At 65.2% G+C, this 57,671-nt stretch carries 39 protein-coding genes (1 of these 39 only partly in view); 21 read left to right on the top strand and 18 right to left on the bottom strand.

Annotated features, from left to right (window positions below; translation table 11 throughout):
- The 3 genes from CAG22_RS19215 to CAG22_RS19205 all read left to right on the top strand — a co-directional run.
- Window positions 1-474 carry the end of an efflux transporter outer membrane subunit gene (locus CAG22_RS19215; protein ID WP_085588522.1) on the top strand. It extends 942 nt beyond the left edge of the window, so 474 of the gene's 1,416 nt are visible here — the last part of the coding sequence; the start codon falls outside the window, past its left edge; the stop codon is at window positions 472-474.
- 478 nt (window positions 475-952) lie between these two features.
- On the top strand, window positions 953-2,008 hold the full coding sequence (locus CAG22_RS19210) for a tetratricopeptide repeat protein (protein WP_085665732.1): 1,056 nt from the start codon (window positions 953-955) through the stop codon (window positions 2,006-2,008).
- Between the two features lie 80 nt (window positions 2,009-2,088).
- Window positions 2,089-3,705 (top strand): response regulator, encoded by a 1,617-nt coding sequence (locus tag CAG22_RS19205; RefSeq protein WP_085705968.1) that lies wholly within the window; start codon window positions 2,089-2,091, stop codon window positions 3,703-3,705.
- A gap of 6 nt (window positions 3,706-3,711) precedes the next feature.
- Here the strand turns inward: CAG22_RS19205 and CAG22_RS19200 are convergent, their stop codons facing one another.
- Window positions 3,712-5,775: an ATP-binding protein gene (locus tag CAG22_RS19200; RefSeq protein WP_085705967.1), complete on the bottom strand. Its 2,064-nt coding sequence runs from the start codon at window positions 5,773-5,775 to the stop codon at window positions 3,712-3,714.
- A gap of 174 nt (window positions 5,776-5,949) precedes the next feature.
- Here CAG22_RS19200 and CAG22_RS19195 point away from each other — a divergent pair, with 174 nt between their 5' ends.
- Together CAG22_RS19195 and CAG22_RS19190 are read left to right on the top strand one after the other, a co-directional pair.
- Window positions 5,950-6,630 (top strand): type 1 glutamine amidotransferase domain-containing protein, encoded by a 681-nt coding sequence (locus tag CAG22_RS19195; RefSeq protein WP_085705966.1) that lies wholly within the window; start codon window positions 5,950-5,952, stop codon window positions 6,628-6,630.
- A 133-nt stretch (window positions 6,631-6,763) separates the two neighbouring features.
- Window positions 6,764-7,549 (top strand): CSS-motif domain-containing protein, encoded by a 786-nt coding sequence (locus CAG22_RS19190; RefSeq protein ID WP_256573533.1) that lies wholly within the window; start codon window positions 6,764-6,766, stop codon window positions 7,547-7,549.
- A gap of 39 nt (window positions 7,550-7,588) precedes the next feature.
- Here CAG22_RS19190 and hppD read toward each other — a convergent pair whose 3' ends face one another.
- On the bottom strand, window positions 7,589-8,665 hold the full coding sequence (gene hppD, locus CAG22_RS19185) for a 4-hydroxyphenylpyruvate dioxygenase (protein ID WP_085705965.1): 1,077 nt from the start codon (window positions 8,663-8,665) through the stop codon (window positions 7,589-7,591).
- A gap of 299 nt (window positions 8,666-8,964) precedes the next feature.
- On the opposite strand from hppD, the gene CAG22_RS19180 reads away from it, so the two are divergent.
- Together CAG22_RS19180 and rarD are read left to right on the top strand one after the other, a co-directional pair.
- Window positions 8,965-10,551 (top strand): EAL domain-containing protein, encoded by a 1,587-nt coding sequence (locus CAG22_RS19180; protein ID WP_085588510.1) that lies wholly within the window; start codon window positions 8,965-8,967, stop codon window positions 10,549-10,551.
- A gap of 32 nt (window positions 10,552-10,583) precedes the next feature.
- Window positions 10,584-11,471 (top strand): EamA family transporter RarD, encoded by an 888-nt coding sequence (gene rarD / locus CAG22_RS19175; protein WP_085705964.1) that lies wholly within the window; start codon window positions 10,584-10,586, stop codon window positions 11,469-11,471.
- Here rarD and CAG22_RS19170 read toward each other — a convergent pair.
- Complete coding sequence (locus CAG22_RS19170) at window positions 11,434-13,005, bottom strand: TerC family protein (protein WP_085705963.1); 1,572 nt, start codon at window positions 13,003-13,005, stop codon at window positions 11,434-11,436. The two genes, rarD and CAG22_RS19170, sit on opposite strands and share 38 nt — an antisense overlap.
- Before the next feature lie 395 nt (window positions 13,006-13,400).
- Here CAG22_RS19170 and CAG22_RS19165 point away from each other — a divergent pair, with 395 nt between their 5' ends.
- The gene (locus tag CAG22_RS19165; protein ID WP_085615474.1) at window positions 13,401-13,988 is read left to right on the top strand and encodes a LysE family translocator; all 588 of its coding nucleotides are present in this window, start codon (window positions 13,401-13,403) and stop codon (window positions 13,986-13,988) included.
- 291 nt (window positions 13,989-14,279) lie between these two features.
- Here the strand turns inward: CAG22_RS19165 and CAG22_RS19160 are convergent, their stop codons facing one another.
- Entirely contained in the window at window positions 14,280-15,062 is a 783-nt protein-coding gene (locus tag CAG22_RS19160) for an AraC family transcriptional regulator (protein ID WP_085705962.1), read from the bottom strand.
- Window positions 15,063-15,224: 162 nt separating this feature from the next.
- On the opposite strand from CAG22_RS19160, the gene CAG22_RS19155 reads away from it, so the two are divergent.
- The 4 genes from CAG22_RS19155 to CAG22_RS19135 all read left to right on the top strand — a co-directional run bounded on the left by CAG22_RS19155 (window position 15,225) and on the right by CAG22_RS19135 (window position 22,642).
- Window positions 15,225-19,052, top strand: coding sequence for a leucine-rich repeat domain-containing protein (locus CAG22_RS19155; RefSeq protein WP_085705961.1), 3,828 nt, complete (start codon window positions 15,225-15,227; stop codon window positions 19,050-19,052).
- Between the two features lie 147 nt (window positions 19,053-19,199).
- Complete coding sequence (locus CAG22_RS19145; RefSeq protein ID WP_025339338.1) at window positions 19,200-20,819, top strand: NADP-dependent glyceraldehyde-3-phosphate dehydrogenase; 1,620 nt, start codon at window positions 19,200-19,202, stop codon at window positions 20,817-20,819.
- Between the two features lie 110 nt (window positions 20,820-20,929).
- A complete protein-coding gene (locus CAG22_RS19140; RefSeq protein ID WP_025339339.1) occupies window positions 20,930-21,397 on the top strand; it encodes a VOC family protein in 468 nt (155 codons plus the stop codon).
- 63 nt (window positions 21,398-21,460) lie between these two features.
- Window positions 21,461-22,642, top strand: coding sequence for a hypothetical protein (locus CAG22_RS19135; RefSeq protein ID WP_085588495.1), 1,182 nt, complete (start codon window positions 21,461-21,463; stop codon window positions 22,640-22,642).
- 231 nt (window positions 22,643-22,873) lie between these two features.
- Here the strand turns inward: CAG22_RS19135 and ilvA are convergent, their stop codons facing one another.
- Both ilvA and CAG22_RS19125 read right to left on the bottom strand, forming a co-directional pair.
- Window positions 22,874-24,433 (bottom strand): threonine ammonia-lyase, biosynthetic, encoded by a 1,560-nt coding sequence (ilvA, locus tag CAG22_RS19130; RefSeq protein WP_085705959.1) that lies wholly within the window; start codon window positions 24,431-24,433, stop codon window positions 22,874-22,876.
- 181 nt (window positions 24,434-24,614) lie between these two features.
- Window positions 24,615-25,046: a PACE efflux transporter gene (locus tag CAG22_RS19125; protein ID WP_085705958.1), complete on the bottom strand. Its 432-nt coding sequence runs from the start codon at window positions 25,044-25,046 to the stop codon at window positions 24,615-24,617.
- A 193-nt stretch (window positions 25,047-25,239) separates the two neighbouring features.
- Between CAG22_RS19125 and nrfB the strand changes: the two genes are divergently transcribed.
- The 4 genes from nrfB to CAG22_RS19105 all read left to right on the top strand — a co-directional run bounded on the left by nrfB (window position 25,240) and on the right by CAG22_RS19105 (window position 32,488).
- Entirely contained in the window at window positions 25,240-27,414 is a 2,175-nt protein-coding gene (gene nrfB, locus CAG22_RS19120; protein ID WP_085692482.1) for a cyclic di-3',5'-guanylate-activated glycosyltransferase NrfB, read from the top strand.
- On the top strand, window positions 27,411-30,416 hold the full coding sequence (locus CAG22_RS19115) for a phage receptor (protein WP_085705957.1): 3,006 nt from the start codon (window positions 27,411-27,413) through the stop codon (window positions 30,414-30,416). The genes nrfB and CAG22_RS19115 overlap by 4 nt, the downstream gene beginning before the upstream one ends.
- Window positions 30,416-31,255, top strand: a complete 840-nt coding sequence (locus tag CAG22_RS19110) for a DUF4434 family protein (protein WP_085588487.1) — start codon at window positions 30,416-30,418, stop codon at window positions 31,253-31,255. Before CAG22_RS19115 ends, CAG22_RS19110 begins: the two co-directional genes overlap by 1 nt.
- A 141-nt stretch (window positions 31,256-31,396) precedes the next feature.
- Window positions 31,397-32,488: a diguanylate cyclase gene (locus CAG22_RS19105; protein WP_025339346.1), complete on the top strand. Its 1,092-nt coding sequence runs from the start codon at window positions 31,397-31,399 to the stop codon at window positions 32,486-32,488.
- A 116-nt stretch (window positions 32,489-32,604) separates the two neighbouring features.
- Here the strand turns inward: CAG22_RS19105 and CAG22_RS19095 are convergent, their stop codons facing one another.
- Window positions 32,605-33,903, bottom strand: a complete 1,299-nt coding sequence (locus tag CAG22_RS19095; RefSeq protein WP_085705956.1) for an ATP-binding protein — start codon at window positions 33,901-33,903, stop codon at window positions 32,605-32,607.
- Between the two features lie 6 nt (window positions 33,904-33,909).
- Window positions 33,910-34,611, bottom strand: coding sequence for a response regulator transcription factor (locus tag CAG22_RS19090; protein ID WP_003259958.1), 702 nt, complete (start codon window positions 34,609-34,611; stop codon window positions 33,910-33,912).
- Between the two features lie 273 nt (window positions 34,612-34,884).
- Between CAG22_RS19090 and CAG22_RS19085 the strand changes: the two genes are divergently transcribed.
- The 3 genes from CAG22_RS19085 to mobA all read left to right on the top strand — a co-directional run bounded on the left by CAG22_RS19085 (window position 34,885) and on the right by mobA (window position 39,837).
- Window positions 34,885-36,060, top strand: a complete 1,176-nt coding sequence (locus tag CAG22_RS19085) for an efflux RND transporter periplasmic adaptor subunit (RefSeq protein ID WP_085705955.1) — start codon at window positions 34,885-34,887, stop codon at window positions 36,058-36,060.
- An 11-nt stretch (window positions 36,061-36,071) separates the two neighbouring features.
- Window positions 36,072-39,200, top strand: a complete 3,129-nt coding sequence (locus CAG22_RS19080) for an efflux RND transporter permease subunit (RefSeq protein WP_085705954.1) — start codon at window positions 36,072-36,074, stop codon at window positions 39,198-39,200.
- A gap of 61 nt (window positions 39,201-39,261) precedes the next feature.
- Window positions 39,262-39,837 carry a molybdenum cofactor guanylyltransferase MobA gene (mobA, locus tag CAG22_RS19075; protein ID WP_085588480.1) on the top strand — a complete coding sequence of 192 codons (576 nt, stop codon included), beginning with the start codon at window positions 39,262-39,264 and terminating at the stop codon, window positions 39,835-39,837.
- Window positions 39,838-40,055: 218 nt separating this feature from the next.
- On the opposite strand, the gene CAG22_RS19065 is transcribed toward mobA, so the two are convergent.
- The 5 genes from CAG22_RS19065 to peaA form a co-directional block, all read right to left on the bottom strand.
- Entirely contained in the window at window positions 40,056-41,729 is a 1,674-nt protein-coding gene (locus CAG22_RS19065; protein WP_085588478.1) for a fatty acid CoA ligase family protein, read from the bottom strand.
- Window positions 41,730-41,866: 137 nt separating this feature from the next.
- A complete protein-coding gene (gene peaD / locus CAG22_RS19060) occupies window positions 41,867-42,988 on the bottom strand; it encodes a quinohemoprotein amine dehydrogenase subunit beta (protein WP_015270567.1) in 1,122 nt (373 codons plus the stop codon).
- Between the two features lie 32 nt (window positions 42,989-43,020).
- Window positions 43,021-43,344 (bottom strand): quinohemoprotein amine dehydrogenase subunit gamma, encoded by a 324-nt coding sequence (gene qhpC, locus CAG22_RS19055; protein WP_004375838.1) that lies wholly within the window; start codon window positions 43,342-43,344, stop codon window positions 43,021-43,023.
- Window position 43,345: 1 nt separating this feature from the next.
- On the bottom strand, window positions 43,346-44,776 hold the full coding sequence (peaB, locus tag CAG22_RS19050) for a quinohemoprotein amine dehydrogenase maturation protein (protein ID WP_013972844.1): 1,431 nt from the start codon (window positions 44,774-44,776) through the stop codon (window positions 43,346-43,348).
- 49 nt (window positions 44,777-44,825) lie between these two features.
- Entirely contained in the window at window positions 44,826-46,391 is a 1,566-nt protein-coding gene (gene peaA / locus CAG22_RS19045) for a quinohemoprotein amine dehydrogenase subunit alpha (protein ID WP_085588474.1), read from the bottom strand.
- 493 nt (window positions 46,392-46,884) lie between these two features.
- Between peaA and CAG22_RS19040 the strand changes: the two genes are divergently transcribed.
- Together CAG22_RS19040 and CAG22_RS19035 are read left to right on the top strand one after the other, a co-directional pair.
- The gene (locus CAG22_RS19040; protein WP_085692472.1) at window positions 46,885-48,378 is read left to right on the top strand and encodes an aldehyde dehydrogenase; all 1,494 of its coding nucleotides are present in this window, start codon (window positions 46,885-46,887) and stop codon (window positions 48,376-48,378) included.
- 152 nt (window positions 48,379-48,530) lie between these two features.
- On the top strand, window positions 48,531-49,844 hold the full coding sequence (locus CAG22_RS19035; RefSeq protein WP_085588470.1) for a hypothetical protein: 1,314 nt from the start codon (window positions 48,531-48,533) through the stop codon (window positions 49,842-49,844).
- 119 nt (window positions 49,845-49,963) lie between these two features.
- On the opposite strand, the gene CAG22_RS19030 is transcribed toward CAG22_RS19035, so the two are convergent.
- The 5 genes from CAG22_RS19030 to CAG22_RS19010 form a co-directional block, all read right to left on the bottom strand.
- Window positions 49,964-51,256: an NAD(P)/FAD-dependent oxidoreductase gene (locus tag CAG22_RS19030; RefSeq protein WP_085705952.1), complete on the bottom strand. Its 1,293-nt coding sequence runs from the start codon at window positions 51,254-51,256 to the stop codon at window positions 49,964-49,966.
- A complete protein-coding gene (locus CAG22_RS19025; protein WP_085705951.1) occupies window positions 51,249-51,926 on the bottom strand; it encodes a peptidase S8 and S53 subtilisin kexin sedolisin in 678 nt (225 codons plus the stop codon). Before CAG22_RS19025 ends, CAG22_RS19030 begins: the two co-directional genes overlap by 8 nt.
- The gene (locus tag CAG22_RS19020; RefSeq protein WP_085705950.1) at window positions 51,916-53,649 is read right to left on the bottom strand and encodes an ABC transporter ATP-binding protein; all 1,734 of its coding nucleotides are present in this window, start codon (window positions 53,647-53,649) and stop codon (window positions 51,916-51,918) included. Before CAG22_RS19020 ends, CAG22_RS19025 begins: the two co-directional genes overlap by 11 nt.
- A 1-nt stretch (window position 53,650) precedes the next feature.
- Entirely contained in the window at window positions 53,651-55,561 is a 1,911-nt protein-coding gene (locus CAG22_RS19015; RefSeq protein WP_085705949.1) for a sigma-54-dependent Fis family transcriptional regulator, read from the bottom strand.
- A 1,019-nt stretch (window positions 55,562-56,580) separates the two neighbouring features.
- On the bottom strand, window positions 56,581-56,817 hold the full coding sequence (locus CAG22_RS19010) for a hypothetical protein (protein WP_015270586.1): 237 nt from the start codon (window positions 56,815-56,817) through the stop codon (window positions 56,581-56,583).
- Window positions 56,818-57,671: the final 854 nt, after the last annotated feature.

Raw genomic sequence — 57,671 nt, 5'->3', positions numbered from 1 at the left:
AGCGGCTTCCTCGGCTTTACTGCTGCCCGTGGCTCGCAGATCGGCTCCTCGGCAGCCAATGCCTGGGCGCTGGGCCCGAGCATCACCTGGGCGGCCTTCGACCTGGGCAGCGTGCGCGCCCGCCTGCGCGGTGCCAAGGCCGATGCCGAAGGAGCACTGGCCAACTATGAACAGCAGGTGTTGCTGGCCCTGGAAGAATCGGCCAACGCCTTCAGCGACTACGACAAGACCCAGCAGCGGCTGCTGTCGCTGATGCGCCAGAGCGATGCCAGCCGCAAGGCGGCGGAACTGGCCTCGATTCGTTATCGCGAGGGTACGGTGGACTACCTGGTGCTGCTCGATGCCGAGCGTGAGCGGCTGAGCGCCGAAGATGCACAAGCCCAGGGCGAGGTCGAGCTGTACCGCGGCATCGTCTCCATCTACAAGGCCCTGGGCGGCGGCTGGCAGCCGGAGACTGTAGCCAGCGCGCGCTGATACACCCGTTTCAACGGCTCCTTTGGTTGGCTCCTCCCCCAACCGTTTGCCCCGCAGGCCTTGGTCCGCGGGGCTTTTTTATGCTGATTGAGGGTGTGTGCAGGGTGCATGCCTCTGAATCTTCAGCGCCTATGAGACCGAGCGCCGCCCGCGCGGCGCATCGCCGGCAAGCCAGCTCCCACATCTGTTTCGGGCCAGTCTCTTCTGTGCCTGGCGCGCGCGACCCCTTGTTTGTACGACACGATATCGAAGGTAGCGCTGCTGCTCTTCTGCAATCTCCAGCCATGCACCCAGGGTGCGAGTGCGCAGGAGGCAGGAGTAACTGGCCCGAAACAGATGTGGGAGCTGGCTTGCCGGCGATGCGCCGCGCGGGCGGCGCTCGGTCTCACAGGCGCAGAAAATGTCGAGACAGGCACCTGGTTGCAATTACCCTCCGGCTAGCCCAAGCTCTGCCCTTCCCGCCGCCACGGATCGTCCGATGCCCAGACGCCACCGCTACCTGATCGCCCTGCTGCTGTTGATCCTGGTATCGGCCCTGTTCGGCTACCTGTGGCGCGACACTCCGCCAGCCCCGCCAACCCTGCCCGCGCACAGCTACGCCAAGGCCCTGCGCCAGGCTCATGAGGGCCAACCTGGCGCTGCACGGGTGCTGTACCAACAATTGCAGCGCACCGACCTGCCACCCATCCGCCGAGCGGCCTTGTATGCCGAACTGCCCAACTACCCTTCGCCCCAGGCGTTGAAACTCGCCCGCCAGGACCTGGAACATGCCGACCCGCTGGTGCGCCGTGCAGCCATTGCCGGCATCCGCCGCCTGCTGCCGGCGGCGCAGCGCAGCCTGGTACTCGGCCCGCTGCTGGATGACGACGAGCAAAGCGTACGCTTTGCCGCGGTAGATGCCCTGCTCGGCCTTGCCCCGGATGACATCGGCCTGTATTTCGGCCCGCTGCAGGTCGCCTTGGAGCAATACCAGCAGGCTCTGGAGCAACAACCCGAAGACGCAGACGCCCAGGTCCACCTGGCGCGCCTGTACCTGCACGAAAACGACTACACCCTGGCCGCCACAGCCCTGCAACGAGCCCTGACGGTAGCGCCAGGCAACCTCGACGCACTGGCGACCCAGGTACGCCTGCTGGAACGGCAGGGCCATCACGACGCCTCGCGTCAGGTACTGGGCAAAGCCCTGGCGCTGAGCCCCGACTCGGCCTTTCTGCAGTACGAACTGGGGCTCTGGCTGAACCGCCACGAGCAGCGCGAATACGCCTTGCTGGCCTTGTCCCGCGCCGTCGAACTGGACCCGGACAACGCCGACTACCGCTATACACTGGCGGTCACCCTGCATGAACTGGAACAACTCGACGCCGCGCAAAAGCAACTGGAAACCGTGCTCAGCCGCCAGCCGGCCAATCGCCGGGCACGGGTGTTGCTGATCCAGTACTGGAAGGAAACCGGCCAGTTGCAGAACGTGCAGGTACTGCTGGCCGAACTGGAGCGGCAGAACCCGGACGACCCCGTGCTGCAACAGGGCCTGTAGGCAACGTCCGAAAATTTGTTGAACCCTGGGGCCGTGCCCAAGGTCCAGTGGATATCAGACCACCCTGCAGGAGAGTCGTTTTGGCCAGTTCGTTGGCGCTGGACGAACGTGCATTGATCCTGGCGCCCCCGCCAATAGCCGCGGATACTGCTCGCCTGCTCGCTTCTGCGGGCATCGACAGCCTGTGCGCGGTCGACCTGGCCAACCTGCAAGCCTGCCTGGCCGAAGGCGCGGGCCTGGCGATCATTGCCGAGCAAGTGTTCAAACAGGGCCCAAGCGCGTTGCTGCAGGCATTCATCGACCAGCAACCGTGCTGGTCGGACCTGCCCATCGTGCTGCTCGGTCAAGGGAGCCAAGCGGCCAAGAGCTCGACCAACCACCCGGTAGGCAACCTGTTCCTGCTGGTCGCACCGTTCGAAAACGCCCAGCTGCTGCACACGACCCAGTCCGCCCTGCGCAACCGGCGCCGGCAGTACCTGGCGCGCGACCAGCTGCAGGACCTGCAGCAACGCCTTGACGCCCAGGCCGCGCCTCCCGGCGAAGACCAGCAGCGCAGCGAGTTCGCCCGCCACCAGACGCGCAAGATGGAGGCCATCGGCCAACTGGCCGGGGGGGTCGCCCATGACTTCAACAACCTGCTCACCAGCATCGGCGGCAGCTTCGAGCTGATCGACCGGCGCTTGCGCCAGGGCCGCAGCGATGGCCTGGACAACGTGCTGCGCATGGGCCGCGAGGCGGTGTCACGCGCCGCCCGCCTGACCCACCGCCTGCTGGCTTTCTCTTCCCGGCAATCGCTGCACAGCCAGCAGGTCGACCTGCACGACCTGCTCCAGGCCAAGCGTCTGAAGGCTTGCCTGAGCCCGGCAGTGAACCTGCACGTGCAAATCGCCAAGGGCCTGTGGTCGGTCGAAGCCGATGACCAGCAGTTGCAGGAAGCCCTCGACAACGTGCTACTCAATGCCTGCGAAGCCATGCCCAGTGGCGGCCAGCTGCGCATCGAGGCAAGTAACCAGCACATCGGTGCCGGGCAATTCCCCGGCGGTGCCCTGTGCGCCGGCGACTATGTACGCCTGCGAATCGTCGATGACGGCCAGGGCATGGCGCAAAGCACGCTGGAGCATGCCTTCGAGCCGTTCTTCAGCACCAAGGCGATCGGCCAGGGCATCGGCCTGGGCCTGTCGATGGTGTACGGCTTCAGCAAGCAATCCCACGGCCATGTCACCCTGCACAGCCAGATCGGCCAAGGCACCCGGGTGGACCTGTACCTGCCGCGCCATGTCGACCAGGACCAGGCACCGGTCAAACCCGTGCAGCCCGTGCGAGGCTACCAGGGCCATCACGTGCTGGTGGTCGAGGACGACCCGCATGTACGCCAATTGCTATGCCAGGCCCTGCGCGAGGATGGCTTCGCCTGCCACAGTGCCGCCGACGCCAACGAGGGCCTGAAGGTTCTGCGTTCGACACAACCGGTGGATCTGCTGGTCAGCGATGTCGGCTTGCCCGGCATGAATGGCCGCCAGCTGGCCGAGATTGCACGCAACCTGCGCCCACGCTTGCCAGTACTGTTCATCACCGGCTATGCGGAAACGGCCATGGCCCGCGAGGGTTTCCTAGAGGCGGGCATGCACCTGATCTGCAAGCCCTTCGAGCTGAAGCAGCTGCAGGCCCAGGTGACCCAGATACTGGGCAAGCCCTGAACCGCTTCACTCCTCGAGCATGCGTAGCGCCTCATCCACCAGGTCCGCCAGCGCGAACGGCTTGTTCATCAATGCCGTGCCCGGCTGCTCGAGCAACTGCGCTTCGATCGGCTGACCCGCATAGCCGGTGATGAACAGGATCTTCTGCAACGGCAGCTGCATGCGCATGGCCTTGGCCACCTGGCGGCCACTGAAACCACCCGGCAAGCCGATGTCGGTGATTACCAGGTCGAACGGGCCGTCATGGCGGAAGCGCTCCAGCGCACTATTGGCGTCGCCCACATCAATGACCTCGAAACCACGCTCGTTCAGGTACTCGCGCATCACCGCACGCAAACCGAGCTCGTCATCGACCAGCAACAGGCGCTGCCCCCCGGCCAGGCGCTGCGAGCGCTGCACCAGCGCGGGCGCCTCGGGTAGCGGGTCATGGCACCTTGGGAAAAGCATGCAGACCTTGGTGCCCTGGTTCGGCTCCGACTCGATCCAGGCGTAGCCCCCCGACTGGCCGACAAACCCATACACCATCGACAAGCCAAGCCCTGAGCCACGCCCGACCGGCTTGGTGGTGAAGAACGGTTCAAAGGCCCTGGCAATGTCCACCGCCGGCATGCCGCGGCCATCATCCTCCACATGCAAGGCAACGTAGTCGCCTGGCGGCAGGCCGCCCTCATCCGGGAAACACGTCGTCAGCCGCTGGTTGACACTGCGCAGCGTGACATTGCCGCGATCCAGGCACGCTTCGCGGGCGTTGGTGCAAAGATTGATCAAGGCATTTTCAAGCTGGGAAACATCAAGGTTCACCGCCCACGGCGTGACATCCAGCTGCCAGTGCAAACGCATCTCGGCGCCCAGCGTGCTGCGCAGCAGTGGTTCGCTCAAGCGCAATTGCCGGTTGAAATCCAGCGGCCTGGGCGCCAAAGGTTGATGACGGGAAAACGCCAGCAAGCGATGGGTCAGCTCCATGGCACGCTGCACCGAATCACGCGCCACCTCGACATAGGTCTCCACGCGCTCCAGCCGTCCTTCCTGCAGGCGCCGTTGCAGCAACTCCAGGCTGCCGCCGATGCCGGACAACAAGTTGTTCAGTTCATGGCCCATGCCCCCGGCCAACTGGCCAACCACTTCCAGGCGTTCGTTGTTGCGCATCAGGGCTTCGGATTGACGCGCGGCCTCTTCATGCTCCTCGGTGATGTCCCGCCCAACGGCAGTCAGCAGGCTGCCATCGAACCGCGCACTCCAGCGAAAACAGTGGTAATGGCCATCGCAGTGACGCAGGCGCGTCTCTATCTGCTCGGCATTGCGGTATTGCAGGCACCCGGAAACGGCCACCTCAACCTCGGCGCGATCGGCCGGATGTACCAGGTCCAATACCGGAACACCCTGTACCTGCTCCTCGGCCCAGCCCAGAATGCGGTACCAGGCGGGGTTGGCGGCATGCACCTTCAGCTCGGGCGTAACCGTCATCATTGCATCACGCGACAACTGCCAGAACTGCTCGCGCTCCACCAGGTGTCGCTCGACCTGCTGCTCGAAGCTTTGCGCCTGCTCGCGCCAGTGGCGGTGCGCCTCGACGCTGGCCGTGGTCTCGATCACCGCGTGCAGAAAACCTGCCACGTTGCCCAGTTCATCGCGCAACGGTGTGTAGCCGAACGCATACCACAACGGCTCCCCGCCTTCGCCGCAGCCAATACGCAGTGGTGGGTCCTCGACAAAACTCGAGTGCCCCTCAAGCGCCTTGAATACCCACGGCCCCATCGCCGGCCATACATCGCTCCAAAGCGCATCGAAGGCCATGCCCAATGCATCCGGGGCAACCGGCCGCAACGCCCGGTAGCCAGCATTGTGGACAACGTTGAGGTCTGGCCCCCAGACCACGGCACACGGGAACGGTGACAAGTGCATCATGTCGACGGCAATGCGCAACGAGGCCGGCCAGCGCGGCAGCGGCCCGAGCGATGTGCGTCCCCAGTCGAACTGTGCAATCCGTTCGCCCATGAGGTCGGCCGGTGGTACAGGCGCCTGCAGAATGACTGTCGACGCAGGCTCGCGCGGCGTACCGTTTTCGACCACTATCGTGACTCCAGCATGGTTCAGGAAAAGTTCGGGCGCCCCGTGAATGTGGTTCACGGTAGCACAACACACGCCACGCAATATGGCGTACTTGCACCTGAGAGCTATGCTCATTAGGTTTTCCCTCGGGCCAGGGAGCAACGGCCCATTCAGGTTGCCGACGGGAGCGTGGTCATGAGCAAGAAAATGCTGGTGGTGCTGACCAATACAGCCAAGTATCCGACCCTCAAACGGGCGACCGGGTTGTGGCTGGGGGAAGCCGTGCACTTTGTCGAAAAAGTCGAGAAAGCCGGTTACACGGTCGATTATGTCAGCCCGCTGGGCGGCTACGTACCCGTCGACCCGCATAGCCTGCAAATGGCCCCCGACCTGGACTGGCAGTGGTATGACGACAAGCGCTTCATGGCCCGCCTGGGCAACACTTTGAGCCCTGGCCAGGTGAAGGCCGATGAGTACCGCGTCATCTATTACACCGGCGGGCACGGGGTGATGTATGACTTTCCCGACAACCAGCCGCTGCAAGACCTGGCACGCCGGGTCTACGAGAACAAGGGCATAGTCGCAGCGGTCTGCCATGGTGTTGTCGGGCTGCTGAACATCAAGCTCAGCGATAACAGCCTGTTGCTCAAGGACCGTCAGGTGACCGGCTTCTCCAATACCGAGGAGAAACTGGTCGAACTGGACAAGGTGGTCCCCTTCCTGACGGAAAACGAACTGGGCGCGCGCGGCGGCAACTACAGCAAGCATGATGACCCGTGGCAACCGTTCGTCGTGTCCGATGATCGTCTGATCACCGGGCAGAACCCCGCCTCCACAGCCCAGCTGGCCGAAAAAGTGCTCGCCAAGCTGAAGTAAAGCCGACAACGAGGTTCCGCTTTTCTGTGAAGTTGCAACACTTTTGGCCTACAGCCGGAGGCGTCATCAAGCACATAGGATCAGCGCTGACCTGTTCAACCCGAACAGCAAGGTTCTACGGAGCGGCGGTCCTATGGCAGCAATACCGAGTCTCGGCATCAACTGGCGGAAACTACTGCTGATATTGTCCATCGGCGCAATACCGGTGCTATCCGGGTTACTGATGATGGACTATCAGTTGCAAAGAAAACTTGAAGAGAATGCCAAGGTTTCTGTTCAGGAGGCGATTTTCAGCATCGACCAGGCACTGGGCCGCATGGAAGGCGATCTGGACCTGATCCTGCCATTGGCAGGCAAGCCCTGTGACGAAGCGCTCGGTACGCTGGAGCAGAGAGTCGCCAACAGCCCGCACCTTCGCTCATTGATACTCACCCGCGACCAACAAGCCTATTGTGCGACGGACATGGACCCTTTGGCGTATAACTCGGCATTTGCCCTGTCCGGACGGCAGACGGAGCTGGCATTCGACGCGCCATCGTCGCCTAACGCGGCGATCATCAAGATCCAGAGACCGCACAGCGACCCCGGGATAATCGCAACCGCATACGGTCGACAGTTGCGTGACGAACTGCGTGCTTTCCAGGACGGCCTGACATTGCTTCTGGAATTCAACGACCTGTATATCTGGAGCGAGGGAGATAGCCGCGACGCACGACGCCCCTCCCAGGCCGAATTCACCGAGCGAACGGTATCCCAGAAATATGGCTACATGGTGATCGGCGGCTACCCCAAAGGGTACGCCGCCCAGGAGTTTCGCCTATCCCTGCACCAGGTGCTGCCCTCGCTGGTACTGGTCGGGGTCGCCAGCATGTTCATCATGTACCTGGGCCTGACCATTTCGGGCAAGAAGAAGGGTTGATACCGCCGCCATCGAATCGTGACGGCGGTACTCTCGGGATCAGTCGGTGCTCAACACACCACGGCGTACCTGGTCGCGCTCGATCGATTCGAACAGGGCCTTGAAGTTGCCCTCGCCAAAGCCGTCGTCACCCTTGCGCTGGATGAACTCGAAGAACACCGGGCCGAGCAAGGTCTCGGAGAAGATCTGCAGCAGCAGGCGCTTGTCGCCAGGTTGGGAGGCGCCATCGAGGAGGATGCCGCGTGCTTTCAACTGGTCTACCGGCTCGCCGTGACCTGGCAGGCGCTCTTCGAGCATCTCGTAGTAGGTTTGCGGCGGTGCAGTCATGAAACGCATGCCGAAGCCCTTGAGGGCGTCCCAGGTCTTGAGCAGGTCATCGGTCAGGAAGGCGACGTGCTGGATGCCTTCGCCGTTGAACTGCATCAGGAACTCTTCGATCTGCCCGGAGCCCTTGGACGATTCTTCGTTCAGCGGGATACGGATCATGCCATCCGGTGCGGTCATGGCACGCGAAGTCAGGCCGGTGTACTCACCCTTGATGTCGAAGTAGCGGATTTCGCGGAAGTTGAACAGCTTCTCGTAGAAGCCGGCCCAGTACGACATGCGCCCGCGATAAACGTTGTGGGTGAGGTGGTCGATGATCTTCAGGCCGGCACCCACCGGGTTGCGGTCCACACCCTCGATGAACTTGAAGTCGATATCGTAGATCGAGCTGCCTTCCTCGAAACGGTCGATCAGGTACAGCGGCGCACCGCCGATACCCTTGATCGCCGGCAGGCGCAGCTCCATCGGCCCGGTTTCGATTTCCACCGGCTGGGCGCCCAGTTCCAGGGCGCGGGCATAGGCCTCGTGGGCGTTGCGCACGCGGAACGCCATGCCGCATACCGACGGGCCGTGTTCGGCGGCGAAGTACGAGGCGATGCTCTTGGGTTCGTTGTTCAGGATCAGGTTGATGTCACCCTGACGATACAGGTGCACATCCTTGGAACGGTGGGTAGCCACCTTGGTGAAGCCCAGCATCTGGAATACCGGCTCGAGTACGCCAGGGGTCGGCGAAGCCAGTTCAATGAATTCAAAGCCCATCAGGCCCATTGGATTGTCGAAGATATCAGCCATGTTCGTGTCCTCATCTGCAGCGAAAAATTATTGATTGCGTGGGATGTGGCACGGAAACGGCGGTGAGCACGGGATACCCCGCACGCTGCGGGCGAGGAAGTCACCTATTATCAGCTTGAACCCATGGTATGTCATATGGACCCATTCTCGGCGGGCTTGATCCTTCGGTATCGAAGGACCTTATTGTTGTATTCGTAAATCGATTCTACATTGCGTAAAATGGTTTGTCGCGCTTTAGTTGCTCACGGCTTCCGACAAGCGGCTATCCTCTCGTAATCCTTCCTACAGATCAGGTCAGCATGCCCCTTACCGTCAAACGCCGCGCCGGCTTCGGCTGGCGCACCCTGTTGCCCTGGGTCGTCGGCGTGCTGCCGGTGGCGTGCGGCCTGGCCGTGATGAACTGGCAGATCGAGCGCGAAATGCAGGCCAGCAGCCAGGCCACCGCCCGCCAGGTGGTGGAACACGTCGAGCGCATTCTCGACAACCTGTCCAGCGCTGCCAATGCCCTGCTGCCACTTGTCGACAGCCCGTGCGACGAGGCCCAGCTCATGCTGCGCGCCCAGGTCACGCGCAAAGCCTTCGTGCGCTCGACCAACCTGTTCCGGCACAACGCCCTTTATTGCACCTCGCTGTTCGGCGCATTCGACGAGCCGGTCAACCCCGGCGACTACATCGACGGCAAACTGTGGCTGATGGATGGCAACTCGGTCACCCCGGGCCACCCGCTGCTGGTGTATCGGGCCAGCGACGGCGACCGCGGCGCGATCAGTACGGTGGATGGCGAACACCTGCTGACGGCGCTGCGCCTGATCGGCCCCGATGAAGAGCTGCAGATCCGCGTGGGCGATGCCTGGCTGGGCAAGGATGGCATCGTGCACAAGGGCGTGCCCCCTGCCGCGGCCAGCGCGAATGTGCAGCTGGGCTCGACCCGTTACCCGTTCAGCGTGCATGGCGGCTACGGCGCCGACAAGCAGGGCCAGCTGTGGCGCAGCCACTACCCCGCCCTGTTCGGCTTGCTGCTGGTACTGGGCGCGGTGGCCGCCCTGGTGTGCCGCTGGCAGGTTCGCCGCGCCACCTCGCCCCGTGCCGAACTGCGCCGGGCCCTGGAGGCCGACGAGTTCCTGCCGTACTTCCAGCCGGTGGTGCGCAAGGGCGATTACCGCTGGGCCGGCGCCGAAGTGCTGATGCGCTGGAACCACCCGCGCGAAGGCCTGGTACGCCCCGACCTGTTCATCCCCTACGCCGAACACAGCGGGCAGATCGTCGCCATGACCCGTGCGCTGATGATGCACACCGCGCAGAACCTGGCACCCTATGCCGGGCTGCTGGAGGACGGTTTCCATATCGGCATCAACATCACTGCCGACCACTGCCGCGACTTCAGCCTGCTGGACGACTGCCGCACCTTCCTCCAGCACTTCCCGCCAGGCCGGGTGGTGCTGACCCTGGAGCTGACCGAGCGCAAGCTGATCGAGGCCACGCCGGTGGCTCTGGAACTGTTCGAAAAGCTCGACGCCATGGGTGTGAAGATTGCCCTGGACGACTTCGGCACCGGCCAGTCAAGCCTCAACTACCTGCGCCAGTTCAAGGTCGACTACCTGAAGATCGACCAGAGCTTCGTCGCCATGATCGGTGCCGACGCGCTGTCGGTGCACATCCTCGAGACCATCATCGAGCTGTCGGCCAAGCTGGGCCTGGGCATCGTTGCCGAGGGCGTGGAAACCGAAGCCCAGCGCGATTACCTGGCCCGTCACGAGGTGGACTTCCAGCAGGGCTACCTGTTCGCCAGGCCCATGCCGGCTGCCCAATTCCTCGAGGCGCTGGCGGCACGCCCGGCTGCGTCGCGGTTGCCGCAAGCCGCGCCCCCTGAGATCATGCGCGGCTGATCCACCCGCTCAATTCCCTATTCGAGGCATTCGTGTCAAAAGGCATTCTTTCGTCGGTCATGGCGTCCTGTCTGTTCGCCGTGATGTACTTCTATACCTCTCTGCTCACGCCGCTCGATGGCGAAGAGATCTTTGGCTGGCGCAGCCTGTTGACGCTGCCCTGCCTGACCCTGTTCATGCTTGTCTCGAAAGACTGGAAACGGGTGGGTGAACTGCTTGCCCGGGTAAAACGCACGCCGCTGCTGTTACTGGGCATGGTCGCCACATCGTGGCTGATGGGCGTGCAGCTGTGGCTGTTCCTCTGGGCACCCCTGCACGGGCGCAGCCTGGAAGTGTCGATGGGCTACTTCCTGCTGCCGCTGGCCATGGTCCTGACCGGGCGGCTGGTGTATGGCGAGCGCCTGTCACGCCTGCAGAAGGTGGCCGTGGCCTGCGCCGCGCTGGGCGTGGGCCACGAGCTGTACCAGCATGGCAGTTTCGCCTGGGAAACCCTGGTAGTGACGATCGGTTACCCGATCTACTTCGTGTTGCGCAAGCGCTGCCGCACCGAACACCTGGGCGGCCTGTGGTGCGACATGTGCCTGCTGTTGCCCTGGGCGTTGTACTTCGTGATCCAGGGCCCGCTTTCCCCTGCCGATCTGCAGGCACACCCTGGGCTGTATGCGTTGATCCCGATCCTCGGGGCGATCAGCGCCTCGGCCCTGATCGCCTACGTGCTGGCCAGCCGCCTGCTGCCGTTCAGCCTGTTCGGCCTGCTCAGCTACGTCGAACCGGTGCTGCTGGTGGGTGTGGCGCTGCTGCTGGGCGAAACCATCGGCCCGGATCAGTGGCTGACCTACCTGCCGATCTGGGCCGCGGTGCTGGTGCTGGTGATCGAGGGCTTCAAGCACCTGCTGCGTCAACGTCGCCGCTCGGTGTAAGCCGAACCTGGCGCACCCGCCGCTCCTCGACCGCCTCCACGGTCAGCGTCCAGCCATTCCAGGCCAGGCGGTCACCCACCATGGGCAGGCGGTCGAGCAGGCTCATCACCAGGCCCGCGAGGGTCTGGTAGTCCTCGGTGGCGCGGGCGCTGAAGCCGGTACGCGCCTGCACCTGGCTCAGGTTCAACGCACCGCTGACCACAAAGCCTTCACCTTCCTGGACGATGCCCGGGCCTTCGACCTCGCTGGCATCCGGCAGCTCGCCGGCAATCGACTCGAGGATATCGGTCATGGTCAGCAGGCCGGTGAAGTCACCGAACTCGTTGACGACGAAGGCGATGTGCGTCGACTGGCCTCGCATCTGCTCCAGGGCGTTGAGGATGCTGAAGCTTTCCAGGAGGTTCAGCGGTACCCGGGCCATGCCTTCCAGATCGGGCTGGCTGCCCGACAGCAACTCCTTGAGCAGCTCCTTCTTGTGCACGAAGCCCAGCGGCTCGTCCACGCGGCCATAGCGGATCAATGGCAGGCGCGAGTACGGCGAATTGGCCAGGGCCTGGGCAATCGCGTCGGCCGGCTGCGCCAGGTCGATCACATCGACCTCGGCGCGGGCGGTCATCACCGTGCGGATCGGCCGCTCGGCCAGGTTCAGCACGCCACTGATCATCACCCGTTCACGGCGGTCGAACAGCACCTGCTCCTCACCGCCTTCGACCAGGTCGGCGATTTCCTCGCCCACCTCGTCAGCCTCGACCCGACGGCCACCCAGCAGGCGCAGCACGGCATGCGCGGTGCGCTCACGCAGTGGCCGGTGCTGCTGCAGGCTGCGCTTGCGGCGGGCACGGGCCAGCTGGTTGAACAGCTCGATCAGGATCGAGAAGCCGATGGCCGCGTACAAGTAGCCTTTCGGGATATGGAAGCCCAGGCCTTCGGCGGTAAGGCTGAAGCCGATCATCATCAGGAAGCCCAGGCACAGCATGATCACCGTAGGGTGGGCGTTGACGAAGCGGGTCAGCGGCTTGCTGGCAACGATCATGATGCCGATCGAGAAGATCACCGCGATCATCATCACCGACAAATGCTCGACCATGCCCACCGCGGTAATCACCGCGTCCAGCGAGAACACCGCATCGAGCACCACGATCTGCGCAACGATCGGCCAGAACGCAGCATGGCGCACCGCGCCACTGGCCTGGGTCACATGGCCTTCCAGGCGTTCGTGCAGTTCCATGGTGGCCTTGAACAGCAGGAACACGCCACCGAACAGCATGATAAGGTCACGGCCGGAGAAGCTCTTGTCGAACACCTCGAACAACGGCGCGGTCAGGGTGACCATCCACGAGATACTGGCCAACAGGCCCAGACGCATGATCAACGCCAGGCTCAGGCCAATGACCCGCGCGCGGTCGCGCTGATGCGGCGGCAGCTTGTCGGCGAGGATGGCGATGAACACCAGGTTGTCGATACCCAGCACCAGCTCGAGGACGATAAGCGTCAGCAGGCCCAGCCAGGCCGTGGGGTCGGCTAGCCATTCCATTAGCGGGTACTCACGAGGGCAGCGTCACGAGGACGGGAGAAGGAAGGACTTGAAGGCCGGGGACTGGGGGGTTCCGCGAAGGTGCTCATATGGACCTTGATAGCAAATTGGGAAAACGATCCTACAAGTACAGCAGCTCTCCGTAATAGCGCAAAACTATTACAAAACCTGTAACAACCTTATAGGAGCGGCCTTGTGTCGCGATCGGGCCGCACAGCGGCCCCAGCTAATGATGCAGCGCTGCTGAAACCCGGGGGCCGCTGTGCGGCCCGATCGCGACACAAGGCCGCTCCTACACAAAAATGCGCTGGCCGGGCGTGGGGTACTTTTCTTCAATACCGCAGGCTGTCGATGCCCGAGCATGGAAGCCACCCTCAACCAAACGGATCCCCCTCATGAGCCTGTCCCTGTCCATGGCCGCTTTCGCACTGGCGGCCTCGATCTCCCCCGGCCCGGTCAACATCGTTGCGCTGGGCAGCGGTGCCCGTCATGGCCTGCGTGCCAGCCTGGCGCATGTGGCTGGCGCCACGCTGGGCTTCTGCCTGTTGCTGGTGCTGGTCGGCCTGGGCCTGCATCAGTTGTTGCTGCGCTGGCCTTTGCTGGGCCTGCTGTTGCACTGGGGCGGCGTGGCGTTCCTGCTGTACATGGCATGGAAGCTGGCCAGCGACGATGGGCAGTTGGGCAATGCCCATCCCGCCCAAGCCCCCTCGGCCTGGCACGGCGCGGCGATGCAATGGCTCAACCCCAAGGCATGGCTGGCAGCGGTGGCCGGGGTTGGCGCCTACACCGGCGGCGAGCAGCAGTTGCTGTGGCTGTTTGCCTGGATCTACGGGCCGATCTGTTTCATTTCGGTGGCCAGCTGGGCGTGGGCCGGGAGCGTGGTTCGCCAGTACCTGGGCAACCCACGGCACATGCGCCTGCTGAATCGGGGCTTGGCGGTGCTGCTAGTGGGCAGCGCGGTTTATCTGGTCATTCAAGGCTAGCTGCACCAGCCCTATCGCTGCCCTCAAGACCTGCGCAGTACCTGTGGGAACAACTGTCTTGCTTAAATTCTAAAAGTTGGCGCAATCCCCTGTGGGAGCGGCCTTGTGTCGCGAAAGGGCTGCAAAGCAGCCCCAGCAATTTCAACTACTGCGCATCAATCCTGGGGCCGCGTTGCGGCCCTTTCGCGACACAAGGCCGCTCCCACAGGTACAGCGACAACCTCGAGAGCAACGCAGTACCTGTAGGAGCTGGCTTGCCGGCGATAGGGCCATCACAGCCAAAATGGCAATTCAGCCGAATGCATTGCGGTAATGCCCCGGCGTCGCTGCCAAGTGCTGCTTGAAGGCCCGCTGCAGGTGCGCCTGGTCGGCAAACCCGGCCTCCTGCGCAACTTCGGCGATTGCCCGGCCCTGGCGCAGTTGCGCCCTGGCCAGCTGCACGCGCTGGTCGAGCAGGTAGCCATGCGGCGTCAGGCCGAAGCGTTGGCGGAACGCGCGAATCAGGTAGGAACGCGACAGGCCGCAGGCCGCGCTAATGTCGTCCAGGCTCAGCGGGTCGCCCCGATGGGCGCGTATGAACGCTGCCGCCGCGTCCAGTCGCGGGTTGCCCTCGTCGTTCACGCTGGCATTACCGCCAAGCATGCCCGGCAGTGCGCCAAACAGTGCCGCCAGGCGGCCTTCGCGGTCCGGCACGCTGGCATCGAACAGGTCGGCAAAGGCCTGCAGCAGGCACCGGTACAATACCGGCGAGCTACTCCAGGCCTGGGACGGCAAGGCAAACCCCAGCGCCTGCAACCAGGGCATGTCGACGAACAACATCAGGTAGGACCATGGCTCCCCGGCGATGGGGTTGCAGGCGTGCACCACGCCTGGGTTCATCAATACCGTGGCACCAGCCGCCACCTCGATGCACTGGTCACCGTACAGGTAGGTGCTGCGCCCACCCGTGATCACCCCGATGGAAAAGCTTTCGTGGGAATGCGCGGCGTAGCACACCTGGCGCCCGTCCCCTACCCGCCGGGCTTCGACGAAGGGCAACGCCGGGTCGCGCCAGAACCGTGATACTTCGATCATCCCTCACCCCGCTCGCCGCTGCCATGCGCCTGGATACTACACGCTTGTCACGGAATCAGCAGGCAACCGCAGGCCATATATCCAACCCGCGTTATCCCATTACCACTTGGCCATCGATAAATACCGTTTGATGCCCCCTCTTTGCATGAAAGGAGCATCGACATGCCAGCCATCAACCCTCATCAACCCTTGCTCGAGGCGCAGCTGCCGCACTGGGCACGCCAGGTAACGCCCAATCAATGGGCCGCGTTGAAGCGAACCCAGATCGCCCCGTGGAAGGCGCAGGACTGGTTCGCCAATGCTGCCCCCGACCTGCGTGACACAGTGCATGCCAGCCAGGCGCGCCTGATGCAGGCGCAAGCAGCCTTGGCCAGCTCGCTCAAAGGCCTGAAACAGATCACTGAATTCGCCGAGCCATTGCTGCAACGGCGTCTTGCCGAACAAGGCTTTCACGCGCCGCTGCGCAATAGCCAACTGCTGCGGGTCGAGCGCAGCTGGCACTGGGCCGCCCTGCGCTATCTTTACCGCCATCGTCGCGACAACCTGCTACAGGCCGCCCTGCAGAACTTCGCCAGCGACGAGGTGTTCACCGCTGAAAGTGCCATTGCCCTGGGCGACAACATTCAGGTCACGCCGATTCTGGTACAAGGCTCCGCCCCCTTCGGCATGCAATCACCCGTCGCGCACTTTCCATTGCAGTCGGAGCATTATCAGGTGGAACGGCTGCCACTTGAGCCGGCCGCTTTCGCCGCACAGTGCCGTGACCTGGACCTGGGTGAGGCTTACCAGGCCCACCTGGAGCAACACCTTGCCCAGCCCGCTACCCGAGCCTTGGCCATCAGGGTACAGAAAGACCGCCTGCGCCTGGCGGCCGACCTTGCCTATCTGCGGCACCTGCTTGACGGCAGCACGCGCGATCAGGTCGAACAACTGTTGCAGGGTGGCGCCGTGGGGTGTTGGCAGTTGGCGCTATTCGGCACGCCCCTGCACGAGGTCATGCTGATCGATGCCGGCAGTGCGGGGCTGGCGCTGTACCTGCCCGGCCATGACCCGGCCCTGCGTCAATGCAGCAACCTGGACGCGGTACACGACACGCTGGCGACCTTGCTGCTGGAGCCCGATGCCCGCCAAGCCTTCACAGCGTACATCAGGCAGGACCAACGCACGCACTTTCTCGACCTGTTGCAGCAGAACCTCGACGCCACAGGCAACACGGCCTTTGACCGCCCTTGGCAGCGCGCAGTGCAAGCGGACCTGCGCCCCACACGCGTGGCCATCACGGCCGAACCTTTCGGCCACTACCAGGACCTGCACCTTGCCCGCCTCAAGCACGAAGCCAGCCTGCTGGCGGTTCCGACAGCCATGGCCGATGCCAACGCGCGAACCAGGCGCCTGGAGGAATGGGAAAGCCTTGGCCTGGATGCACTCGGTATTGCCGCGTTCTTCATTCCGGGTGCAGGCACCCTGATGCTGGCCGTCACCGCCTGCCAACTGCTCGGCGAGGCCTTCGAGGGCTACCAGGCCTGGCATGAAGGCGACCGTCACCTGGCACTGCGCCACCTGGAGGCGGTCGGCCTGAACCTGGCCCTGATCGGAGGGTTCGTGGCAGCGGGCAAGGTCGTGCCCAAGCTGTTCAACAGCCCGTTGATGGAAAGCCTGCAGCAAGTACGTGGCAACGACGGGCGCTACCGGCTCTGGAATGAAGACCTCACCCCCTACCGCAGTGCTGTGACACTGCCCGAAACCCTGCAGCCCAATGCACTTGGCCAATACTTGTACGAGGGCCGGTATTTCATCCGCATGGACGGCCAGCTCTTCGAACAACGCTTCGACCACGACCTGCAGCAATGGCGGGTCATTCACCCCGACACGCCCGACGCCTGGCAGCCACCGCTGACGCACAATGCCCAAGGTGCCTGGCGCGGCCAGCATGAACAGCCCGGCCAGTGGCAATTCGCGAAGCTGGCGCGCCGTCTCGGCCCGGCATATGCCGCGTTCACGCCAGAACAGCTGACGCAAGCCGGCCGCCTCTGCGGCATCGACGCCGCGCAGTTGCGCCGGATGCACCTGGAAGGCCGGCCAACGCCCCCGCTGTTGCTCGATGCCCTGCAACGCATGGCGGCACAGGCCGAGGTCGAGGCGTTGACCGACAAGGCCCCGCCGGGCCTGTTCGAGCGCCTCTACAACGGCAGCGCGCCCACCACCCCGTCAACGCAGAAACTGCTCGCTGCCTATCCGCGGCTTTCCCCTGCCCTGGCCACGCGTTTGCTGACACCGCTGGGCGAGGCTGAATCGCTCGCCTGGCAACAGCAGGGTCAGCTACCCATTCAGGTTCGCCAGGCACTGGAACAGGTGCACAGCGAGCTGCCCCTGGTACGCGCCCTGGAGGGTGTGCTTCAGCCAGCCCGAGCCAGCAGCGACAGCGAACGCCTGCTGTTCAGCGCCCTGGATGCCATGCCCGACTGGCCTGCGGATTTGCGCCTGGAGCTGCGCGGCGCAAGCCCCCAAGGCCCTTTGCTGGAGCATGTCGGCAGCGACCAGGCCAGCACCCTGCGCCGTGTGATCAAAACGGCCGAAGGCTATGAGGTCGACCGGGGCGAGCGCCCTGCACCTGGACCGCTTGATCCGGACCTCTGCCGTGCCATAGAGCAGGCACTGCCACGCTCGCATCGCGATACGCTGGGTATCCCGACGGCCGATGGCAGCTCGCTACGCCAGCGCGTACTGGGTTGGGTCGACCTGCACAGACAGACACTTGCGCAACGCCTCTGGGGTCATCGCGCTCTGCTGCGCAAGCCCATGGGCAGCTTGCGCGGCGGTCGGCCGCTTGACCCCGAACCGCCTCAGCCGCGCCTGGCAGGCTCGCTGGCCGGGGCCTATCGGCGCTTGTTCCCCGACGCCACCGACTGGGAGTTCGAAAACTGGCTCGGCAACGACGAGGACAACCCGTACGTCGATGACATTCGCTCACCCACACAGCGGCTGAACGACCTGCAGCAGCGTCTGGATACTTTGCGCCGCGACCTGCATGAATGGGCCCGGCCCGATCCGCAGCGCCCTCACCAGCGGCACCTGGCCATCCGCCCCATCCTCAACGTCTGGCGGCGGCTGTCGAGCATAGCGCTTGAAGGGGGTGGCAGCCTGCACAGCCTGGACCTGTCCGGCCTGGAGCTGGACAACCAGGCCCTGGCCAGCCTGGCCTTGCCAGACGACTTCACCCATGTGCAGCACCTGTCACTCAGCTACAACCGTTCGCTCAGCCAGTTGCCGGCCGAGTTCCATGAACGCTTTCCCAACCTCAAGCGCCTGCTGCTGAGCGACTGCCGGTTCGACACCGTGCCCCACCTGAGCAGCCCTGAACAGCTCGCCTGGCTGGACCTGGAAGGCAACCGCATTACCTGGAGTACCCAGGCCCAGCAGGCACTGAACCGCTGCTCCGGGCTCAACGTACTGGACCTTTCGGGCAACCCGCTGCTAGAGGCCCCGGACCTGCGCGGGCTGGGCTACCTGAGGACACTGTTCCTGAACGACTGTGCGCTCAGCGAGTTGCCGCAAGGCCTGGACCAGATGATCGAGCCCATCATCCTGGACATTGGCGACAACCAGCTGGTGCGGCTGCCAGAGGGTTTCAACCTGCCACGGCCAGTCGCAGAGGCGCTGCGCCTGGAAAGCGAATGGCTGGGCGCCCCCGTGGTTGCACAGATCGAAGCTTACAACGCTGCGCATCAGGTGGACCTGATGGTATGCGCAAGCGACTATCAGGAATTCTTCGAACAGACCGGCCCGGCAGAACTGGCCCTGTGGCAGCGCTTGCCGCTGCAATATCGGCGCGACCTCAGGCCCTTGCTTGAGCTTGAACCGTTTTTGTCCCACCCAAGGCAAGCCCGTGCAGAGTTCTGGCGGCGCCTGGCCCTGATCGAGGCAGACCCCGCCCTGCGTCAGCAATGGTTGACGCACCCACCGTACGACCTGTTCAACCTCCCGCTTTGACCGCCCCCGGGTGCCTGCCTGCACAACAGGCAGGCATTTGCCGCCATGTTAAGCCAGACTGGTGTTTTTCCGGCGGCCGGTGCATGCTCGCAGCTGAAGCGATTCACCCGGCTTGAAACCCGCCCAGCAATGTGAGGTGCAGTACCCATGGACCGTCTGCTCGATTCACTCTTCCCCAGCGCCGAGAACATCCCGGAAACCTGGCGCCTGGAAGCCCCCCTGGAACAACGCGACTATCTGGTGAACGGCGAGCTCAGGCGCTGGGACGGCCCCCTGGCCACGGTGCGCAGCCCGGTCTGGCTCAAGGAAGGCAACGATGAGCATCAGGTGGTGCTGGGCAGCGCCCCACTGCTCGATGCCGACACCGCGCTCACCGCCCTCGATGCCGCCGTGCAGGCCTACGACAAAGGCCGTGGCGCCTGGCCGAACATGCGCGTGGCCGAGCGCATCCAGCACGTCGAGACCTTCCTGGCACGCATGCGTGAACAGCGCCAGGCCGTGGTCAAGCTGCTGATGTGGGAGATCGGCAAGAACCTCAAGGATTCGGAAAAGGAATTCGACCGCACCTGCGACTACATCGTCGACACCATCAACGCCCTCAAGGACCTCGACCGCCGTTCCAGCCGCTTCGAGCTGGAACAGGGCACGCTAGGCCAGATCCGCCGTGCACCACTGGGCGTGGCCCTGTGCATGGGGCCATACAACTACCCGCTGAACGAAACCTTCACCACGCTGATCCCGGCGCTGATCATGGGCAACACCGTGGTGTTCAAGCCGGCCAAGTTCGGCGTGCTGCTGATTCGGCCGTTGCTAGAAGCCTTCCGTGACAGCTTCCCGCCAGGGGTGATCAACGTCATCTACGGCCGTGGCCGGGAAACGGTGAGCGCGCTGATGGCCAGCGGCAAGGTCGATGTGTTCGCCTTCATCGGCACGCACAAGGCCGCCAGCGACCTGAAGAAGCTGCACCCGCGCCCGCACCGGCTGCGCGCCGCGCTGGGGCTGGATGCCAAGAACCCGGGCATCGTGCTGCCCCAGGTGGACCTCGACAACGCCGTCGAAGAAGCAGTCACCGGTGCGCTGTCGTTCAATGGCCAACGCTGCACAGCACTGAAGATCCTGTTCGTCCACGAGGACGTGGTCGATGCCTTCCTCGACAAGTTCCAGCGCAAGCTGGCCGCGCTCAAGCCCGGCATGCCTTGGGAGCCAGGCGTTGCGCTGACGCCGCTGCCCGAGCCCGGCAAGGTCGACTACCTCGACGGCCTGGTCGCCGACGCCACCGCCAAGGGCGCACGCGTGCTCAACGAAGGTGGTGGGCACAGCCGTGGCTCGTTCTTCTACCCGGCCGTGCTGTACCCGGTGAAGAGCGACATGCGCGTGTACCACGAGGAGCAGTTCGGCCCGCTGGTGCCGGTAGTGCCCTACCGCGACCTGCAGACGGTGATCGACTATGTACTGGACTCCGACTACGGCCAGCAACTGAGCCTGTTCGGCAATGACCCGGCGACCATCGGCAGCCTGGTCGACATATTCGCCAACCAGGTCGGGCGCATCAACATCAACGCGCAATGCCAGCGCGGCCCCGACACCTACCCTTTCAACGGCCGCAAGAACAGCGCCGAAGGCACCCTGTCGGTACATGACGCCCTGCGTGTGTTCTCGATCCGCACCTTGGTCGCAACGCGCTTCCAGGAGGCCAACAAGGAACTGATCAGCGAGATCATTCGCAACCGGCAGTCGAGCTTCCTGACCACCGACTACATCTTCTGACCGCCGCGCTTATAGAGAATCGGTCTATCACCCCTGTCGATTTTCCATCCGCGCAAACGACTCTAAGCAACAGGGCGCCAACCGGCGCCCACTTCCAAGGAGAGTCGAACATGGCAGCCAAACCCATCCCCGAAGGCCAGCACAGCATCACGCCCTACCTGGCCATCAACGACGCCGCCAAGGCCATCGAGTTCTACAAGAAGGCCTTTGGCGCAGTGGAAATGTTCCGCCTCGATGCCCCTGGCGGCCGCGTTGGCCATGCCGAGCTGAAAATCGGTGATTCGTCGCTGATGCTGGGCGACCCCTGCGACATGGAAGGCGGCCTCACCGCCAGCCAGAAGCTCAGCGGCACAGGCGTGGGCCTGCACCTGTATGTCGAAGACTGCGACAAGGTCTACGCCCAGGCCCTGGCCGCCGGCGGCACCCAGTTGCATCCCTTGACCGACCAGTTCTACGGTGACCGCAGCGGCACCCTGAAAGATCCGTTCGGCAACATCTGGTTCGTTTCCACCCACAAGGAGGACCTGACCCCCGACGAAATTCGCGCCCGCGCGGCGAAGATGTTCGGTGGCAACTGAGCGGTAAGTTGAAAGCGGCGCGACTTTGCTTGAAGCTTGGGGCTCGTAGCTGGGAGCTGCTTCATGCGAATCATCGACAAAACCGCCGCACAGGTCCGTAGCCTGACCCCTGCAGAAGAGGAGCTGCTGGTCGGCTTTGCCACCGGCAGCCTCGCCGGCCCGCGCCTGCTGCAGGCCAACCAGTTGCTGATGAAGGTGCGCAACGCCAACCAGTGGCTGGCCTGCGACTGCCGCAACGATGCCTTGCCGGTACTCAATGTCACCCTCAACGGCAGCACCGGTACGCTGTTTCTCAAGAACAACCCGGGTACCGCCGAACACGCGCCCGGCTGCCCGTTCACCAAGGACGAGCGGGAAGCGGCCGAACGCGAGAACGACCCCGCGCCACCCGCTGCCTGGCTGCCGCCCGACACACCGTTGCGCCTGATCGGCGATTTTCGCAGCGGCACCGCCGGTGCCGGCGGCGACGGCAGCGAGCGGCGCGACCAACAGCGCCTGCTGTCACTGCTGCTGACCTGGATCGAGACCAGCGGCCTGAACCTGTATGCCACGCACCTGAAAAAGGACCTTACCGGGCAGTTTGCCGAGTTGCGCAGCGTTGCCAGCCGCTATCCGCTGCTGGAACGGGTGCCCGCCAGCAACTACCTGGAAACCCGCCTGGACATGAAGCACATGATGATGCTCAAGTCCCGCCTGCGCGAAGCCACGGTGTTCGGCAACCACCGCCGCCACGGCCTGCTGCTGGACTGCGTGGACCAGATCAAAGGGCGCAAGCTGTTCAACAACCGCAGTGAAGACGGCTTCGACTTCCAGGGCCACCACCTGTACTGGGGCGGCAACCGCACCGCCGGGCCGTTGCTGGCCTTGGCGCTGTACTCGCCGACCAGTGCCGGCAGCCATTTCTACGAGCTGATCCATGTTGCCAGCGTACCGGTGCTGTCCCGCGCCCACCTGTTCCCGGTGTATCGCGACGAAGAACGCGAGCCGCTCAAGGCCCTGGTATCGCTGGTCGACTGGATGGCCGGCAAAGGTGTGAAAGTACAGATGCGCCGCCCGGTGATCGGCGGCCAGGTGATGGATGAACTGGTAATGACTTCGGACCAGGACCGGGTGTTGTCGGTATCGTTGCTGGAGCAGCCAATCGGCCCCGAACCGGATACCGAGAACTTCAAGCGCTACGCCGACTTCAAGAGCCTGGAAACCTTCCGCAAATTCGTTGCCGGCTTCTTCATGCGTGAGCGCTGAGCACCATCTACCGGCACACACAAAACTTGTAGGAGCGGCCTTGTGTCGCGATGGGCTGCAAAGCAGCCCCTGCAATTCATGCACTAGCACTGAAATCCTGAGGCCGCTCTGCGGCCCATCGCCGGCAAGCCAGCTCCCACCTTGACCGCATCAACCTCAAGCCATGCGCTGTCCCTGTGGGAGCGGGCGTGCCCGCGAAGAGGCCCGTACAGGCTGCATGAGGTTTACGTATCAACCCAGGAACAGCTTGTACGCCGGGTTGTCGGTCTCATCCCAGTACCGGTACCCCATCTCATCCAGCGCCAACGGCAACCCCGCCAACTCATCCCCCGGCACTTCCAGCGCCGCAAATACCCGTGCCTCCGCCGCACCATGGTTGCGGTAATGGAACAGGCTGATGTTCCAGCGCTTGCCAAGCCGCTCCAGAAAGCCCAGCAAGGCCCCCGGGCGCTCGGGGAATTCAAAGCGCAGCACCCGCTCGTCAGCCCCGGGCGCGGCATGGCCGCCAACGGTATGGCGCACATGCAGCTTGGCCAGTTCGTTGTCGGTCAGGTCCAGTACGCTGTAGCCCTGCTCTCGCAGGCTGGCCAACAACTGGTCGCGCGGGTCGTGCAGCGGGTGTGTCTGCACACCCACGAACAGCTGCGCCTCCTTGCCGGGGTAATAGCGGTAGTTGAACTCAGTGATCTGCCGCTTGCCCAGTGCCTGGCAAAAGGCGCGGAAGCTGCCCGGCTGTTCCGGAATGGTGACAGCGATGATCGCCTCGCGCTGCTCGCCCAGTTCGGCACGCTCGGCCACATGGCGCAGGCGGTCGAAATTGACGTTGGCCCCGGAATCGATCGCCACCAGGGTCTGCCCCTGCACGCCGTCGCGCGCCACGTACTTCTTGATCCCGGCCACGGCCAGCGCCCCGGACGGTTCGGTGATCGAGCGGGTATCGTCATAGATGTCCTTGATCGCCGCGCACAGCTCGTCGCTGCTCACCGTCACCACTTCGTCAACGAAGTGCCGGCACAGCTCGAAGCAATGGGCGCCGATCTGCGCCACCGCCACACCATCGGCGAAGGTGCCGACCTGCGGCAGGATCACCCGCTCACCAGCGGCCATGGCAGCCTGCAGGCAGTTGGAGTCCTCCGGCTCGACGCCGATCACCTTCACATCAGGGCGCAGGTACTTCACATAGGCGGCGATGCCAGCAATCAGCCCACCGCCACCCACCGGCACGAAGATGGCGTCCAGCGCCCCCGGGCGCTGGCGCAGGATCTCCATGGCCACAGTGCCCTGCCCGGCGATCACATCCGGGTCGTCGAACGGTGGCACGAAGGTGGCACCTTCGCTGTCGGCCAGTTTCAGCGCATGGGCCAAGGCATGGGGGAAGCTCTCGCCGTGCAGCACTACATGGCCACCGCGCGAACGTACCCCTTCCACCTTCAGCGACGGCGTGGTGGTAGGCATGACGATGGTGGCCTTCATGCCCAAGTGCGATGCCGCCATGGCCACACCTTGGGCATGGTTGCCCGCGGAGGCGGTGATCACGCCGCGCTCGCGCTGCACGGTACTCAGGCGTGACAGGCGGGTGTACGCACCGCGGATCTTGAACGAGAAAGTAGGCTGCAGGTCTTCCCGCTTGAGCAACACCTGGTTGCCCAGGCTGGCAGACAACGCAGGCGCAGCTTGCAAGGGCGTTTCGATGGCCAGGTCGTACACCGGGGCGGCAAGAATGCGCCGCACCTGCTCCGACAGCAGTTGCTGGGGGGTGAAGGTAGAACGAGGGCTGACGAAGCTGGTCATCGATGACTCCTTGGCTGTGTTCACGTTGCCCAGGAGTCAGAGAGAAGAAACCCGCCTCCAGGGCGGGTTCGGTGCACGTACGCGCTAGCCCGCCAAGCTGATAATGGCGGTAATAATAATGGCGTTGACGTGCTGGAAAGTATTCATGGGGTAGGAACTTAGCCGGTAGTGCGGCACAAAGTCAACACTTCGCCTGCTGCGCCGAAAGCGGCACATCGAACACCTTGTCGAAGCCCCACTGGAAGACAAACGCGTAAGCGAAGAAGAACACGAACAACGCCAGGTTGGTCAGCAACGCCGCCCACAGGCTGACATCCAGCCAGTACGCCACCAGCGGCAGCAGGATCAGCACCAGCCCGCCCTCGAAGCCCAGCGCATGCAACAGGCGCCGCAGGAAAGTGCGCTCACGCCGTTGCTGGCGCGCTTCCCAGCGTTCGAACACCCAGTTGTAGGCCATGTTCCAGCTCATCGCGATGCCCGACATCAGCACCGACAGCACGGTCGACTGCGCCATGCCGGCACCGAACGCCAGCTCCAACGCGGGCGCCACGCAGGCGACGGCGATGGCCTCGTAAAGGATGGCCTGGACGATCTTGCGTGCCTTGCCTTGCATGTTCAGCTCCCTGGGTAAACGACCTGTAAAGCTACAAGAAGTGGCCCACAAGAAAAAGCCTAAAATTTGGACAACCCCGCGTTCGGCTGCTTGTATCTATCCAGTACAAACGGCGACAAGTCGTACAACTTCGTCCAGGGAATCGAACGAGGATATAGACGATGGCCCACCCCTTCCTGCCGGTGACCGGCACATGAGCCTGGCATTCATCGATTTTCTCACCTATGTGCTGTTCGGCCTGAAGATACTCGCGATCGTCCTGGCCACGCTGATGTTCCTGCTGGGCCTGGATGACCTGTTCATCGACCTTTGCTACTGGGGCCGCAAGCTGATCCGGCGCTTTCGCATCTACGACAAGTACGAAAAAGCCGACGAAAAACGCCTGTTCGAGGTACCGGAAAAGCCCCTGGCGATCATGGTCCCGGCCTGGAACGAAGTGGGCGTGGTCGGCGAGATGGCGCGCCTGGCAGCCTCGACCATCGACTACGAGAACTACCAGATCTTCGTCGGCACCTACCCCAACGACCCGCAAACCCAGGCCGACGTCGACGCGGTGTGCCTGCACTATCCCAACGTGCACAAGGTGGTCTGCGCTCGCCCCGGCCCCACCAGCAAGGCCGACTGCCTGAACAACATCATCGACGCGCTGCTGCGCTTCCAGCAGGACGCCGGCATCCAGTTCGCCGGCTTTATCCTGCACGACGCCGAAGACGTGATCTCGCCCATGGAGCTGCGCCTGTTCAACTACCTGCTACCGAACAAGGACATGATCCAGATCCCGGTGTACCCCTACGCACCGGAATGGAAAGGCTTCACCGCCGGCCACTATGTCGACGAGTTCGCCGAAAACCACGGCAAGGACGTGATCGTGCGCGAGGCCCTGACCGGCCAGGTGCCCAGCGCCGGGGTCGGCACCTGCTTCAGCCGCCGCGCCATCAGTGCGCTGCTCGAGGACGGCGACGGCATCGCCTTCGACGTACAGAGCCTCACCGAAGACTACGACATCGGCTTCCGCCTTAAGCAGAAGGGCATGAAGTGCATTTTCGCCCGCTACTCCATCACCGACCCGGCGCTGACCCTGAAGCAGGAATGGCGCCCGGGCATGAGCCGCGAATTCGCCCAGGTGATCTGCGTGCGCGAGCACTTCCCGCGCGACTGGCAGCATGCCATCCGGCAGAAGTCGCGGTGGATCGTCGGCATCGTGTTCCAGGGCACCAGCAACCTCGGCTGGAGCCGCAAGGGCGCGCTCAACTACTTCCTCTGGCGTGACCGCCGCGGCCTGTTCGCCTACCTGCTGAGTTTCCTGGTCAACCTGTTGCTGCTGGTGTTGCTGGCCATGTGGCTGGTCACGGTGATTGCGCCGGAGTCGTGGCGCTTCATGTCGATCCTCAGCGACAGCTGGCTGCTGACCACCTTGCTGTGGCTGAACGGGCTGATGCTGTTCAACCGCCTGTTCCAGCGCGCCTGGTTCGTGACCCGCTTCTATGGCATCGGCGAAGGGCTGTTGTCGGCACCACGGATGATGTGGAGCAACTTCGTCAACTTCTTCGCCAACCTGCGTGCCCTGCGCCAGGTGATGGAAATGGGTGACTCGCGGCGCGTGGCCTGGGACAAGACCACCCACGAATTCCCCGCCATCGCCGCCCCCGCCCGCACGCCGCTGGGCCAACGCCTGGTGGCCAAGGGCCTGATCAGCGACGAACAGCTGCAACAGGCGATCACCAGCCCGGTACGCCGGCGCCTGGGCCGCGAGCTGCTGTTGCGCGGCTGGCTGAACAGCGAACAGCTGGTCGCCACCCTGGCCGAGCAGATGGACCTGCCCTGGGCACCGCTCAACCCGTTCAAGCTCGACCCGCAGCTGATCGCCAAACTGCCGCGCAAGCTGGCGACGCACTATGGCGTGCTGCCGGTGGCCGAAGACGGCGACACGCTGGTGCTGGCCAGCGAAAGCCCGGTCAGCCAGGTATCGCTGGGGGTAATCAGCCGCCACCTGAAGCGCCCGGTCAGCGCCCGCCTGGCGCCCCAGGGCCGGGTGACCCTGGGCCTGCGCTACCACTACCCAAGCCCCTGGCAGAAGCCGGAAACCCGCGACATGCTGGCCATCCTCGAGCGCCACCAGGACGACGAAGTGCTGCTGGAACAGGTCAGCCACCATCAGGTGATGCTCGGCGCCTTGCTGCAGGTGCGCGGCATGGTCCCGGTCACTTTGTTCAACCAGGCGCTGATCGACTTCGACCCGGAACACCAGAGCCTCGGCGAGCACCTGATTGCCCGCGGCATCATCACCGAGCAGGTGCTGCAGCAGGCCCTGATCGAACAGGCCAGCGAACAGCAGGCCGCTTTTGACCTGACCCGGGAGGTGGCATGAAGCCGCGCTTTTCCCTCACTTTCACTGGCTTGTTGCTGTGCTCCGCCGCCCTGCCCTGCGCCGCTTCGGCGCCGATGACCGACTTTCAGCGGTTCACCAGCTACCCGTTCATGGAGCGCAGCTACCGCGAAGCGAAGAAGGACAACTGGCCCGAGGTCGAACGCCTGACCCGCCACGTGCTGGGCCGGGTGCCGAACAACGACGAAGCCCGTGCGCTGCTGGTCGAGGCACTGGCTCACCAGCGCCGCTACAAGGAGGCCGAGGCCCTTGCCGAACAGTTGGGCGACAGCCCCGAATACGCCAACGCCCTGCTTGAACTGCGCCTGGCCTGGATCGAACAAGACCCGCCGCCGGCCAGCCAGGTGGAACAATGGCTGGCCAGCAGCGACGGCACCCACCGGGTGCGCCTGTGGCAGGCCTATAGCCTGAGCCTGGCCAAATACGGTGGTGCCGCCAAGGCGCTGGACTGGCTCAACCATCTGCCGCCTCAGGGGGACGGCCAAGTGCTGCGCCTGGCCCGGGCCAACTTCGCCGAGCAACTGCGCAACTGGAAGGAAACCATCGAACAGCTGCAGCCGTTGGCCGACCAAGGCCAGTTGCCTGCGCAAGACTGGCAGCGCCTGGCCAATGCCTATATCCAGCAGGTGGATGAAAAAGGGCTGAACGCGCTGCTGCCCAGCGCCCCTTCCCCCGAAGCAGCCAACCAGGCCCGCCTGGCGATGGCCAACCGCGCCATCGCCGTCGGCCAGAACCAGCAGGCCCGGCATTGGCTGCAGGCACTGCCCGCCGCGCAGCTGAACCAGCCCGAGCAGCGCCAGCAACTGTGGGAGCTGGCCCGCGAAGGCGACGACGCGCCGCTGGTACAGCGCCTGAGCAACGAACTGCAACGCCCCTGCCTGGAAACCGTCGACTGGCTGTCGCACCGCGACCCGGAGCTGGCGCGCGAGCAGTTCAAGGGCTGCACCGCCGGCACCGACCCCAGGGCCTATGCCGTGCTCAAGCAGCGCCTGTACGGCGACCCGCCCCAGCCCCCGCAACCACGCACCGCCGCCGAATGGGAGCAACGCTATCGGCAGAGCGGCGATATGGCCGCACTGGAGCAAGCCACCTTCCTGCTGATGCAACAGGGCCATGGCGAACACGCCCGGCAACTGCTGGAGCAGGCCTACGACCGCCACCAGGGCCGCCTTGCACCGTCGCTGCTGCAGCGCCTGGGCAACCTGTATGCGCGCAACGACGGGCCGCTGGACAGCCGCCGCATGCTCGGCCTGATCCCTCGGGTCGACGCCAGTACCCGGGCCCAGCTGCTCGGCCGCCTGGCCGAGGCTGGCCAGTGCGATGCCGTGCGCCAGGCCGTACCGGCCACCCCGAGCGAGCCCGGCCAGTACCGCGCCCTGGGCCGCTGCGCCATGCCCGACCAGCCCGGCGAAGCGGTGGTCTACTACCAGGCCGCCGAGCGCCTGGGCGACAGCGGGAGCCGCTTGCCCCTGGCCTATGCCCTGGAAGCCGCTGGCGACTCCGAAGCGGCCCTGCCCATCTGGCGCACCCAGCCGGACAGCGCCTGGACCGACAACGCCCGCCTCACCGCCGCCCGTGGCGCGCTGAACGCCGGCGACGCACAAGCGGCCCGGCGCTATTGGGACGCCGCCGCGCACGATAGCGCCGACGACTGGGCCCTGGGTGCCGCCATCGCCCAGCGCCAAGGCGATTACCAAGCCGCGCTGGGCTTCCAGCGCCAGGCCCTGGCACACAACCCGCGGGCCGACCACTACTACGCTGCCTCCAGCACTGCGCAACTGGCTGGCGACAGTGCCCAGAGCAGCGCCTGGCTGGCCGAAGCCGTGCGCCTGGCCCCCGACCAGCCACGCTACCGCGCCGACTACGGCATGCGCCTGGCCAGCTCGACGGACAAGGCCCAGCGCCGCCAGTCGATCCCCTACCTGGAGCGCGCCACCCACGATTTCCCCGAGGACTACCGCCTTGGCGAGACGCTGGCCTTGCGCTACGACGAAGCCGAAGACAGCGCTTCGGCGCGCCGCGAACTGCGCCGCATCCTCGATGTGGAGCAGGACCTGGTCGACGGCGACGACGAATACGGCAGCCTGGAAGCCCGCAAGTACCGCCAGCGCCGCGCCCACGAAAGCCTGTCGCGGCGCGACACCATCACCCTGGCCAGCACCTGGTCGCCGGCCGGCACCTCGACCAACGACAAGTTCCTCGACAATGGCCAGCGCAGCGGCACTTCGCGCCGCGCGCAATCGCAGAACGTGCAGCTGGCCATGTGGGACCACGCCCTGGGCGAAGAGCCCAGCCGCAACGGCAGCACCCTGTCGGTGTATGGCCGGGTACTGTTCGGTGGGCAAAGCCGCACCGACTACGCGCAAAGCATGGGCACCGGTGTCGGCCTGCGCTACAAGCCATTCGGCCAGGCCAACCTCAACCTGTATGCCGAGCTGTACCACCAGCGTCAGATCGACGAAGAGCACTACCGCGGCCTGAGCCTGGGCCAATTGCTGAGCCCGGCCAAGGTCGGCGGCAACTGGGGCGACCTGCGTCACCACGCCGAATCGAGCAACGACCTGCTGTTGCGTGCCACCGCCTCGTTCCTCGACCAGGGCGACTGGCGCAACGACTGGCGGGTCGATGAAGACGACTGGAACGAGCGCTTCCTCTACCTCGACGCCGCCTGGTGGACCCGTGCCGGCGACCACGCCTGGCTGTCGCGCTACCAGCAGGGCCACGCCTGGAAGCTGCCGGGCAGCTCGCCGCAAACCATCATGCCCTATGGCTTTGTCGAGTTTTCCAGCCAGGACCCGAGCAACGACTGGCGCCAGGACGCCCGGGCCGGGGTTGGTGTGCGCTGGCAATGGTGGTTCGATGACGACCGCTACAACGCCTACCGCGGTTCGCTGAAAGTGCGTGCCGAATACCAGCAATCGCTGGGCGGCAATCTATACGAGCGCGCCAACGGCGTGCTGGTCGGTGCGGAGATGACCTTCTGATGCGTACGTTCCTGGCCCTCTGCCTGCTTGCCCTGTGCCTGCCAGCCAGCGCCGACCAGCGCCTGTTCTACCAACCCCTCAACCGCGACGCCAATGTCACCCCCGCCCAGTGGCAGCAACTGTGGCACGCCACCGTGGCCCAGGGCGGCAAGACCCTGATCGTGCAGTGGAGCGCCTATGGCGACAGCGATTTCGGCGGTGCCCAAGGCTGGCTGGCCGACAGCCTGCGCAGCGCGCGTGCCCAGGGCCTGCAACTGGTGCTGGGGCTGTACATGGACCCGGCCTATTACCAACGCATCGAAGAGCTGGACGGTGAAGGCCTGAACAGCTACTGGAAGGCGCAGCTGGGGCGCTCGCTCAGCCAGTACCAGCAACTGCGCCAGGCGTGGCAGTTGCCGGTGGACGGCTGGTACCTGCCCATGGAGCTGGACGACCATCATTTTCGCGAGGCCGAGCGCCGTGATGCCCTCTACAAACAGTTGCAGGCCTTCAACCGGCAGTTGGACAAGCCTTTGCATATCAGCGCTTTCACCGCCGGCAAACTCTCACCGCGGGTCAATGCCGCATGGCTGGATCAACTGGCCGGGTTGGGCTTGACTGTGTGGTGGCAGGATGGCGCCGGGACCGGGCGCTTGCCCGCGTTGGTGCGCCAGGGCTACGAGCAGGCCTTGCCATGCCGGGTGGGCGTGGTGCGCGAGGCGTTCCGCCAGGTGAGCGCGCCAGGCCAGGCGTTTCGAGCTGAGCCTGCCCAGCCGAAGCTGGGCGCCGGGTGCCATGCCGAGGCGGTGTTCGACCTGCGTTACCGGCCATGGGCCCGGGGTGTTCTGCCCACCAATTGAGTCTCCAGGCCCAGCCTCTTCGCGGGTAAACCCGCTCCCACAGGGACCGCACAGATTTCCACTGCTGTGGGAGGCCTGTGGGAGCGGGTTTACCCGCGAAAGGGCCAGGCCTGGTAAAGCAGTACTCTCAGGAGCCCAGCGATGTTCAAAACCATCGAAGCCCACGTTCGCAAACAGGTCGCCCCCGCCGCCCTGCGCGCCGAATTCCGCCAGCACGAATTCGAGGCCATGCGCCCATTCTGCCTGTTGGTATTCTGCGTCAGCATCCTGATCTGGCTGGTCTTCGACCTGATCGTCAGCTTCCTCGGCGGCCAGGGTTTCACCTGGCTGTCCTATCTGTTCATCACCCTGCTCGGCGCCCTCACCGTGGTGCTGCGGTTCACCCGTCGCAGCCATCATTTCGATGTGCTCAACCTGCTGTTCATCGCCTCCATCACCCTGGGCATGCGCCTGGTGATCGAAGGCATCCCGGTGGCCCTGCGCCCGGTGTGGCTGGTGCTCGGGGTCTCCACCGTGCTGTATGCCGTGTCGGTGCTACCGGTGCGGCGCTGGTCGTTCTTCTGCGCCATGGCCATCACCTGGGTGGTGCTCAACCCGTTCTACCACACCCGCATCGGGCCGGACGAACTCGAAGGCGCCATGCTGATCAGCTACGCGGTGTTCCTCAGCGGCCTGGTCATCTACAGCTACCTGCAGATGCGCAAGGCCAAGCTGCACAACTTCTACCTGTCCAAGGTGCTGCTGGACCAGGCCTATGTCGATGCCCTGACCGAAATCCCCAACCGCCGTTCGTTCATGGCCCAGGCCGACCGCCAACTGCGCCTGGCCACGGCCGAGCAGTACCTGGCGATGATCGACATCGACAACTTCAAACGGGTGAATGACCGTTTCGGCCATGACGTGGGCGATGAAGTACTCAAGCGCGTGGCCCTGCATATCAAGGCGAGCATGGCCGGTTACGAGTTTGCCCGACTGGGCGGCGAGGAATTCGCGATCTTTTTCCAGGGGCTGGACCAGCAAGGCGCCGAGCAACGGGTGGCGGCGCTGTGCCAACGAGTGCGCGAGGACGTTGGCGAGCACCCGGTGACTGTCAGCATCGGCCTGGCCCGGGTGGACCAGGGCGACAGCCTGACCACGGCGCTGGTGCGCGCCGACCAGGCGCTTTACGAGGCCAAGCACAGTGGCAAGGACCGCTTTGTGCTGTGGTCTGCCCGGCTGGCAGAAAGTGATTAGCAGGCCCGGCCTCTTCGCGGGCTCGCCCGCTCCCACAGGGACCGCACCGGCTTCGAACCCTGTGAATGCCCTGTGGGAGCGGGCAAGCCCGCGAAAGGGCCGGTACAGGCAGCCCATCACCCGGCAGGCAAGCGAATCCGGAACTGTGCACCACCCAGCGCCGACTGCGCCACGGTCAAGGTGCCACCCTGCCCCTCGATCGCCCGCCGGCTGATCGCCAACCCCAGGCCAAACCCGCCGGTATTGCGGTCACGGCTACGGTCCAGGCGGTAGAACGGCTGGAAAATCCGCTCGCGCTCCTCCACCGGAATACCAATCCCGTCATCCTCCACCGTCACCAGGCAGGCGCCATCGTCTTCCAGGCGCAAGCGCAGCAACAGGCTTTCGTCGCAGTAACGCATGGCATTGCGCACCAGGTTCTGCACCGCCCGTGCCGTCAGCCGTGGGTCCAGCACAAAACGCGGCAGATCCCCCTCGGCCCGCACCTCCCACTGGATACCCCGGCCATCGAGCTCCTCGGCAAAGCCGCCGAGCACGCTGTCGACCAGTTCCAGCAACGACACCTCGACCCGCTCGCGGGCCTGGTCGGCGTTGTACAGCCGGCTGTAGGACAACAGCTCCAGCACCAGCTCATCCAATTCACGGACATGCCCCACCAGCTCCAGCAGGCGCTTGCGGCTGGCCGGCGGCACTTCGTCGAACAGCAGCACCAGGCCGAAGTCCAGCCGGGTCAACGGCGTGCGCAACTCGTGCGACACCGCATTGAGCAGCTCGCGCTGCTGGTTGACGTGGCGCTCCAGGTCACTGGCCATGGTGTCGAACACCCCGGCCAGTTCGCCGATGTTGGAGTGCGGCGAGATGTGCGTACGCTCGGCCATCTGCCCCTGGCCCAGGCGCCGGGCGGTTTCCTTGAGGCGCTCCAGGTCGCGCCAGTGCGGCCATACCCACAGCAACAGGCAACCGAGCATCGCTGCACCGATCAGGACGGTCACACCCCACGACAGCACGTTGATATCCAGTGGGTCTGGCGGTGAGTGCAGGCGCACCAGCCATTCCTTGTCCAGCGGCGCCAGCACCGTCTCGTAGTAGCCCCATTCGGCGATGCGCACGGCGTACAGGCCGTGCTCCAGGCGCGCCTGCTCGTCCTCGCTCAGTTCGGCCTGGTCCATGCGCAGCAGTTGCAGTTCCAGCGGCGCGAAATCACTGGCCAGCTCTTGCTCCACCGCTGGCCACTGCTCGCGCGGGGCCTGGCGGAACTGGCGCACGATCAGCGACTGCACGCCCTTGGCCTGGTCCAGGTTGTAGGCCATGAAGCGGTCCTGGAACAGGCCGACGATGGTGTCCGGGATGAACAAAAGTGCACCGGCATAGGCAACGATGATCACCAGGTACAGCCGCACCAGAATCTTCAGCATGGGCGGTCAGCACTCCCACTCGACACGGCTGAACAGGTAGCCCTTGCCCCACACGGTCTTGATCTTGCGCGCTTCGCCGGCGTTATCGTCGAATTTGCGCCGCAGCTTGGAGATGGCCACGTCCACCGAGCGGTCGGTGCCGTTGAACTCGATACCCCGCAGTTGCTGCAGGATGCGGTCGCGGTTCAGCACTTCGCCGGCATTGCGCGCCAGTACCACCAGCAGGTTGTACTCGCCGCTGGACAGCTCCACCTCTTCGCCGCGCCAGCTCACTGTGCGCTCGGCCAGGTCGATGCGCAGGCCACCGATCAGGATCAGGTCGTTGTCCAGGCGCGGCTCGTTGACGCTGCTGCGGCGCAGCAGGGTACGCACGCGGGCCAGCAGCACACGTGGCTCGCAGGGTTTTGTCACGTAGTCGTCGGCGCCCATTTCCAGGCCCAGGACCTGGTCGTGGCTGTCGTCGCGGGCGGTCAGCATCAGGATCGGCAGGCCCTGCGACTCCTGGCGCAGCAGGCGGCACAGCTGCAGGCCATCGATACCCGGCAGCATCAGGTCGAGGATGACCAGGTCAGGCTTTTGCCGGCGGTACTCGTCCAGCACATGATCGCCGCGGGCGATCACTTGGACATGGAAGTCGTTGCGTTGCAGGTAGCTGGCGATCAGCTCGGACAGGGCGCTGTCGTCTTCGACCAGGAAAATATTCGGCATAGGTGCTTGGGAATCTGGGTTGGGGTAAGACCTCACCGGCCTCTTCGCAGGCTTGCCCGCTCCCACAGGGACCCAACAGCACTTGAAAGCTGTGCAGTCCCTGTGGGAGCGGGCAAGCCCGCGAAGAGGCCGGCACAGGAATACTCAGGATATAGAACACTACAGGCAGACAGGATTCTTCTTCACACTTTTTCACACTCGTCCTACAGGTATTAACAGCCACCCAAGGAACGCCTGCCGTAGCATACCGGTGGTCATCATCGGAAGATCCGTATGTCTACTACCCTCCCCCCACGCTTGCGCCCGTTGGCGCTTCTGGCGTTCCTGAGCCTGTCCCTGGCCGGCTGCGACGACAGCGCCGAACAGGAAGAACAGGCCCCCACCCCGCAAGTGCGGGTGGAAACCCTGCAACTGCAGCCATTGGCCATCAGCAGTGAGCTCAGCGGCCGTATCCTCGCACCGCGCACCGCAGAAGTGCGTGCGCGCGTGGCGGGCGTGGTGCTCAAGCGGGTGTACCGCGAAGGCAGCGACGTCAAGCAGGGCGATGTGCTGTTCCTGATCGACCCGGCACCGTTCAAGGCCGACCACGACAGCGCCCGCGCCACCCTGGCCAAGGCCGAGGCCACCTTGTACCAGGCACGCCTGCAGGAGCAGCGCTACCGCGAACTGGTCGACGACAAGGCCGTCAGCCGCCAGGAATACGACAACGCCAAGGCCAGCTACCTGCAGGCCGATGCCGCAGTGGCCGAGGCCAGGGCCGCCCTGGAGCGCGCCCGCCTCAACCTCGGCTACGCCACCGTGACCGCGCCGATTTCCGGCCGTATCGGCCGCGCCCAAGTCACCGAAGGTGCGCTGGTCGGGCAGAACGAGACCACGCCGCTGGCGACCATCCAGCAGCTGAACCCGATCCACGCCGATGTCACCCAGTCGACCCGCGAGCTCAACGCCCTGCGCCGTGCCCTGCGTGCCGGCGAGCTGCAGCAGGTCGGCGACGGCCAGGCCCGGGCCACGCTGATCCAGGACGATGGCAGCACCTACCCGCTGCCGGGCAAACTGCTGTTCTCCGACATCAGCGTCGACCCCAGCACCAACCAGATCACCCTGCGCAGCGAGTTCCCCAACCCGGACCTCGACCTGCTGCCCGGCAGCTACGTGCGCGTGCGCCTGGAGCAGGCCGTGCAGCCCAAGGGCCTGAGCGTGCCGCAGCGCGCCATCCTGCGCGACAGCGCTGGCGTGCCCAAGGTGCTGGTGGTCGATCCGCAGGCCCGGGTCAGCGACCGCCAGGTGGTACTGGGCAGCGCCCAGGGCGACCGCTGGATCGTCAGCGAAGGCCTGGCCCCCGGCGAGCGGGTGGTGGTCGAGGGCCTGCAACACGTCAAGGCAGGTGACCAGGTGCAGGTCGACAATGCATCAGGGGCATCGCCCATCGCACAGCACACTGGCCAGTGAGGGCCTGATTCATGCCGCAATTCTTCATCGACCGCCCGGTATTCGCCTGGGTGGTCGCCCTGTTCATCCTGCTGGCCGGTGCCCTGGCCATCCCGCAGCTGCCGGTGGCCCAGTACCCCAACGTGGCCCCGCCGCAGGTGGAAATCTACGCCGTGTACCCGGGCGCCTCGGCGGCGACCATGGACGAGAGCGTGGTCAGCCTGATCGAGCAGGAGCTCAACGGCGCCGACAACCTGCTGTACTTCGAGTCGCAGAGCAGCCTGGGCAGCGCCACCATCACCGCCACCTTCGCCCCGGGCACCAACCCGGACCTGGCCCAGGTCGACGTGCAGAACCGCCTGAAGGTGGTCGAGTCGCGCCTGCCGCGCCCGGTGACCCAGCAAGGCCTGCAGGTGGAAAAGGTCTCCACCGGCTTCCTGCTGCTGGCCACCCTCACCTCCGAAGACGGCAAGCTCGACGAAACTGCCCTGTCGGATATCCTTGCGCGCAACGTGATGGACGAGATCCGCCGCCTCAAGGGCGTCGGCAAGGCCCAGCTGTACGGTTCGGAGCGCGCCATGCGCATCTGGATCGACCCGCGCAAGCTGATCGGCTTCAACCTCACGCCCAACGACGTGGCCGAAGCCATCGCCGCGCAGAACGCCCAGGTGGCCCCCGGCAGCATTGGTGACCTGCCCACCCGTGGCACCCAGGAAATCACCGCCAACGTGGTGGTCAAGGGCCAGCTGAGCACCCCAGAGGAGTTCGCCGGGATTGTCCTGCGTGCCAACCCGGACGGTTCCACGGTGACCATCGGCGATGTCGCCCGGGTCGAGATCGGTGCCCAGGAATACCAGTACGGCACGCGCCTGAACGGCAAGCCGGCCACCGCCTTCAGCGTGCAGCTGTCGCCGGGCGCCAACGCCATGGAAACCGCCACCCTGGTGCGGGCGAAGATGCAGGACCTGGCGCGCTACTTCCCCGAAGGCGTCAAGTACGACATCCCCTACGACACCTCGCCATTCGTCAAGGTGTCGATCGAGCAGGTCATCAACACCCTGTTCGAGGCCATGCTGCTGGTGTTCGCGGTGATGTTCCTGTTCCTGCAGAACCTGCGCTACACCCTGATCCCGACCCTGGTAGTGCCGGTGGCCCTGATGGGCACCTTCGCCGTGATGCTGGCCATGGGCTTCTCGGTCAACGTGCTGACCCTGTTCGGCATGGTGCTGGCCATCGGCATCCTGGTCGACGATGCCATCGTGGTGGTGGAAAACGTCGAGCGCATCATGGCCGAGGAAGGCCTGCCGCCCAAGGAGGCCACGCGCAAGGCCATGGGCCAGATCAGCGGCGCGATCGTCGGCATAACCCTGGTGCTGGTGGCGGTGTTCCTGCCCATGGCCTTCATGCAAGGCTCGGTGGGGGTGATCTACCAGCAGTTCTCGCTGTCGATGGCAGTGTCGATCCTGTTCTCGGCGTTCCTCGCCCTCAGCCTGACCCCGGCGCTGTGTGCCACCCTGCTCAAGCCGGTGGCCAAGGGCGAGCACCACGAAAGCAAGGGCTTCTTCGGCTGGTTCAACCGCCGCTTCGAGGGCATGAGCAACGGCTACCAGCGCTGGGTGATGCAGGCGCTCAAGCGCAGCGGCCGCTACCTGCTGGTATACGCTTTGCTGCTGGCGGTGCTGGGTTATGGCTTCAGCCAGCTGCCCACGGCGTTCCTGCCCACCGAAGACCAGGGCTACACCATCACCGATATCCAGCTGCCGCCGGGCGCCAGCCGCATGCGCACCGAACAGGTGGCGGCACAGATCGAGGCGCACAACGCCGAAGAGCCCGGCGTGGGTAACACCACCTTGATCCTGGGTTTCAGCTTCTCGGGCAGCGGGCAGAACGCGGCACTGGCCTTCACCACGCTCAAGGACTGGTCCGAACGCGGCGCCGACGACAGCGCCCAGTCGATTGCCGACCGCGCGACCATGGCCTTCACCCAGCTCAAGGACGCCGTGGCCTACGCTGTGCTGCCGCCACCGATCGACGGCCTTGGCGAGTCGACCGGCTTCGAGTTCCGCCTGCAGGACCGCGGCGGCATGGGCCACGCCGAGCTGATGGCCGCCCGCGACGAGCTGCTGGCCAATGCCGGCAAGAGCAAGGTGCTGACCAACGTGCGCGAAGCCTCGCTGGCGGAAAGCCCGCAGGTGCAGCTGGAAATCGACCGCCGCCAGGCCAATGCCCTGGGCGTGTCGTTTGCCGATATCGGCTCGGTGCTGGACGTGGCCGTGGGTTCCAGCTACGTCAACGACTTCCCCAACCAGGGCCGCATGCAGCGGGTGGTGGTGCAGGCCGAAGGCGACCAGCGCAGCCAGGTCGAAGACCTGCTGAAGATCCACGTGCGCAACGACAGCGGCAAGATGGTGCCACTGGGTGCCTTCGTCCAGGCCAGGTGGGTCAGCGGCCCGGTGCAGCTGACCCGCTACAACGGCTACCCGGCGGTGTCGATTTCCGGCGAACCGGCGGCCGGCTACAGTTCGGGCGAAGCCATGGCCGAGATCGAGCGCCTGGTAGCCCAGCTGCCGGCCGGCGCCGGCCTGGAATGGACTGGCCTGTCGCTGCAGGAGCGGCTGTCCGGCAGCCAGGCACCGATGCTGATGGCGCTGTCGTTGCTGGTGGTGTTCCTGTGCCTGGCAGCGCTGTACGAAAGCTGGTCGATCCCCACCGCAGTACTGCTGGTAGTACCGCTGGGCGTGCTCGGTGCGGTGCTGGCGGTGACCCTGCGCGGCATGCCCAACGACGTGTTCTTCAAGGTCGGCCTGATCACCCTGATCGGCCTGTCGGCGAAGAACGCCATCCTGATCATCGAGTTTGCCAAGAGCCTGGTCGACCAGGGCGTGGATGCCGCCGACGCCGCCGTGCAGGCCGCGCGCCTGCGCCTGCGGCCGATCGTGATGACCTCGCTGGCGTTCATCCTGGGCGTGGTGCCACTGGCCATCGCCAGCGGCGCCAGTTCGGCCAGCCAGCAGGCGATCGGCACCGGGGTGATCGGCGGCATGCTCAGCGCCACCCTGGCAGTGGTGTTCGTGCCGGTGTTCTTCGTGGTGGTGATGCGCCTTGCCGGGCGACGCCAGGCGGGTAATGCCGACACGCAGGCCGTGACCAGCGAGAGCTGACTGGACAAGCCCCGCGTGAAATGGGAGGGTTCCCGGCAATGACTGCCCGGAACCCTTTTTCATGCCTGATGCCCTTCCCCCCTGCTCCATCCTCATTCTCGCCGGTGGCCGCGGCCAGCGCATGGGCGGCCGCGACAAGGGCCTGGTCGACTGGCAGGGCGAACCGCTGGTGGCGCATGTGCAGCGCGTGGTACGGCCGCTCAGCGATGACCTGGTGATTTCGTGCAACCGTAACCAGCAGGCTTACCGGGCGTATGCCGACCAGTTGGTGGGCGATGCCGAGGCGGACTACCCCGGGCCGTTGGCGGGGGTGATTGCCGGGCTCAAGGTGGCGCGGCATGAATGGGTGGTGCTGCTGGCCTGTGATGCACCGCTGGTTGACCGGGGGTTGATCGAGGACCTGCTGCGGCTGGCGGTGGCGGGTGACAGTGCGGCCATGGTACGCCAGGGTGGGTACTGGCAGCCGATGTTCAGCGTACTGCCACGCCGGGTGTTGCCGGTGCTGGAGCAGGCCTGGGCGGCGGGCGAGCGGAGTTTGCAGAAGGCCTTGCTGCGTGAAGCGGTGCAGGGGCTGGAATGTAGTGACGATGATCGCAGGTTGAGCAACTTCAACAGCCCGGAGCTGTTGCAAGGCTGAGATCATCTACTGCCTGTGCCGGCCTCTTCGCGGGTAAACCCGCTCCCACAGGTACTGCACAGGCCTCAAGGGCGTTGGAGACCTGTGGGGAGCATCTACTGCCTGCACTGGCCTCTTCGCGGGCACGCCCGCTCCCACAGGTTCTCCACTGCCCTTGAGGCCTGTGCAATACCTGTGGGAGCGGGCGTGCCCGCGAAGAGGCCAGTACAGGCGACACATCACCCGGCAGACAATTCCTCGACACTGATCTCGCGCATGCGGAACTTCTGCACCTTGCCGGTCACCGTCATCGGGAACTCATCGACAAAGCGGAAGTACCGCGGCACCTTGAAGTGCGCGATCCGCGCCTTCGCCCAATCGCGCAGTTCCTCCGCACTGGCCGTATGCCCCGGGTGCAGCCGCACCCAGGCCACGATCTCTTCACCGTACTTGCTGCACGGCACGCCAATCACCTGCACGTCGGCCACCGCCGGGTGGGTGAAGAAGAACTCCTCCAGCTCGCGCGGGTAGATGTTCTCGCCGCCGCGAATGATCATGTCCTTGCTGCGCCCAACAATTCGCACATAGCCCTGCTCGTCCATCACCGCCAAGTCGCCGGTGTGCATCCAGCCTTCCTCATCGATGCTTTCGGCCGTGGCCTTGGGGTTGTTCCAGTAGCCCAGCATCACGCTGTAACCCCGCGTGCACAGCTCGCCAATCTCGCCACGCGGCAGGGTGTTGCCATCGACATCGATAACCTTGTTCTCCAGCCGCGGCTGGGTGCGCCCGACGCTGGTCACGCGGCGCTCCAGGTCGTCGCTGGCGCCGGTCTGCAGCGACACCGGGCTGGTTTCGGTCATGCCATAGGCAATCTGCACCTCGGCCATGTGCATCTCGCCAATGACCCGGCGCATCACTTCGATCGGGCAGGTGGCACCGGCCATGATCCCGGTGCGCAGGCTCGACAGGTCGAACTCGCCGCGCTGGGGGTGGTCCAGTTCGGCGATGAACATGGTCGGCACACCATACAACGCCGTGGCCTTTTCTTCCGCCACCGCACGCAGGGTGGCCAGCGGGTCGAAGGCGTCGTTGGGGTAGATCAGGGTGCTGCCGTGGGTCATGCAGCCGAGGTTGGCCATGACCATGCCAAAGCAGTGGTACAGCGGCACCGGCACCACCAGCCGGTCATGCTCGGTCAGGCCCAGGCTTTCACCGACCATGTAGCCGTTGTTGAGGATGTTGCTGTGGCTGAGGGTGGCGCCCTTCGGGAAACCGGTGGTGCCCGAGGTGTACTGGATGTTGATCGGGTCGTCGCAGCGCAGCTGTGCCTGGCGCTCGGCCAGGGCTTCGCGGCTGACGGCCTTGGCACGGGCCTGCAGCTCGTGCCAGGCCAGGAAGCCCGGCGGTGGCGCGACGGCCAGGCTGACCACACCGCGCAGTTCGGGGAAGCGTTCGCAGATCAGGGCGCCCGGCTGCCCGCCGGCCAGGCCCGGGACCAGCCCCAGCAGCATGGCGTGGTAGTCGGAGCTCTTGAACGCGTCGGCGCAGATCACCCAGCGGCAGCCGGACTGGCCGAGGGCGTAGTCCAGTTCGCTGGAGCGGTAGGCCGGGTTGATGTTGACCAGGATCGCGCCCACCTTGGCGCTGGCGAACTGGGTGATGCACCACTCTGCGCAGTTGGGTGCCCAGATACCGAGGCGGTCACCGGGCTGCACGCCCAGGGCCATCAGCGCACGGGCATGCTGGTCGACGGCTTCGGCCAGTTGCTGCCAGGTGTAGCGCAGGGCCTGGTGGCGGACGACCAAAGCGTCACGGTCGGGGAAGCGGGCGACGGTGGTGTCGAAGGCGTCGCCGATGCACTGGGTAAGCAGGGGTTTGTCCTGGTTGCCCTGGGAGTAGCTTGGCTGGGGCATGGCGGTCTCTTGTTGTTCTTGTGTTGTCTGTACCGGCCTCTTCGCGGGCTTGCCCGCTCCCACAGGTACCACACAGGTTTCCAGGCCTGTGCAGCCCCTGTGGGAGCGGGCAAGCCCGCGAAGAAGCCAACACCGGTTTAACGGATGAACACCTGCGGCGTGGTGGTGGACATGTCCCCACCCGGCAACTTGATGTTCTTCACTTTCTCCAGCGTATCCGGGTTGAACACCGCCAGGTCGTTGAAGGTGCCGCCCAGGTACAACTTGTCGCCCTTCTTGTCGAAGGCCACGCAGTAGTAAGTGTGGTCCAGATTCGCCGCCTTGATCAGCTTGCGCTGTTTGAGGTCGTACTTGGCCAGGCGGTTGAGCACGCCGTAGATCTGGTTCGGGTCTTTCGGCGAACGCAGCCCGGTGAAGTACAGCTCGGTCAGGTCGGCAAATTCCTGGGTGTGGGTCTTGCCGGTCTTCAGGTCGACGCTCAGGTAGCCATACAGCAGATCGGCGGTGGCCGGGTCCTGCTTGTCATCCTTGAACCTGGCAATGGTGTACAGCATCGAGAACTCGTGGCGCGGGCTCTGGTGCGGCCAGAAGTACAGCACGTCCGGGGCGCTGTAGCCTTTGCGGTTCCAGTTGCGCAGCGGCAAGGCCACCGTGTACTTGCCGGTCTTCACGTCCATCTTGTAGATGTCTGGCCCGGCGACGTACAGGCTGCCATCGTCCGCCGCACGCATCAGGTACACCTGGCGCGGCATCGGGAAGGTGCGCACCGGCTTGGCCTCCAGGCCATCGGCGGTGCTGAACACTTCCAGCCGCGGTGGCTTGACCACGTAGTGGTCGTTCAGGCGCTGGGTCGGGTTGACCGTGGCGTACACTTCCTTGCCGTCCGGGCTGATGGCGAACGAGTACATCGACCGGCCCACCTCACCCGGCACACTGGACAGGTTGGCGTGGAAGGTGTTCTTGCAGGTGTCCAGGTCGATGCCGTAGATGTCGCCGTAGTGGTTGTTGAGCACGTAGGCGGTGCGGTTGTCCGGCGCCATCATCGCGGTGCCGGGGCCGAACTTGTCGGGCATCACGCAGCTCTTGTACACCGTGTCACTGGCCACATCGACCACGTGCAGGTTGTTCGGGTAGTTGGTCACGATCATGTATTCGTGGCCAGCCTTCAGCGCCGGCCCGGTGTCGGCGGCCTGTACCAGCCCGGCACAGGCCGTGGCGGCGATGGTGAGCGCGAGTGACGCGCAGCGTCCAGCTTTCATGCGGTTTCCCCTTGTCATTCTTGTTGGGCCGGTCACTTGTCTTTCGGGAACACGGTGCCGAGGTTGCGCCAGTCTTCCGCCGAGTTGCTCGCCTGGGCGTTCCAGTCCTGGTAGGTGCTCATCATGTCCGGCACCTGGGCCGGCCACCAGCAAGGGTCGGAGCAGCCATACAGGTCGGCCTCCATCGGCTGGCACAGCGAGCTCACGCCACCAAAGGCGTCCACTTCCCAGCCCGGGTCGGTGGTGGCGGTGCAACCCGCCACTGCGCTCATGGCCATGACTTCTTCGACGCGGTCTTCGGCGGCGGCCTGCTCGAGGATGCGCGCCTTGTTGTTCAGGGGCTTCAAGTGCTTCATGTCAGTGCGCCTTCCGCGGGGTGATGTAGCGATCGATGAAGGCCGGGTTGGCGGCCATGATGCGGCTGTAGACTTCGATGCCGAAGTCGACCCAGTCGCGCATCAGTTCGCAATAGTGATAGGTCGGGTGCTGCGGGTCGCCATAGCGGGCATAGCTTTCGTGGTAGCAGCCGCCGGAGCACAGGTTGCGGATGCGGCAGCTGTCGCAGCCGGTGTTGCTGCGGTCCAGGCGCTGCGACAGGAAGTCGTTGAGCTGCGCCTGCTTCACGCCCTGGTGCACATTGCCGAAGGTCGGCAGGCTGGAGCCGGTGAAGCGGTGGCACAGGTTCAGCTCGCCCTCATGGTCCACGGCCAGCATCTTCAGCCCGGCGCCGCACGGCAGGGCCTTCTTGTGGCCTTCGTGGATGTCGGTGATCAGCTGGTGCAGGTTGGAAAAGCCGATGTTGCGGTGCTCCAGCGCAGCCTCCAGGTAACGCCGGCCCAGCGCCTTCATGTTGGCGAACACCTGCACCAGTTCTTCGCCGGTGAGGTTGAAGTTGGCCATGTCGCCGGAAGTGACCGGGGCAAAGCCGACTTCAGCGAAGCCCAGTTCGTTGAACAGGTGGTTCCAGATGGTCTCGACGTCGGTGATGCCACGGGTCAGCGTGACCCGCGCGCCCACCGGGCGGCTGTGGTAGCGCGACAGCAGCATGTCGACCTTGCGCCGCACCACGTCATAGGTGCCCTGCCCGCCCACGGTGATACGGTTGCGGTCGTGCACGGTCTTGGGGCCGTCGATGCTGATCGATAGGCCGAAGCGGTGGGCATTGAGCCAGTCGATGATCTCTTCGGTGAGCAAGGTGGCATTGGTGGTCATGATGAACTCCACCTGCTTGCCGGCCTCGGCGAAGCGCCGCTCGCAGTAGGCGACCATGTGCTCGATCAATGGCCGGTTGGACAGCGGCTCGCCACCAAAGAACACCACGCTGTAGCGCTGCTCGTCGGGCGACTCCTTGAGCAGCATCTCCACCGAAGCCTCGGCGGTGGCGGTACTCATCTTCTTGCCCGCGGACGGTTTGTCCAGGTCTTCCTTGTAGCAGTAGGTGCAGCTGAGGTTGCAGCCGGTGTTGACGTTGAGCACCACGGTGTTCAGCGCCGTGCGCTCGACCTGCTTGAGGGCGATTTCCGGGGTCAGCGGCGAGCCGTCGCTGACCAGCTCCAGCGCGATCAGCTCGCGCAGGGTGTCCTGAATATCGCTGCCGGCAAACTGCTGGCCAAGGCGCTGCATCAGCTCCTCGGCCGAGCAGCCTTGCTGGCGCAGGGTGTCGATGATGCCGCCGGTCACCGCGTCGGCGGTGAACAGTGAACTGCTGGGGATATGGAACAGCATGCGGTCAGCGTCGACCTGCACTTCATGCAGGTTGCGTTCGACCAGGTTCAGTAGCGCGCCCATGGCGACCTCCCGATAATCGATCCGTTGGAAAACCGTAAGCCCCCTGCCGTTACGGCAGCGGCGGGTTGTTCCAGCGCTGTACGGTGACGATCATGTGCCCTTCGCCAGTCTGGCCACCGTCGGCCAGGGTGGCGATGACCTTCAGGTTGCCGGCGTTGTTGGTCATCATCTTGCGCTCCGGGTTGGGGCCGGCACCGCCTGGCACGAACACGCCATCGGCCTGCATCTTCCCGGCGAACTTGACGTCTTCGTCCTCGACCGCACGCTCGTTGAACGGCTCGACCTTCCAGCTGGCCGGCAGGTAGCCGATGCGCAGCGGCTGGCCATTGGCGTCCTTGCCCCAGGCTTCGGCCTCGAAGCGGCCCTGCACCTTGGGCACCGAGGCGCCGTTTTCGCCGATGCGGGCGATGGAGAACGCCGGCACCACTTTCACTTCCTCGACCTTGTCGTACACCGCCAGGTTGACGCCCTTGAGCGCCCCTACGGCGACTTCGCGCTGGCCGGGTTTGGCATCGGCCGCGGCGCGGGCCTTCACCCGTACCAGGGTTGGGGTCTGCTCCAGCACCTCGGTCACTTCCACGCCAGTGCCCAGGTCCGGTTTGCCGGCCAGGCCGCTGCCGACCAGGGTAATCTCGCTTTCGCCACCAGCCTTGATGAACGCCGGCTGTACCGCCAGCAGGCGCGCCTTGCCCTCCTTCACCGCGGTGAAGTCCAGGCCACGCTCGTCGTGCTCGGCCTCGAACATGCGGCCCTTCATTTCGCCATCCAGCGCGGCGAACACCTGACGCAGGTTGGCATCGCCGACCTTGACGTTGCCACGCCATTCATAGCCGTTGTAGAGGATCGCCGAACCGCTGCCATTGAACGGCGTGCCGTCGGCATAAGCGCCCTTGACCTCGACCTTGAAGGTGTCACCCTGGTCAGGCGTGACACTCATCACCCCGCGTACATCGCCCTTGGCCAGCATGTGGCCGCTGAATGCCCACTGGCCCGGCAGCGCATCGGCCTTGGGCCTGGCCTTCTGCCATTCGGCCCACGCCGCGCTTTCCAGCGGGTAGCGCTTGGCCAGGTCCGGCACCACTTGTTGCAGGGCGATCGGCAGCCAGTCGCGGTCACGCGCCTGGGCCTGGTATTCGAGGGACGGCCACTGGCCGAGATGGAAGTTGACCAGGTGCTCCCACTCCTTGGCCGGGCGCCGCTGCAAGGCGACACGGGCACCGGAGTGGCAACGGCCACAGGTTTCGCTGAGCTGGGTATCGAACTGCTCGACGGTATTCAGCCGGCGCTCCATGGCATAACGCACGCCATCGGTTTCGCTGGGCGCCAGGCCCTGCTTGTCGGCCAGGTACTTGACCAGGGTGCGGCGGTCGTCGTCGCTGATCTGCAGGCCGTGCATCACCTGCATGCGGGCGATGCTCATCAGCCAGCCTTCCGGCGTCTTGCGCTGGTGGCTGATACGGCTGTAGGTGTCGTTGCCTTCGGGGATATGGCACCCCATGCACTTGTTCTGCAACAGGCTCGGGCCCTGCTCGGCCGCCATGGCCTGGGTGCTCAGCAGCGCGGCGGCGACCAGCGCCAGTTTGCCCGCATGCCGCCGGAGTCGAGTCGTCTTCAAGGTCAGACCTCCACGGTTGTTGTTCTTATCGTTTTCGCACGCTTTGGTACAGCAGGTGTGCATGTGACGGTTGTGATACAGGAACTGTGCCAGGTGATGTAAAAGTGTTTTATTTCAACCTTTTAGCCGGTTTTCCGGCCTTGGCCAGCAGCAGGCATGGCCAATTGCAGCGTGCCATTTCGCGACAGGGTGTTTCATCCTGAGACAAGGGCCTGCTGCGCAGGCCTTCGCGGGCATGCCCGCTCCTACAGGTACAGCACAGGCCTTCAAGGCAGTGGTTAACCTGTGGGAGCTGGCTTGCTGGCGATTGGCCCTTGATGCCACTGTTTCACCACCGTCTCACACCGTCTCAATGTGCAACAGCGCAACCCTGCAATCCCAACCTTGCACCAGGACAAAACCCAACCCGTTCAACGGCTTGCGGCCATCTACCGACCTTGGCACGCCCATTGCGCCTATGCCTGTCACATCCAATGACAAGAGGCACCGTCCCATGCTTTCCGAACTGCCCATCCTGCCCGCCACCCGCGCCTTTCTCGAACGCAAGCTGAAGATGCGCATCGGCGCCGACTGGCAGGACGCCGCCAGCGGTCGCACCCTGTCGTTCCGCAACCCGGCCACTGGCGAGGTACTGGGTGAAGTGCCCGCCGCCGAGGCCGAAGATGTCGACCGCGCCGTGCGCGCCGCGCGCCTGGCCTTCGATGATTCGCCGTGGAGCCGCCTGCGCCCGCGCGAACGGCAGAACCTGCTGTGGCGCCTGGCCGACCTGATGGAGCGCGACGCCCGCCAGCTGGCCGAACTGGAATGCCTGAACAACGGCAAGAGCGCCGCCGTTGCCCAGGTGATGGACGTGCAACTGGCCATCGACTTCCTGCGCTACATGGCCGGCTGGGCCACCAAGATCGAGGGTAGCACCGTCGAAGCCTCGATGCCGTTGATGCCCAACGACCAGTTCCATGGTTTCGTGCGGCGCGAGGCAGTGGGCGTGGTCGGCGCCATCGTCGCCTGGAACTTCCCGTTGCTGCTGGCCTGCTGGAAGCTCGGCCCGGCCCTGGCTAGCGGTTGCACCGTAGTGCTCAAGCCCGCCGACGAAACACCGCTGAGCGTGCTCAAGCTGGCTGAGCTGGTGGACGAAGCCGGCTACCCGGCAGGCGTGTTCAACGTGGTCACCGGCACCGGCCTGAACGCTGGCGCCGCACTCAGCCGCCACCCCGGCGTGGACAAGCTGACCTTCACCGGCTCCACCGAGGTCGGCAAGCTGATCGGCAAGGCGGCCATGGACAACATGACCCGCGTCACCCTGGAACTCGGCGGCAAGTCGCCGACCATCGTCATGCCCGACGCCAACCTGCAGGAAGCCGCCGCCGGCGCGGCTACGGCGATCTTCTTCAACCAGGGCCAGGTGTGCTGTGCCGGGTCCCGCCTGTACGTGCACCGCAAGCACTTCGACAACGTGGTGGCCGACATCGCCGGCATCGCCAACGGCATGAAGCTGGGCAGCGGCCTGGACCCGGCGGTGCAGATGGGCCCGCTGATCTCGGCCAAGCAGCAGGACCGCGTCACCGGCTACATCGAGCTTGGCCGCGAGCTGGGCGCGACCATCGCCTGCGGTGGCGAAGGCTTCGGGCCGGGCTACTTCGTAAAGCCGACAGTGATCGTCGATGTCGACCAGCGCCACCGCCTGGTGCAGGAAGAAATCTTCGGCCCGGTGCTGGTGGCGATGCCGTTCGATGACATCGACGAAGTGATCGGCATGGCCAACGACAATCCCTATGGCCTGGGTGCGAGCATCTGGTCCAACGACCTGGCCGCCGTGCACCGGATGATCCCACGCATCAAGTCGGGATCGGTGTGGGTCAACTGCCACAGCGCCCTCGACCCTGCCTTGCCTTTTGGCGGCTACAAGATGTCCGGCGTCGGCCGTGAGATGGGGGCGGCTGCCATCGAGCACTACACCGAGCTGAAGTCGGTGTTGATCAAGCTCTGATCTTCAGCCTGTACCGGCCCTTTCGCGGGTAAACCCGCTCCCACAGGATCACCACAGGCCTGAACACTGTGGGGTCCCTGTGGGAGCGGGTTCACCCGCGAAGAGGCCGGCACAGGCAACCCGAAAACAACAACAAAAACATGGAGCACACCATGAGGCACAAACTCGCCTGCACATTGGCCCTGCTGTTCGCCGCCCCGGTCACCCAGGCCTACGAGCTGTACAACCACGACGGCACCACCCTCAACGCCGACCTCGAAGCCCTGTTCGGCGCCTTCCACAGCGACGAAAGCTTCAACCTGGCCGGCAACCGCAAGCCCGGCAGTACCGCCTGGCAGGAAGGCTACGTCAAATATGGCCTCAGCGGCAGCCAGGCCCTGGCCGACAGCGGCGCGCTCTACGGCGCCTTCAACCTGCTCAGCTCCGCCACCTGGGGCGACGGCGACGCCGCCGGCCTGACCCTGGGCGACGAGCGCCGCACCGCCATCGAAGACCTGTACCTGGGCTGGCGCTCGGCCAACCTGTTCCCGGCCCTGGGCGAAGACGGCGTGGACATTTCCGGCGGCCGCCAGGTGGTGACCCTGGGCGACGGCTTCCTGATCCAGGGCGACCCGGTGAACCTGGGCAAGGTCGACCTGGGCGCCAACTTCGACCGCGGCGGCGCCTACTACCTGGCCGCACGCAAGGCCTTCGACCGCACCGCCGTGCTGCGCCTGGGCGGCAAGCAAGGCTGGCGCAGCGACCTGATGTGGCTGAAGTCCGACAACCACTACCAGGCCGACACCTCGCTGGCTGTGGCCAACCTGGAGCACGTCGCCGACGTCGGCACCGTCGGCCTGAGCTGGATCCGCGGCCTTGACGTGGACCAGCGCTACGCGCAGATCATGGGCCTGGAACACCGCGACGGCATGGACACCGCCAGCCTGCGCGGGCGTGGCAACCTGGGGGTGAAAGACCTGGAGCTGGCCGCCGAGTACGTGACCCAGGACAAAACCGGCGGGCGGGAGAACGCCTGGTACCTGGAAGGCAACTGGACCTTTTCCGAACTGCCCTGGTCCCCCACCGCCACCTACCGCTACAGCCGCTTTTCCGAAGACTTCGACCCGCTGTTCTATGGCCTGAGCCGTGGCTATGGCACCTGGTTCCAGGGTGAGGTGGCAGCCAACTATGCCGGGCCGTTCAACAGCAACAGCCAGGTGCATCACGTGGCGCTGAAGGGCAAACCACGGGACAACCTGACCGTCGGCGCCCTGTACTTCGACTTCGATACGCTGGACACCGACCAGGGCAACCTGGGCGGGCGGGAGCTGGACCTGTATGTGGAATGGATGGTCAACGACCACCTGCTGATCAGCCCACTGGTAGGGTTCTACAAGCCGGAACGCAGCGCGGCCAATGGCGGGACGCAGCTGGGTGGGCGGGATACCGGGACCTACATGCAGTTGATCGTCGGGACTTTCTTCTGATTCAAGGGCCCTATCGCCGGCAAGCCAGCTCCCACAGGTACAGCACATGCCTCTGGCTCTGTGGCAACCTGTGGGAGCTGGCTTGCCGGCGATAGGGCCGCAAAGCGGCCCCGGCAATCTCAAGCCAAGCCCTGCTCCAACAACCACCGCCGCACCATCACCTGCTGCTCCCCTGGCAGGCCTGACAACACTGCCTCGATAGGTCGGCCGCTACGCAGCCCCCGCACCACCGGCGCCAGCTCCACCCCCTGCAAATGCCACACCCCCAACGGCTGATCCGCCGTCACCACCACCTCGGCCTCATCCACCAGCCCGTCACGCAACACCGGCCGCCGCTCGACCCTCACCGCGCTCCAGTCCGCCGCCACGTGCAATGCCTGCGTGTCCGGCCAATCCTGCCGCCGCGCCCAGAACGGCTGCCCCACCCGCCCCTGCTCTTGCCCATAGAAATCCCGCCCGATCCGGGCAAAACGCAAAAACAGCTGTTCGATCCGCTGCTGGTGAAACTGCCGCGCCAACCCGGTCCGCTCGGGCCTGCGCAGCAAGGTATTGATCACCACCGGCGCCTGCAGCGCCGAAGACAGCGACTGGAAGATCCCGTTGCCCGACAGTGGGTCAACCGCCATCGCAGCATCGCCCACGCGTATCCAGTCCTGCCCGACGCACTCACCGGCCAGAATCGCGGTGCTGCTGCGCGCATGCACCTCTGCCGGCGCCAATGCCCTGGCATCGAACAGCTCGGCCACCAGCGCGCTGTCGGCTCGCCGGGCCGCGCAATAATCCGCCAACCCGGCCTTGCCCGGCAGCCCGGCGGCGTCCAGGGTGACTTGCCAGTAGCAGCGGCCGTCTTCCAGGCGCGCCATCCACGCCCAGCCATCCGCCAGGCTTTCCACTGCCGACGCGGGCGCCCCGGGGGCGGCCTGCCAGACATTCAGCAAGCTGACCGTCTCCGGTCCGCGCAGGCGGTCGGCAGCCAGCGGGGCCTGGCGGCCTCGGGCTTCGACCAGGAAATCGGCCTGCAGTACCTGCCCGTCGTCCAGGCGAATACCATGACCGACTTCGCGAACCACCTCACGCACCCGCCCCTCGACCACGCTCACACCCGCACGCTGAAGGTCGTCGCGCAGCGCCCGGTCAAACCTTTGCCGATCCAGCAGAAACTCCTGGTTCAGGTGCAGCTGCTGGCCGTTCCAGTGCACTTGCCGAGTCGCCGGCATCGCCGCCTGGCTCAACGCCCCGCCAAGGCCGGCGTGGCGCAGACCGTCCAGCACCCGCTGCGAAACCCCTTCGACCGCCGCGAACCGGCGCCACTCGGACACCACCGTCACCGCATAGCCCAGCCGCCGCAGGCCAATGGCCGTGGCCGCACCCGCAGGGCCTGCCCCCAGCACCACGATGCGTGGCTCAGCCATGGCCGGCACCTCGTCGCTCGGGGCCGGTAAACGCCGCGTGGTGGCGCAACCAGTCATGAACCTGCGGGTGGCCCATGCCCGGCTCATCACGCAGCAACGCAGCGATCCTGCCACTCAGGGCCGCACAGCCCAGGCTCGCGCCCGCCCTGCCGCCCGCCCCCACATAACCACCAAAGTCCGCCTGCCGGGTACCCAGCCAGGACCACTGCCCCGGTGCACAGCGGGCATCGCCGGTAACCCGGATCACCCCGGGGTAGCTGGCCGGGTACACGGGCCCGCCCTGGGCCGGGCTGGAGGCGCACAACAGCACACCCGCGGCCAAAGCCTCGGCGCAAGCCTGGTGCAGCACAGGCCGGTCCTGCTGCAGGCCAAGGCTAAGGTTGACCAGCGTAACCCCCGCCTCCACCAGCCACAGCAGCGCGGCCGCCACCTGCAAGGCACTGGTGCTGGCCTGGGCGCCGAAAACCTGGGCCAGCAGCACGGGCACCGGCCCCGCCTCCCGCTGCAAGCCGGCGAGCACCGCGCTACCGTGCCCAAGCTGGTCGGGCAGCATGTCACCTTCGCGCAACTGGCCGTCCTCCAGCCAGAAGCGGCGCGCGCCCAGCAAGGCGCTGGCCTGCTCCGGCGTGCAACCACTGTCGATCACGCCAACACGCACGTCAGTGCCCATGCTTGATCACCTCCTCGGGCAGCACCTGCAACTGGCCAGCGTGCAGCTGCAGATGCAGGTCGGCATCGGCCAGGGTCGAAGCACGGTGGCTGATCAGGATGCGCGTGCGGCCGGCGAACAGCTGGTCGATGGCCGCGATCACTTCGCGCTCGGTAGCTTCGTCCACCGCCGAGGTGGCCTCGTCCAGCACCAGGATCGCCGGCGCCTGCAGCACCGCGCGGGCGATGGCAATGCGTTGTTTCTGCCCGCCCGACAACTGCTGGCCACGCTCACCCAGCAGGCCGTCCAGGCCCAGCGGCAGGCTGTCGACCAGGCTGTCCAGCCGCGCCAGGCGCACCACCCGTTCCAGTTCCTCACGGCTGGCCTCGGGCACGCCGTAGGCCAGGTTCTGTGCCAGGGTGCCGCGGAACAGCACGATATCCTGGCTGACCACCGCAATGCGCCGGCGCAGCGCGGCCAGGTCCAGTTCGCGCAGGTCGGTGCCGTCCAGCAGGATGCGCCCGGCGTCCGGGTCGTAGAAGCGCTGCAGCAGGTCGATCAGGGTCGACTTGCCCACCCCCGATGCACCGCTGATGGCTACCTTCAGGCCACCCGGCACGCACACCTGCACGTCGTTCAGCACCGCGCCCTGGCGCCCTTCATGGGCAAAACTCACCCCCTCGAGGCGCAATTCGCCCGGGCCGTCGGGCATCGGCTGCGGGTTGGCTGCCGGGCGCACGGCCACGGCCTCCTGCTTCAGTTCCATCACCCGCCCCAGGCTCACCGCCATGCGCTGCACCGCCACGTACAGGCCCAGCAGGCTCTGCACCGGCCCTACCGCCATGCCCATGTAGGTGGAAAAGGCGATCAGCGCACCTAGTTGCCAAGTGCCCTGGATTACCCACCAACCGCCGACCAGGAACGCGCAGGCGCGGCACCAGGAGGTCAGCGTGCCGGGGATGGCCTGGGTGAAGAATTCGGTCACCTGCACCTTGAGCAGCTGGCGCATGTAGCCCTGGCCCAGCTGGTCCAGGCGCCCCGCCTCGCGGCCTTGCTGGCCGGCGGCCTGGATGAACTTCATCGCAGGCAGGGTTTCGACCAGGAACGACGACACATCTGCCGAGCGTTCGCGCAGGTTGCGTACTTCGCGCTCCACCTTGCGCCGCATCCAGCGCAGCCACAGCACTTCGATCGGCACCAGCAGCGCCAGCAGCAGTGACAGTTGCCACGACAGCATCAGCATCAACACCACCGCGCCTACCAGGCCGATCACCGCCGACACCGCCGAAAACAGCGAATCCACGGCAAAGCGCTGGATTTCCGCCACATCGCCATCCAGCCGCGAAAGGATGTCGCCGATGCGCCGCCGCCCGTAGAACGTCGGCGACAGCTGCTGCAGGTGGCGGTAAAGGTCGTCACGCAGGGCAAACAGGATGCGCCCCGACAAGCGCGTGTGCAGGTAACGGTTGACCCCGGCCAGCACGGTACCCAGCAGGCCCGCGCCGATCATGATCGCGGCCATGTGCCAGAGGGTCTGGTAGTCCTTGGCCAGCAGCCCCTCGTCGATCAGCGTCTTGACCAGCCAGGGTTGTGCCAGCGCCAGCAACGAGGCGCCCAGCGACAAGCCGAGCAACAGGCCGATGGCGCGTCGATGGGGGCGCACGAAACCATACAGCCAGGCCAACGCCTGGCGCATGAGCACAGGGTCGCTGGACTCCACCAGCCGGGCGAACAGGCCGCCCACGTCAGCCGCGCAACTGTTTGAGCTTGCGGTACAGCGTCGCCCGGCTGATACCCAGCGCCTCGGCCGCCGCGGACACGTTGCCCTGATGGCGCGCCAAGGCGCCACGGATCAGCTCCAGCTCGTTGTCCTTGAGGCTGCCGGAAGGCGCGGTGCCGCTGGCCAGTTCGTCCAGCAGGCAGTCGGTGAGGTGGTCGAGGGTCAGCACCTGCTCGCCGTCCTCGCGCATGGCCAGTGCGGTGCGCACGACCATTTCCAGCTGGCGGATGTTGCCCGGCCAGTCGAAGCCTTCGAGCAACGCGGTCAGGGCCGGGTCCAAGGTCACGCCCCGGGCATCGGACTTGTCCAGCAGCCCCTGGATGATCGCCGCCAGGTCATCGCGCTCGCGCAGTGCCGGCAGGCGCAGCGACACGCCGTTGACCCGGTAGTAAAGGTCTTCGCGGAAGTGCTGCTCCTGCACCAGGCGCTTGAGGTCGCGGTGCGTGGCACAGATCAATGCCACGTCGATGTCCTGCTCGTCGCCCGCCCCCAGTGGTGCCACGCGCCGTTCCTGCAGTACCCGCAACAAGCGCGCCTGCAGCGCTAGCGGCATGTCGCCGATTTCGTCGAGGAACAGCGTGCCGCCATGGGCCTGCATCAGCCGGCCGACCATGCCGCCCCGGCGCGAACCGGTGAATGCGCCTTCACGGTAGCCGAACAGTTCGGACTCGATCAGCCCTTCGGGGATGGCCGCACAGTTGACGGCCACGAACGGTTTGTCGGCGCGCGGGCTGGCCTGGTGCAGGGCCCGGGCGACAACCTCCTTGCCGGTACCGGTCTCGCCCAGCAGCAGCACCGGCAGGCCATTGCCCAGCCCCTGGCGGGCCATGCGCAAGTTGCGCGCCAGGCGCGGGTCGCCACCGGCCAGGGCGTCGAGCGCCGGCGACTGCTTGCCCGACGCCGGCTTGCTCACCGGCGTACTGCCGTTGACCCGGCCGTGGCGCGGCAACTGCAGGGCGCGGAAGTAGAACTCGCCCTTGGCCGTTTGCACACTGCTCACCCCGCCCTGCCACAGGCGGGCGATGAAGGCCGGTGACCGTTCACCCAGCAGGTCGCTGCTGCGCCGGCCCAACAGCTCATGGCGCGGCACCTGCAACAGCTGGCAGGCACTGTCGTTGGCAGCCAGCACTTCACCGTCCAGGCTCAGCGCCAGCAGGCCATGCCAGGCGCTGTTGAGGTATTGCGGGCGGCTGTGGAAGGCCAGCACCAATTGCTCCGGATGGCACAGGCCGAACATGCGGCTTTCGATGTTGCCGGCCGCCAGCATCAGCGTCGACAGGCTGTCCTGTGGTTGCACCATCACCCCTTCACGGGTGATGTCGAGCACGCCGATCACCTCGCCGCGCGGGTCGCGCAGGGGTACCGAAGTGCAGGAGAACGGGCTGAGACGGTCGAGGTAATGTTCGCCGCAGTTGATCAAGGTCGGCCGGCCTTCCACCACTGCCGTGCCGATGGCGTTGGTGCCACGCAGCGACTCGCTCCAGCAACTACCCGGGTGCAGGTCGCGCAGGCCCTCGCGTTGCAGCACGTGCTTCTGCCCTTCGATGGCCAGCACGTTGGCCTGGGCGTCGCCGAGGATGACGATGCCGGCCTTGCCCTGGCGCGCGACAAGGTAGTCCAGTTCCGGGGTAACGGCGTCGACCAGCAGGCGATTGCGCTCCAGCAGCATGCGCAGGTCATGCCCGTGCTCCAGGCCCAGGCCGACCTGCTCGCCCTGCAGGCAGTCCAGGCCATGGCCCAGGCTGCGGCGCCAGGAGGCATCGATCTCGTCGCGCAGCATGCCCAGTGGCAGCTCGCCTTCGCTGGCCAGCCTCAGGCGGGCCTGGCGGGATTCGTGCAGCGGATCGTGGGCGTTTGTTATTAGTTGTCGCGCCATTTTCTACTCCGGCTGTGCCCCGCTAGATGGCGGGGAACGGGCTTGGGAATTTTCCGCAGTGTGCGGGAGAAATCCCTGGCCGTCATCAGGCTGAGGTAGAAGGTGGCATATGGTGACGTTTACGTAAAGGGACACGCAGGAGCGCCGCATTGTTCAAGATCTGAAAGCTTGCGCAAGCCTTGTGGGAGCGGGTTCATCGAGGTCGATCACGGCTGCCGCTTGATTTCAACAAAGCCCAGGTGCCCGCCAGATACCTGGCACCGGCCCATTCGCGGATAAACCCGCTCCCACAGGGCCGGCGTCGCACTTGAGATCACACGGTACCTGTGGGAGCGGGCATGCCCGCGAACACCGGCAAAGCCGGTGCCATCCACCGCGTCGTCTGCTTCGCGGGCGCGCCCGCTCCCACAGGGACGGCGCGGGCTTCGAGTTGGTGCTGAACCTGTGGGAGCGGGTTCACCCGCGAAGAGGCCATCGAGGTCAATCACGGCTGTCGCCTGATTTCAACAAAGCCCAGGCGCCCGCCAGACACCCGGCACCGCCCCATTCGCGGGTAAACCCGCTCCCACAGGGCCGGCGTCGTACTTGAGATCACACGGTACCTGTGGGAGCGGGCATGCCCGCGAACACCGGCAAAGCCGGTGCCATCCACCGCGTCGCCTGCTTCGCGGGCGCGCCCGCTCCCACAGGTACTGCGCTGGCTTCGAGTTGACGCTGAACCTGTGGGAGCGGGTTCACCCGCGAAAAGGCCCTCGAGGTCGATCACGGCTGCCGCTTGATTTCAACAAAGCCCAGGTACCCGCCAGACACCCGGCACCGGCCCATTCGCGGGTAAACCCGCTCCCACAGGGACGGCGTCGCACTTGAGATCACGCGGTACCTGTGGGAGCGGGCATGCCCGCGAACACCGGCAAAGCCGGTGCCATCCACCGCGTCGTCTGCTTCGCGGGCTCACCCGCGAAGGGGCCCTCGAGGTCAATCACGGCTGCCGCTTGAGTCAAACAAAGCCCAAACGCTCGTCAGACACCCGGCACCGTCTTCCGCCCAACCAGCTGCTGCCTCTCCACCCCATCCAGCAACGCCTCCACCACCGCCTTGGCCGAATCCAGTCCATGGTCATTGCTCAACAACAGATCACGACAGGTCCCCTTGGCCAGCTCCAGTGCCTTGAGATTGGTCGCAAACGCGCCTTTGAGCAGCGTGGACAGATGTACCAGCGCATCTTCGTAGTCCACCCCCGAACGCACAGCAAACAACGGCGGATGGCTACATTCGCACGTGGAGAAACTGGAGGACGCCGTGGTGGCGCGTACGGGAGGATCGGGTAAGCCTTTTGTCATTGTGTCGCTCCTTGATTCACTGGAGCCGCCACAAATCGCTACCAAACGAGATGGTGACGGCTGTACGCAGGTTGGTAGACCGGGAATCAAGGAAACCGGCGCGCACGGAGGCGCCCTACGCACAGCCGCCATAAAACGAAACAGCCGGGCACAAAAAAGCGCCAACTGTATCGCAGAGCGGGCGCTTGTGCGCCTTGATTGATCGCGGGCTACCAAACCCGGCTGCTGGATTTACAGCAGCGGGCAAAGACTACCGGTGTCGGGGAAGCGTTTCAAGCAAAGGGAATGTGCGGTAACACTTCCATTGCCGCCTCTCACTCATCACCGGCCGGCGAATCAGCAGTGATCACCATGTTGTGTCGCCTGCAACGGCCTCTTCGCGGGTAAACCCGCTCCCACAGGGACGGTGTCGCACTTGAGATCACGCGGTACTTGTGGGAGCGGGCAGGCCCGCGAACACCGGCAAAGCCGGTGCCATCCACCGCGTCGTCTGCTTCGCGGGCGCGCCCGCTCCCACAGGTACTGCGCTGGCTTCGAGTTGACGCTGAACCTGTGGGAGCGGGCAGGCCCGCGAACACCGGCAAAGCCGGTGCCATCCACCGCATCGCCTGCTTCGCGGGCGCGCCCGCTCCCACAGGTACTGCGCGGGCTTCGAGTTGACGCTGAACCTGTGGGAGCGGGTTCACCCGCGAAGAAGCCCTCGAAGCCAATCACGGCTGCTGATTCTGGCTCAGGTACTTGTCCACCGTAGCCTGCCCCTCCCCCGCATC

Source organism: Pseudomonas sp. B8(2017), from assembly GCF_002113575.1.
GTDB lineage: Bacteria > Pseudomonadota > Gammaproteobacteria > Pseudomonadales > Pseudomonadaceae > Aquipseudomonas > Aquipseudomonas putida_Z.
The sequence above is the reverse complement of the archived record's forward strand: the minus strand, read 5'-3'. Positions and strand labels throughout refer to the sequence as shown.

Excerpts from the sequence above, each read along its gene's own strand:
- CAG22_RS19210 (WP_085665732.1), top strand. The coding sequence starts at position 953 with ATGCCCAGACGCCACCGCTACCTGATCGCCCTGCTGCTGTTGATCCTG.
- CAG22_RS19195 (WP_085705966.1), top strand. The coding sequence starts at position 5,950 with ATGAGCAAGAAAATGCTGGTGGTGCTGACCAATACAGCCAAGTATCCG.
- CAG22_RS19190 (WP_256573533.1), top strand. The coding sequence starts at position 6,764 with ATGGCAGCAATACCGAGTCTCGGCATCAACTGGCGGAAACTACTGCTG.
- hppD (WP_085705965.1), bottom strand. The coding sequence starts at position 8,665 with ATGGCTGATATCTTCGACAATCCAATGGGCCTGATGGGCTTTGAATTC.
- CAG22_RS19180 (WP_085588510.1), top strand. The coding sequence starts at position 8,965 with ATGCCCCTTACCGTCAAACGCCGCGCCGGCTTCGGCTGGCGCACCCTG.
- CAG22_RS19170 (WP_085705963.1), bottom strand. The coding sequence starts at position 13,005 with ATGGAATGGCTAGCCGACCCCACGGCCTGGCTGGGCCTGCTGACGCTT.
- CAG22_RS19165 (WP_085615474.1), top strand. The coding sequence starts at position 13,401 with ATGAGCCTGTCCCTGTCCATGGCCGCTTTCGCACTGGCGGCCTCGATC.
- CAG22_RS19160 (WP_085705962.1), bottom strand. The coding sequence starts at position 15,062 with ATGATCGAAGTATCACGGTTCTGGCGCGACCCGGCGTTGCCCTTCGTC.
- CAG22_RS19155 (WP_085705961.1), top strand. The coding sequence starts at position 15,225 with ATGCCAGCCATCAACCCTCATCAACCCTTGCTCGAGGCGCAGCTGCCG.
- CAG22_RS19145 (WP_025339338.1), top strand. The coding sequence starts at position 19,200 with ATGGACCGTCTGCTCGATTCACTCTTCCCCAGCGCCGAGAACATCCCG.
- CAG22_RS19140 (WP_025339339.1), top strand. The coding sequence starts at position 20,930 with ATGGCAGCCAAACCCATCCCCGAAGGCCAGCACAGCATCACGCCCTAC.
- CAG22_RS19135 (WP_085588495.1), top strand. The coding sequence starts at position 21,461 with ATGCGAATCATCGACAAAACCGCCGCACAGGTCCGTAGCCTGACCCCT.
- ilvA (WP_085705959.1), bottom strand. The coding sequence starts at position 24,433 with ATGACCAGCTTCGTCAGCCCTCGTTCTACCTTCACCCCCCAGCAACTG.
- CAG22_RS19125 (WP_085705958.1), bottom strand. The coding sequence starts at position 25,046 with ATGCAAGGCAAGGCACGCAAGATCGTCCAGGCCATCCTTTACGAGGCC.
- nrfB (WP_085692482.1), top strand. The coding sequence starts at position 25,240 with ATGAGCCTGGCATTCATCGATTTTCTCACCTATGTGCTGTTCGGCCTG.
- CAG22_RS19115 (WP_085705957.1), top strand. The coding sequence starts at position 27,411 with ATGAAGCCGCGCTTTTCCCTCACTTTCACTGGCTTGTTGCTGTGCTCC.
- CAG22_RS19110 (WP_085588487.1), top strand. The coding sequence starts at position 30,416 with ATGCGTACGTTCCTGGCCCTCTGCCTGCTTGCCCTGTGCCTGCCAGCC.
- CAG22_RS19105 (WP_025339346.1), top strand. The coding sequence starts at position 31,397 with ATGTTCAAAACCATCGAAGCCCACGTTCGCAAACAGGTCGCCCCCGCC.
- CAG22_RS19095 (WP_085705956.1), bottom strand. The coding sequence starts at position 33,903 with ATGCTGAAGATTCTGGTGCGGCTGTACCTGGTGATCATCGTTGCCTAT.
- CAG22_RS19090 (WP_003259958.1), bottom strand. The coding sequence starts at position 34,611 with ATGCCGAATATTTTCCTGGTCGAAGACGACAGCGCCCTGTCCGAGCTG.
- CAG22_RS19085 (WP_085705955.1), top strand. The coding sequence starts at position 34,885 with ATGTCTACTACCCTCCCCCCACGCTTGCGCCCGTTGGCGCTTCTGGCG.
- CAG22_RS19080 (WP_085705954.1), top strand. The coding sequence starts at position 36,072 with ATGCCGCAATTCTTCATCGACCGCCCGGTATTCGCCTGGGTGGTCGCC.
- mobA (WP_085588480.1), top strand. The coding sequence starts at position 39,262 with ATGCCTGATGCCCTTCCCCCCTGCTCCATCCTCATTCTCGCCGGTGGC.
- CAG22_RS19065 (WP_085588478.1), bottom strand. The coding sequence starts at position 41,729 with ATGCCCCAGCCAAGCTACTCCCAGGGCAACCAGGACAAACCCCTGCTT.
- peaD (WP_015270567.1), bottom strand. The coding sequence starts at position 42,988 with ATGAAAGCTGGACGCTGCGCGTCACTCGCGCTCACCATCGCCGCCACG.
- qhpC (WP_004375838.1), bottom strand. The coding sequence starts at position 43,344 with ATGAAGCACTTGAAGCCCCTGAACAACAAGGCGCGCATCCTCGAGCAG.
- peaB (WP_013972844.1), bottom strand. The coding sequence starts at position 44,776 with ATGGGCGCGCTACTGAACCTGGTCGAACGCAACCTGCATGAAGTGCAG.
- CAG22_RS19040 (WP_085692472.1), top strand. The coding sequence starts at position 46,885 with ATGCTTTCCGAACTGCCCATCCTGCCCGCCACCCGCGCCTTTCTCGAA.
- CAG22_RS19035 (WP_085588470.1), top strand. The coding sequence starts at position 48,531 with ATGAGGCACAAACTCGCCTGCACATTGGCCCTGCTGTTCGCCGCCCCG.
- CAG22_RS19030 (WP_085705952.1), bottom strand. The coding sequence starts at position 51,256 with ATGGCTGAGCCACGCATCGTGGTGCTGGGGGCAGGCCCTGCGGGTGCG.
- CAG22_RS19025 (WP_085705951.1), bottom strand. The coding sequence starts at position 51,926 with ATGGGCACTGACGTGCGTGTTGGCGTGATCGACAGTGGTTGCACGCCG.
- CAG22_RS19015 (WP_085705949.1), bottom strand. The coding sequence starts at position 55,561 with ATGGCGCGACAACTAATAACAAACGCCCACGATCCGCTGCACGAATCC.